This is a genomic window from Hyphomonas johnsonii MHS-2 (assembly GCF_000685275.1).
In the GTDB taxonomy this organism is placed as follows: Bacteria; Pseudomonadota; Alphaproteobacteria; order Caulobacterales; family Hyphomonadaceae; genus Hyphomonas; species Hyphomonas johnsonii.
Window position 1 is genome coordinate 57,672 of the sequence record NZ_ARYK01000010.1, and the last position, 45,818, is coordinate 103,489.

At 63.1% G+C, this 45,818-nt stretch carries 51 protein-coding genes and 1 tRNA gene (1 of these 52 only partly in view); 33 read left to right on the forward strand and 19 right to left on the reverse strand.

What is annotated here, in order from left to right:
* Positions 1 to 171, reverse strand: the 5' portion of a protein-coding gene (locus HJO_RS15770) for an MBL fold metallo-hydrolase (protein ID WP_164473944.1). 564 nt of this gene lie to the left of the window's left edge; 171 of the gene's 735 nt are visible here — the first part of the coding sequence; its start codon is at positions 169 to 171; its stop codon lies beyond the left edge, outside the window.
* Between the two features lie 119 nt (positions 172 to 290).
* On the opposite strand from HJO_RS15770, the gene HJO_RS15775 reads away from it, so the two are divergent.
* From HJO_RS15775 to HJO_RS15790, 4 genes are all read left to right on the forward strand, one after another.
* A complete protein-coding gene (locus HJO_RS15775) occupies positions 291 to 1,241 on the forward strand; it encodes a M48 family metallopeptidase (RefSeq protein WP_241764770.1) in 951 nt (316 codons plus the stop codon).
* Between the two features lie 131 nt (positions 1,242 to 1,372).
* Positions 1,373 to 1,801, forward strand: coding sequence for a DUF2141 domain-containing protein (locus HJO_RS17945; protein ID WP_051618705.1), 429 nt, complete (start codon positions 1,373 to 1,375; stop codon positions 1,799 to 1,801).
* Positions 1,802 to 1,885: 84 nt separating this feature from the next.
* Positions 1,886 to 2,962, forward strand: coding sequence for a radical SAM/SPASM domain-containing protein (locus tag HJO_RS15785; protein WP_035618882.1), 1,077 nt, complete (start codon positions 1,886 to 1,888; stop codon positions 2,960 to 2,962).
* A gap of 164 nt (positions 2,963 to 3,126) precedes the next feature.
* A complete protein-coding gene (locus tag HJO_RS15790; protein ID WP_051618706.1) occupies positions 3,127 to 3,717 on the forward strand; it encodes a TetR/AcrR family transcriptional regulator in 591 nt (196 codons plus the stop codon).
* Here the strand turns inward: HJO_RS15790 and HJO_RS15795 are convergent.
* Positions 3,714 to 4,376 (reverse strand): 2OG-Fe(II) oxygenase, encoded by a 663-nt coding sequence (locus HJO_RS15795; RefSeq protein ID WP_035618885.1) that lies wholly within the window; start codon positions 4,374 to 4,376, stop codon positions 3,714 to 3,716. The genes HJO_RS15790 and HJO_RS15795 overlap by 4 nt on opposite strands.
* Before the next feature lie 19 nt (positions 4,377 to 4,395).
* The gene (carA, locus tag HJO_RS15800) at positions 4,396 to 5,577 is read right to left on the reverse strand and encodes a glutamine-hydrolyzing carbamoyl-phosphate synthase small subunit (protein ID WP_035618888.1); all 1,182 of its coding nucleotides are present in this window, start codon (positions 5,575 to 5,577) and stop codon (positions 4,396 to 4,398) included.
* Between the two features lie 157 nt (positions 5,578 to 5,734).
* Here carA and HJO_RS15805 point away from each other — a divergent pair, with 157 nt between their 5' ends.
* The 4 genes from HJO_RS15805 to rpoD all read left to right on the forward strand — a co-directional run bounded on the left by HJO_RS15805 (position 5,735) and on the right by rpoD (position 11,137).
* Positions 5,735 to 6,202, forward strand: coding sequence for a GatB/YqeY domain-containing protein (locus tag HJO_RS15805; protein ID WP_035618889.1), 468 nt, complete (start codon positions 5,735 to 5,737; stop codon positions 6,200 to 6,202).
* Between the two features lie 170 nt (positions 6,203 to 6,372).
* Entirely contained in the window at positions 6,373 to 7,122 is a 750-nt protein-coding gene (locus tag HJO_RS15810) for a PRC-barrel domain-containing protein (protein ID WP_156945782.1), read from the forward strand.
* A 122-nt stretch (positions 7,123 to 7,244) separates the two neighbouring features.
* Positions 7,245 to 9,116, forward strand: a complete 1,872-nt coding sequence (gene dnaG, locus HJO_RS15815) for a DNA primase (RefSeq protein ID WP_241764771.1) — start codon at positions 7,245 to 7,247, stop codon at positions 9,114 to 9,116.
* A 65-nt stretch (positions 9,117 to 9,181) separates the two neighbouring features.
* Complete coding sequence (rpoD, locus tag HJO_RS15820; RefSeq protein ID WP_035618895.1) at positions 9,182 to 11,137, forward strand: RNA polymerase sigma factor RpoD; 1,956 nt, start codon at positions 9,182 to 9,184, stop codon at positions 11,135 to 11,137.
* 55 nt (positions 11,138 to 11,192) lie between these two features.
* Here rpoD and HJO_RS15825 read toward each other — a convergent pair whose 3' ends face one another.
* The 4 genes from HJO_RS15825 to HJO_RS15835 all read right to left on the reverse strand — a co-directional run bounded on the left by HJO_RS15825 (position 11,193) and on the right by HJO_RS15835 (position 14,437).
* On the reverse strand, positions 11,193 to 11,744 hold the full coding sequence (locus HJO_RS15825; protein ID WP_035618898.1) for a GIY-YIG nuclease family protein: 552 nt from the start codon (positions 11,742 to 11,744) through the stop codon (positions 11,193 to 11,195).
* 90 nt (positions 11,745 to 11,834) lie between these two features.
* Positions 11,835 to 12,683, reverse strand: coding sequence for a KPN_02809 family neutral zinc metallopeptidase (ypfJ, locus tag HJO_RS15830; RefSeq protein ID WP_035618899.1), 849 nt, complete (start codon positions 12,681 to 12,683; stop codon positions 11,835 to 11,837).
* A 106-nt stretch (positions 12,684 to 12,789) separates the two neighbouring features.
* A complete protein-coding gene (locus tag HJO_RS18490; protein ID WP_156945785.1) occupies positions 12,790 to 12,945 on the reverse strand; it encodes a hypothetical protein in 156 nt (51 codons plus the stop codon).
* A 61-nt stretch (positions 12,946 to 13,006) separates the two neighbouring features.
* Positions 13,007 to 14,437 (reverse strand): hypothetical protein, encoded by a 1,431-nt coding sequence (locus HJO_RS15835; protein ID WP_035618901.1) that lies wholly within the window; start codon positions 14,435 to 14,437, stop codon positions 13,007 to 13,009.
* 271 nt (positions 14,438 to 14,708) lie between these two features.
* On the opposite strand from HJO_RS15835, the gene panD reads away from it, so the two are divergent.
* Positions 14,709 to 15,065, forward strand: coding sequence for an aspartate 1-decarboxylase (gene panD, locus HJO_RS15840; protein ID WP_035618902.1), 357 nt, complete (start codon positions 14,709 to 14,711; stop codon positions 15,063 to 15,065).
* 10 nt (positions 15,066 to 15,075) lie between these two features.
* On the opposite strand, the gene HJO_RS15845 is transcribed toward panD, so the two are convergent.
* Together HJO_RS15845 and lgt are read right to left on the reverse strand one after the other, a co-directional pair.
* Positions 15,076 to 16,131, reverse strand: coding sequence for a class I SAM-dependent methyltransferase (locus HJO_RS15845; protein ID WP_035618904.1), 1,056 nt, complete (start codon positions 16,129 to 16,131; stop codon positions 15,076 to 15,078).
* Between the two features lie 7 nt (positions 16,132 to 16,138).
* The gene (gene lgt, locus HJO_RS15850) at positions 16,139 to 17,098 is read right to left on the reverse strand and encodes a prolipoprotein diacylglyceryl transferase (protein WP_241764772.1); all 960 of its coding nucleotides are present in this window, start codon (positions 17,096 to 17,098) and stop codon (positions 16,139 to 16,141) included.
* Positions 17,099 to 17,187: 89 nt separating this feature from the next.
* On the opposite strand from lgt, the gene HJO_RS15855 reads away from it, so the two are divergent.
* The 14 genes from HJO_RS15855 to HJO_RS15920 all read left to right on the forward strand — a co-directional run bounded on the left by HJO_RS15855 (position 17,188) and on the right by HJO_RS15920 (position 27,864).
* A complete protein-coding gene (locus tag HJO_RS15855) occupies positions 17,188 to 17,457 on the forward strand; it encodes an accessory factor UbiK family protein (protein ID WP_035618907.1) in 270 nt (89 codons plus the stop codon).
* 111 nt (positions 17,458 to 17,568) lie between these two features.
* Entirely contained in the window at positions 17,569 to 18,072 is a 504-nt protein-coding gene (locus HJO_RS15860) for a type III secretion system chaperone family protein (protein WP_035618909.1), read from the forward strand.
* An 11-nt stretch (positions 18,073 to 18,083) separates the two neighbouring features.
* On the forward strand, positions 18,084 to 18,896 hold the full coding sequence (proC, locus tag HJO_RS15865; protein ID WP_035618912.1) for a pyrroline-5-carboxylate reductase: 813 nt from the start codon (positions 18,084 to 18,086) through the stop codon (positions 18,894 to 18,896).
* Positions 18,897 to 18,909: 13 nt separating this feature from the next.
* Positions 18,910 to 19,551: a hypothetical protein gene (locus HJO_RS15870; RefSeq protein WP_156945788.1), complete on the forward strand. Its 642-nt coding sequence runs from the start codon at positions 18,910 to 18,912 to the stop codon at positions 19,549 to 19,551.
* On the forward strand, positions 19,548 to 20,630 hold the full coding sequence (locus HJO_RS15875) for a phosphotransferase (protein WP_051618708.1): 1,083 nt from the start codon (positions 19,548 to 19,550) through the stop codon (positions 20,628 to 20,630). Before HJO_RS15870 ends, HJO_RS15875 begins: the two co-directional genes overlap by 4 nt.
* 208 nt (positions 20,631 to 20,838) lie before the next feature.
* Positions 20,839 to 21,111, forward strand: a complete 273-nt coding sequence (gene sciP, locus HJO_RS15880; RefSeq protein ID WP_035618917.1) for a CtrA inhibitor SciP — start codon at positions 20,839 to 20,841, stop codon at positions 21,109 to 21,111.
* 102 nt (positions 21,112 to 21,213) lie between these two features.
* Complete coding sequence (locus tag HJO_RS15885; protein WP_156945791.1) at positions 21,214 to 21,885, forward strand: hypothetical protein; 672 nt, start codon at positions 21,214 to 21,216, stop codon at positions 21,883 to 21,885.
* Entirely contained in the window at positions 21,882 to 22,820 is a 939-nt protein-coding gene (locus tag HJO_RS15890) for a FliG C-terminal domain-containing protein (RefSeq protein WP_162173846.1), read from the forward strand. The genes HJO_RS15885 and HJO_RS15890 overlap by 4 nt, the downstream gene beginning before the upstream one ends.
* Positions 22,817 to 23,194: a hypothetical protein gene (locus tag HJO_RS15895; RefSeq protein WP_035618922.1), complete on the forward strand. Its 378-nt coding sequence runs from the start codon at positions 22,817 to 22,819 to the stop codon at positions 23,192 to 23,194. Before HJO_RS15890 ends, HJO_RS15895 begins: the two co-directional genes overlap by 4 nt.
* A gap of 62 nt (positions 23,195 to 23,256) precedes the next feature.
* A complete protein-coding gene (locus HJO_RS15900; RefSeq protein WP_035618925.1) occupies positions 23,257 to 23,520 on the forward strand; it encodes a FliM/FliN family flagellar motor switch protein in 264 nt (87 codons plus the stop codon).
* A 195-nt stretch (positions 23,521 to 23,715) separates the two neighbouring features.
* Positions 23,716 to 24,729 (forward strand): flagellar biosynthesis protein FlhF, encoded by a 1,014-nt coding sequence (locus HJO_RS15905; RefSeq protein WP_035618928.1) that lies wholly within the window; start codon positions 23,716 to 23,718, stop codon positions 24,727 to 24,729.
* Positions 24,730 to 24,733: 4 nt separating this feature from the next.
* Entirely contained in the window at positions 24,734 to 25,573 is an 840-nt protein-coding gene (locus tag HJO_RS15910) for a nucleotide-binding protein (protein ID WP_035618930.1), read from the forward strand.
* Between the two features lie 134 nt (positions 25,574 to 25,707).
* The gene (ctrA, locus tag HJO_RS15915) at positions 25,708 to 26,418 is read left to right on the forward strand and encodes a response regulator transcription factor CtrA (protein ID WP_035618932.1); all 711 of its coding nucleotides are present in this window, start codon (positions 25,708 to 25,710) and stop codon (positions 26,416 to 26,418) included.
* A gap of 204 nt (positions 26,419 to 26,622) precedes the next feature.
* On the forward strand, positions 26,623 to 27,864 hold the full coding sequence (locus tag HJO_RS15920) for a patatin-like phospholipase family protein (protein WP_051618710.1): 1,242 nt from the start codon (positions 26,623 to 26,625) through the stop codon (positions 27,862 to 27,864).
* A 3-nt stretch (positions 27,865 to 27,867) separates the two neighbouring features.
* On the opposite strand, the gene selD is transcribed toward HJO_RS15920, so the two are convergent.
* The gene (selD, locus tag HJO_RS15925; protein WP_035618934.1) at positions 27,868 to 28,920 is read right to left on the reverse strand and encodes a selenide, water dikinase SelD; all 1,053 of its coding nucleotides are present in this window, start codon (positions 28,918 to 28,920) and stop codon (positions 27,868 to 27,870) included.
* Between the two features lie 78 nt (positions 28,921 to 28,998).
* Between selD and mnmH the strand changes: the two genes are divergently transcribed.
* Positions 28,999 to 30,051: a tRNA 2-selenouridine(34) synthase MnmH gene (gene mnmH / locus HJO_RS15930; RefSeq protein WP_035618936.1), complete on the forward strand. Its 1,053-nt coding sequence runs from the start codon at positions 28,999 to 29,001 to the stop codon at positions 30,049 to 30,051.
* Here mnmH and rnhA read toward each other — a convergent pair.
* The 8 genes from rnhA to HJO_RS15970 form a co-directional block, all read right to left on the reverse strand.
* Entirely contained in the window at positions 30,048 to 30,491 is a 444-nt protein-coding gene (gene rnhA / locus HJO_RS15935) for a ribonuclease HI (RefSeq protein ID WP_035618939.1), read from the reverse strand. The two genes, mnmH and rnhA, sit on opposite strands and share 4 nt — an antisense overlap.
* Before the next feature lie 41 nt (positions 30,492 to 30,532).
* Positions 30,533 to 31,135: a hypothetical protein gene (locus HJO_RS15940; protein WP_035618941.1), complete on the reverse strand. Its 603-nt coding sequence runs from the start codon at positions 31,133 to 31,135 to the stop codon at positions 30,533 to 30,535.
* Positions 31,125 to 32,111 carry a homoserine kinase gene (locus tag HJO_RS15945; RefSeq protein WP_035618944.1) on the reverse strand — a complete coding sequence of 329 codons (987 nt, stop codon included), beginning with the start codon at positions 32,109 to 32,111 and terminating at the stop codon, positions 31,125 to 31,127. Before HJO_RS15945 ends, HJO_RS15940 begins: the two co-directional genes overlap by 11 nt.
* A gap of 9 nt (positions 32,112 to 32,120) precedes the next feature.
* Entirely contained in the window at positions 32,121 to 33,611 is a 1,491-nt protein-coding gene (locus HJO_RS15950; RefSeq protein WP_035618946.1) for a spinster family MFS transporter, read from the reverse strand.
* A 71-nt stretch (positions 33,612 to 33,682) separates the two neighbouring features.
* The gene (locus HJO_RS15955) at positions 33,683 to 35,170 is read right to left on the reverse strand and encodes a spinster family MFS transporter (protein ID WP_035618950.1); all 1,488 of its coding nucleotides are present in this window, start codon (positions 35,168 to 35,170) and stop codon (positions 33,683 to 33,685) included.
* A 108-nt stretch (positions 35,171 to 35,278) separates the two neighbouring features.
* Positions 35,279 to 35,980, reverse strand: coding sequence for a RadC family protein (gene radC, locus HJO_RS15960; protein WP_035618952.1), 702 nt, complete (start codon positions 35,978 to 35,980; stop codon positions 35,279 to 35,281).
* A gap of 3 nt (positions 35,981 to 35,983) precedes the next feature.
* Entirely contained in the window at positions 35,984 to 36,805 is an 822-nt protein-coding gene (gene map / locus HJO_RS15965) for a type I methionyl aminopeptidase (protein WP_035618956.1), read from the reverse strand.
* A gap of 75 nt (positions 36,806 to 36,880) precedes the next feature.
* Entirely contained in the window at positions 36,881 to 37,321 is a 441-nt protein-coding gene (locus HJO_RS15970) for an OsmC family protein (protein WP_035618959.1), read from the reverse strand.
* A gap of 206 nt (positions 37,322 to 37,527) precedes the next feature.
* Here HJO_RS15970 and HJO_RS18735 point away from each other — a divergent pair, with 206 nt between their 5' ends.
* The 8 genes from HJO_RS18735 to HJO_RS17950 all read left to right on the forward strand — a co-directional run bounded on the left by HJO_RS18735 (position 37,528) and on the right by HJO_RS17950 (position 44,216).
* Positions 37,528 to 38,862: a serine hydrolase domain-containing protein gene (locus tag HJO_RS18735; protein WP_035618962.1), complete on the forward strand. Its 1,335-nt coding sequence runs from the start codon at positions 37,528 to 37,530 to the stop codon at positions 38,860 to 38,862.
* Positions 38,859 to 39,632 (forward strand): competence/damage-inducible protein A, encoded by a 774-nt coding sequence (locus tag HJO_RS15980; RefSeq protein ID WP_035618965.1) that lies wholly within the window; start codon positions 38,859 to 38,861, stop codon positions 39,630 to 39,632. The genes HJO_RS18735 and HJO_RS15980 overlap by 4 nt, the downstream gene beginning before the upstream one ends.
* Complete coding sequence (locus HJO_RS15985; protein WP_035618967.1) at positions 39,629 to 40,129, forward strand: hypothetical protein; 501 nt, start codon at positions 39,629 to 39,631, stop codon at positions 40,127 to 40,129. Before HJO_RS15980 ends, HJO_RS15985 begins: the two co-directional genes overlap by 4 nt.
* Before the next feature lie 66 nt (positions 40,130 to 40,195).
* On the forward strand, positions 40,196 to 40,969 hold the full coding sequence (locus HJO_RS15990) for an enoyl-CoA hydratase (protein WP_084142124.1): 774 nt from the start codon (positions 40,196 to 40,198) through the stop codon (positions 40,967 to 40,969).
* 26 nt (positions 40,970 to 40,995) lie between these two features.
* Entirely contained in the window at positions 40,996 to 42,207 is a 1,212-nt protein-coding gene (locus HJO_RS15995) for an acetyl-CoA C-acetyltransferase (protein WP_035618970.1), read from the forward strand.
* Between the two features lie 337 nt (positions 42,208 to 42,544).
* Positions 42,545 to 42,629 (forward strand) — tRNA-Leu (locus HJO_RS16000).
* A gap of 74 nt (positions 42,630 to 42,703) precedes the next feature.
* On the forward strand, positions 42,704 to 43,312 hold the full coding sequence (locus HJO_RS16005) for a hypothetical protein (protein ID WP_156945794.1): 609 nt from the start codon (positions 42,704 to 42,706) through the stop codon (positions 43,310 to 43,312).
* Positions 43,313 to 43,679: 367 nt separating this feature from the next.
* The gene (locus HJO_RS17950; protein ID WP_051618711.1) at positions 43,680 to 44,216 is read left to right on the forward strand and encodes a Tgt2/MlaC family protein; all 537 of its coding nucleotides are present in this window, start codon (positions 43,680 to 43,682) and stop codon (positions 44,214 to 44,216) included.
* A 111-nt stretch (positions 44,217 to 44,327) separates the two neighbouring features.
* Here the strand turns inward: HJO_RS17950 and HJO_RS16015 are convergent, their stop codons facing one another.
* The gene (locus HJO_RS16015; RefSeq protein ID WP_156945797.1) at positions 44,328 to 44,708 is read right to left on the reverse strand and encodes a hypothetical protein; all 381 of its coding nucleotides are present in this window, start codon (positions 44,706 to 44,708) and stop codon (positions 44,328 to 44,330) included.
* Positions 44,709 to 44,996: 288 nt separating this feature from the next.
* Here HJO_RS16015 and HJO_RS16020 point away from each other — a divergent pair, with 288 nt between their 5' ends.
* On the forward strand, positions 44,997 to 45,737 hold the full coding sequence (locus HJO_RS16020; protein WP_156945800.1) for a hypothetical protein: 741 nt from the start codon (positions 44,997 to 44,999) through the stop codon (positions 45,735 to 45,737).
* The last annotated feature ends 81 nt before the right edge of the window (positions 45,738 to 45,818 follow it).

Below are 45,818 nucleotides of genomic sequence, written 5' to 3' on the forward strand. Positions count from 1 at the left end.
CTTCACGCCGAACTGTTCGGCCGCAGCCATCAGCCGGTCGACCTCGCCGCCCGGATCAATGAACACGCCTTCCATGGTCTCGGTCGACCAGATCATGGACGTGTTCTGCTGCAGCGGGGTCACCGGAATGATCCGGATTTCGAGTTTCGGCTTCTGTTCGGTCAGGGTCATGTTTGCAGAGATAGCGTCGCAAGAGCTGTTCGTGAAGCGCCGAGCATGCTTTCCGGGACCGGGCAGGTCGGTTATCAGTGGCAAAGCGCGATTGGTCGGGGAGACAGCACACCATGCGGATGCCACAGAGACGTCGCGGCAGTGGCCTGCTGGGCGGGCGATTCATCATCATCCTGATCGGGCTCGCCGGCCTCTTCATCTACTGGCAGATGAACCAGAGCGAAGTGCCGTTTTCCGGCCGCAAGCAGCTGAACACGATCTCGCTGCAGGAGGAGGTCAAGCTTGGCCAGCAATCCTATGTCCAGATCCTCAGCCAGGAACAGCAGCAGGGGCACGCGGTGCTGTGTGCGTCCGAGGGCGGGTGCGCCGGGGCGGAACTGGCGCTGACGAATGACGTCCGTGCGATTGGCGCGCGCCTGCAGGTCGCGGCCGTGCAACTGGAATCGGAGCTGCGCGAGTCGGGCTTTGCCTTCACACCGGTCGCCGAACAGTTCGACTGGACGTATTATGTCGTCAATTCCGAGACGCCGAATGCCTTCTGCCTGCCGGGCGGTTATGTGGCGATCTATACCGGCATCCTCGACATTACCGGCAACCAGGACGGCCAGGTGACGCTGGACGACCTGTCCGATCCGGCCATGCTGGCGGTCGTCATGGGCCACGAGATCGGCCATGCGCTGGCCCATCACGGCGCCGAGCGGATGAGCCAGCAGAAGGTCATGCAGATGGGCCAGATCGCGGTGGGGGCGGGTCTCGGCGACATGAGCGTCGGGCAGCAGCGCGCAATCATGCAGGCCTTCGGCATAGCGGCGCAGGGCGGCATGCTGGCGTTTTCACGCGAGCATGAAAGCGAGGCCGACAAGATCGGTCTCGATCTGCTGGTGCGCGCCTGTTACGACCCGCGCCAGGCACCGGAGCTGTGGCAGCGGATGGGCAAGCTGAACGAGGGCCAGGCGCCACCGGAATGGATGTCGACCCACCCGGCCTCGGAAACGCGCGTCGAGAATTTCCGCAAATGGATGCCGGACGCCATCGCCGAATATGAGCGGCGCTGCGGGCCGTTGAACTAGCGAAAGGCGCGCTCGGGCGCAGTTGCGGCGGGACGGGAGTCATCAGCTTTGAAACGCAAAGTCATTTGTTGACAGATGCATTAACTTTGATTTACAAAGTACTCTGTCTCTAGACGAAAGGAGTTCGTGACATGCCCTGTTTCAAAACCGCCGCATCCGCTGCCCTGGTCGGCCTCTCGCCGCTCGCGGCGCAGGCCGCGCCCCTGACCTTCACCCTCGACGGCGTCGAAGCCCGGGGCGGCAAGCTCTATATCGGCGTCCAGACCGAAGCCCAGTTCATGAAGGACGGTGGCATTGCGGGCGAAATCGTTGATGCGCCTGCCGCCGGCTCGCAAACCTTCACGTTCGATGTGCCGGAGGGCCGCTACAGCGTGTCTGCCTGGCACGATGACAATGGCAACGGTGTATTCGATCGCGCCGAATCGGGCCGGCCGATCGATGGCTGGGCGATGATCAACGGGGCGAACCTGCGCGGTGAGCCGACCTTTGCCGACGTCAGTGTTGACGTGCCTGCGGGTGGCGTCAGCGTCTCCGAAACCCTGATCTATCCGATCAAGTAATGCTCAACTCCGCGTGACCGCGCTCGACGCGGCCTGAACGCCCTCATAGTCTCCTGTCCAGCGCCCGCCGGGCAGGAGATTTTCATGCAATCCATCTACTGGGTCCTGACCTGGGCCTGCCATCGCAAGTGCGCACACTGTTATGACGATCGGTTCCGCCCCTATGTGCGCGGCGCCCTGACAGAGGTCGTGGCCGAGGGCCAGCGCGCCTATGAGCGCGTCATTGCCAACCTGCCGGACGACATGACCTGGGCGAACCGGGACACGGGGCAGCGCGAGCGGACCAGCCTGATCCTGGCGGGCGGCGAACTGCTGATCGACGGGGTACGCGAGGAACTGTTCTATCCGGCACTTGATGCCATCCGCGCACGCTGGGGCGACAAGGGCCCACGCCTTGCCATGCAGGCCACTGGCGACATCCTGACGCCCGACATCCTCGACGCGGTGCTGGCGCGTGGCATCACGTCGATCGCGATAGCCTCGATCGACGATTACCATGTTGGCATGAAAGGCGAGCGGAAGTTCCGGTTCATGGAGAAGATCCGCGCGCTGATGGCGAGCCGCGGCGTGCACGAAGTGTCGATTGGCGGGGCAAAGAGCGACAAGCTGAAATCGCCGGACCCGGCGGCACGACCGCCTGCAGACGGCCCGACCTTCCTGTTCTTCGGCGCCCAGGAAGATCTCTGGATCGGCGAGCTGTGGCCACGGGGACGGGCCTGGGCAAACGGCCTGAGCAATGCCGGCTACGAAACGAATTTCTGCGCCCGCTGGTCGGGTGGGCGGAACTTCCTCAAAATGCATGAGGCTGGCAGCGAGATCGCCATCGAGCCGGACGGGTCGATCTATCCGTGCTGCCTGAAGACCAAGGCGCCGCTGGGATCGCTGGCCGAAGAACGACTGGAAGACATCCTCAACAGCGTTGCTGCATTGCCGGCGATCCAGGCCCTGAATGATGGTGATCCCGAACGGATGGGCGAGGCTTCAGGCTGGAGCCGCGAAGACTTCCGGGCAAATTCGGTCGCCACGGATGGCAAGGGGCGCGAGGTGGCGAACATGTGCCTTGGCTGCGACCATTATTTCGAGGCGCATCTGGGGGCTGAACTGCGTGCGCTGCGGGCCGAACGCCTGGCAGCGGCAAAATTGACCGCGCCGGCGACCTGAAAAGGTGCCGGCGCGGCCGTGTCCCGTCCCTCTTGCATCGCGTGCCAGTCCCACCCAGCCTGCCTAGCTCTTGAAAAAGACGCTTCAATTGTGCGGATCAAAGTCATCCGATTGCAAGTTTTACATACCACTGGTATGTAAATTAAACAACCGAAATCTGGAAAATGGCAAAGCGGACCCAAGAGCAAGCCGAGGAAACTCGCCGCGCGATAATCGCGGCGGCGAGACACCTGTTCGCGACCGAGGGCTACGCGGCCACATCGATTGCGAAAATTGTTGCAGATGCCGGCGCGACCAAGGGCGCCCTGTTCCACCATTTTGCCAGCAAGGAATCGCTCTTCCTTGAAGTCTGGAACACCATCCAGCTTGAAATGGACGCTGAAACCCGCGCGGCGGCCGAGGCCGGACGGTCGCCGAGCGACCCCTATGCGGCGTTCCTCGCCGGGACCCGCGTCTATTTCAAATGGGCATCGAAAGAGGAATACCAGCGGATCGCACTGGTGGATGGCCGCGCGGTGATGGGGCTGGAACGGTGGCAGGAACGCGACGACCGTCTGGGCCGCAGCAATGTCGAGGGCGGCGTGCGGCATCTGGCCCGCAAGGGGCTGATCAAGGAACGGAACGTGGTGGCGCTTTCGATCATGCTGCTGAACGCCCTGAACGGGGCCGGCTTTGCCCTGACCCGCAACGATCCCGGCATCACCGCGGACAGCCTGTTCGAAGCGTTCGAGGAATTGCTGCGCGGGCTCCGCTAGGTCAGTGGATCGATGCGCGTGTCGCCGGACTGGTTGACGCGCCACCAGCCGGCGATGGCAAACCGCCGGGCGTGGGTGACGTCCACTGCATGCGGCACGGTTTCCGACAGCATGAAGACGGCGCCGCCGGCCTCCGGCATGATGTGGGCGACGGGCGGGGCCGCCGGATCGGCCCCCTCGGGCCAGATCGCCAGCGCGCCGCCCGTTTCCGGTTGCCACGCCTCATTGAGATAGACGACCAGAGACAGCACCCTGTTGCGGGCGCCTGCAAAACTGTCGAGGTGGCGGTCATAGAAGCCACCCTCCGGGTAGACCACATAGCAGGCCTCGAATTCGAACATGCCGATCAGCAGCGCGCGGTTCAGGCTTTCGCGCACCGGTTCGGCCCAGGCCAGGAAAGCCCGCTGGGCGGCGCTTGATCCGTCCATCCACGCGATCCGGGTGCGCCGCACGGACCGGTCCAGCTGGAAGGCGTCCTCGCGGCCGATTCCGGCCGGGTCGAGGTCCTGTTCGGCGTCGCGCAGCAGGACCTCTGCGCGCAGGGCGGCGGTCAGGTCATCCGGCAACAGGCGGGGCTGCCAGCTCCAGCCACGCGCGGCGAGGTCGCCGGCGATGGCACCGAGCCGGTTGTCGCCGGGAAGCGGGACTGCGATGTGCATCGAGGCTCAGGCGGCCGGATCAGCCACGATGCGCGTCCATCAGGTCGGCAAAGCGGGCGAACAGGTAGAAGCTGTCCTGCGGGCCGGGCGATGCCTCGGGATGGTGCTGCACGGAAATGATCGGCTTGCCGGCAACACTGAGGCCGGAATTGGTGCCGTCGAACAGGGAGCGGTGGCTCTCGTTCACGCCTTCCGGCAGGGTCGCCGGGTCGACGGTGAAGCCGTGGTTCATGGACACGATCTCGACCTTGCCGGTCGCGAGGTCCTTGACCGGGTGGTTCGCACCATGGTGGCCCTGCGCCATCTTCATCGTCTTCGCGCCAAAGGCGAGGGCGAGCAGCTGGTGGCCGAGGCAGATGCCGAGAATCGGAATGCCGCTGGCGATGAGCGCGCGGATCATCTCGCCGGAACGCTGGTCGGTGGCGGCCGGGTCACCGGGGCCGTTGGCCAGGACAACGCCGTCGGGCTTGAGCGCGGCGATGGTGCTGGCGCTGGTGTCACCGTTCACGACAGTGGTGCGGGCACCGATGCTGGCGAGGTTGCGCAGGATGTTTTTCTTCACGCCGAAATCGACCAGGACGACGTGGAAGCGGGGGGTTTCCAGCGTGCCATAGCCGGTAGCGGCGGCCCAGAGCTGTTCGGAATTGTCGAACGCGGCGTCAACATCGACATCGGCGGCGAGGTCGGCGTCATCAAGCCCTTCCCAGGCGCGTGCCTGTTCGACGAGGGCATCGGTATCAATCCCGCCTTCGGGAGCATGGCAGATGGCGGCCTTGGGCATGCCGCGTTCGCGTATCAGGCGAGTGATCGCGCGCGTGTCGACCCCTGACAGGCCGATAATCCCGCGTGCCTTCAGCCAGGCATCGAAATGGTTGGTCGACCGCCAGCTGGACGGTGCGGTGATCGGTTCGCGAAAGATTGCGCCGCGTGCCGCCGTGGCGGCAGGCACTGACGATTCCTCGTGGTCTTCTGCATTGGTGCCTACGTTTCCGATGTGCGGAAACGTGAACAGGACCAGTTGTGAGGCGTAGGACGGATCGGTCAGGATCTCCTGGTAGCCGGTAATCGCTGTATTGAAACACAATTCACCGACATGGGTGCCGACTGCGCCTGCACCCGTCCCGAGGAACACCGTACCGTCCGCCAGGGCCACTGCTCCCGTCGCTGGCGACTGTGCTTGAACTTTAATGTCTTTAGTCATATGTCATTTCGCTGCCGGACCGTTTTCTGGTCGTTAACCCAACCGACCGAGTTTCTGTCCGGTTAATGGGGCTGAGTCTACGCATCGTCAAGCAAACTGGCGCATGCGCCACGTGAAAGGCAATAACGACATGGGTCGAGTGGATACATGTGAAACAATGTCGCTGAAGACGCGCATCGTTGAGGCATTGAAATCCGAAATCGAAAATGGTGGCAATGACGTCCGTGTGGCGACACTGCGCCTGATCGAGTGCGCGATGCGCGACCGGGATGTCTGTGCCCGTGGCCGCGGCGTCGGCGAAGGCTGCCCTGACGCTGATGTGCGCGCGGTGCTGGAGACCATGGTGGCCCAGCGCGAAGCGTCTGCGCGTGAGCAGGATGCTGCCGGTCGGATCGAGGACGCCATCCGCGAGCGCGAGGAAATCGAGGTGATCCAGCAATTCCTGCCGGTGCCGCTGAGTGGCGCCAAGCTGGAGGCTGCGGTCAGCGAGATCGTCGAGGATCTCGGCGCTTCGAAGCTGAAGGATGTCGGGCGCTGCATGACGGCGCTGAAGGAACGGTTCCCGGGCCTGGTCGATACCGGCAGCGCCGGCAAGGCCGTTCGCGACGCGCTGTCGCGCCGCTGACAGGTTTCCAAAATTTAATCGTCTGAAGCGCACGCGCCAGCGTGTGCGCGTGCCTTGTGGCGTGCGGGTTGTGCGCCCGCGCGAGGGGAGCCCGAATTGCGGCGCTGCGAGGGAACCTTGCCGTGAGGACCTGCGTTAAGCCGGTGTTCTCGCAAGGAAAGGAACCGAAAATGAAGACCTATTTAGCTCCTCTTGGTGCCGCAGCCCTTCTCGCCACGCTGGCAGCCTGCTCCGGCGCCGATACCGACATGGATACGGCCCACACTGACACCGCAACGGCGCCGTACGCCGACACGACCCCGACCGACACGACGATGCCGGCCACGCCGACCGAAACCGCACTCGCCCGGACCGCCTATGTCATGGCCGCCGACGAGTTCGCAGCCTCGGACCTGATCGGTGACGACATTGTCGGCGCTGACGGCGAAACGATTGCCACCGTGGCAGACGTCCTGATCGGCAATGACGACCAGGGCCAGATCGTGTTCCGCAATGGCGGCGTCCTTGGCATTGCCGGTGAACTGGGCACGCTGCCATTCACGTCTGTGTCGGTGAAACTCGACGCCAACCATGAACCGACGATCACGGCCGCTCTGGTCGAAAAGTCGCTCGACGGTGTTGCCGAGTTCGAGCAGGACGGCGTCAATGACTACCGCCTGGCATCCGAACTGATCGGCACCAATGCCGAGCTGTCTGTTGCGGACAATTATACCCGCATCACCAACCTGCTGATGAATACGGACGGCAAGGTCAATCATGCTGTGGTCACCGATGGTGTCTCTGGCGTGGCGGGCGGCGACCGCCTGGTCATTGCCTTTGACGATGTCACCGTCGCGCAAGGCGATGGGGAAGGTGACGTCATCGTCAACAAGACACCTGACCAGCTGAAAACCGCTTCCGTGTTGCACGCCACCAAGTAAGCCCGGTTCCAAGCCGGTCTCACACCTGCATCAATGGCCCCGCCCGACGGCGGGGCCATTTTGCGATTGGCGGGCGCAGACCGGTATTCTTTGCTTCCATGAACAGGCTGGCGCGCGCTACAATGACCCGAATGTCCCAGACCATACGCATCCCCGATGGCTTCGTTGAGGAGCTGAAAGCCCGCATCCGACCGTCGGATGTGATTGGCCGGAAGGTGAAGCTGGTCAAGAAGGGCAAGGAATGGGTCGGCCTGTCGCCCTTTACCGCTGAAAAGACACCAAGTTTCTACGTCAACGACCAGAAACGCATCTTCAAGTGCTTCTCCTCCGGCATGGGCGGTGACGTCATCAGCTTCGTGATGGAGACCGAGCGCCTGTCCTTCATGGAGGCCGTGGAAAAGCTCGCGGAAGAGGCAGGCATGAGCCTGCCGAAGGCCAGTCCGGAAGCCGCTGAAGAATATGATCACCGCAAGCGGCTGCAGGCGGCCTGCGAAGCGGCGGCGGCGTATTTCGAGGACCGGCTGCAATCGTCCGAAGGTGTTGCGGCGCGGGCCTACCTGGAAGGGCGCGGCCTGTTGCCGGCAGCCTGGCGGCGCCACCGGCTCGGCTATTCCCCTGATGACTGGCGCAAGACGATCGAGCACCTGAAGACGCAAGGCTTCACGATGCCGGAAATCCTCGAAGCGGGACTTGCCAAGGAAAGCGACAAAGGCGGCGAGCCGTATGACGCCTTCCGCGGGCGCCTGATGTTTCCGATCCCGGATTCGCGCGGCGGCATCATCGCATTCGGCGGCCGGGGCCTGACCCCCGACGCCAAGCCGAAATACCTCAATTCCGGCGACACGCCGCTCTTCCACAAGTCGCGCGTCCTGTATCGCTACAAGGCGGCCCGTGAGGCGCTGGGCCACGGCGAGGGCGGCGGCCTCATTGTCTGCGAAGGCTACATGGACGCCATCGCGCTGGCGGAGGCGGGGTTTGGAGAGGCTGTGGCCCCGTTGGGCACGGCCCTGACCGAGGAGCAGATTTCGCTGCTCTGGCGGGCCGGCCCGGAACCCGTGCTCTGCTTTGATGGTGACAAGGCAGGCCTCGGCGCTGCCTTCCGGGCGATTGACCGGGCCCTGCCGCATGTCGAGCCCGGCCGGTCGCTTTATTTCGTCCTGCTGCCGGACGGCATGGACCCCGACGACCTGATTCGCGCCAGCGGACCGGCTGCCATGGCCGAAGCCCTGGAAAATCGCCTCGCCTTGTCGGAATTGCTGTGGCGGCGGGAACGGGATTCCGAGCCCCTCGACACGCCCGAACGCCAGGCCGGGCTGGACGCCCGCCTGATGGCGGCGGCTGCCCAGATCAAGCATGCCGGTGTCCGGGCCGCGTACGAGCGGGACCTTAAGGCCCGGATGCGTGACCATTTCTGGCAGCTGAGACAGTCAAACCGCAGTAAAGATAACAGGAAGCGCCCCGGATCGGGACACAATCCCGCGTCAGGAGAATCCGGCCAGTCGGCGCTGAAAAGCGGCGCGCCCGCCAAGCTGCGCGGCCTTGGCGCCATTGTCCGTGCCATCGACAGCCCCTACCTCCTGTCGCTCGGTGATGAAACACTGGCCGCATCCGTGTTTCCGGATCCGGATGTCAGCCAGATCCGCGATTGCGTGCTCGACTTCGTGAACGCAGGCAAGCCTATTGACCGCGGGGCCTTGAGCGCCCATTTACTCGAAACCGGGAACATGCGCGCGTCCAGATTGCTCAAAGATTATCCTGATACGCCTCAGATAGCGGCCGATGGCCCAGAGGCACGGGAATGGCTGATAGCCCTCGAGCAATACATGGTGGTGAGAAGTTCCGATGGGCAGGAACCCGGCTCTGGCACAGATGCTGCGAGCGGGGAGTCGACGGCGTCACCTTCAGCGTGGCGGCGGCGTCACCAGCTTGTCGCAGAACGCCGGGCCTTGAGGGCCCGCATGAACGAGGCAGCAGGAAAAGTCGGCGAGAGCTGAAAGCGCAGGGCAGTTTTGGGCAATCCGGCAGGGCAGTGGCCGGTGTCCCGACAGGAGAGATTTGAATGGCAACAGCCACCAAGAAAAAGAACACCGCGGGCGACGGTGAAGGCGACGAAGAAAAGGACGGCGATGCCGCCCTCGTCGATTTCAACGCGACGGACGTCAAGAAGGTCCTGAAGAAGGCCCAGAAGCGCGGCTTCATCACGCATGACGAAGTCAACGCCCTGCTTCCGGCCGAGGACATGACCTCCGACCAGATCGAGGACGTGATGTCCCAGATTTCCGAAATGGGGATCGCGGTCGTCGAGAGCGAGGAAGAGGCCGAAGCCGAAGGCAAGGCACTCACCAAGATCGAAGACAAGAAGGTTGTCACCAAGAAGGGCAACGCGCGCGGCGCTGACCGCACGGATGATCCCGTGCGCATGTACCTGCGCGAAATGGGCGCCGTGGAACTGCTGTCGCGCGAAGGCGAGATCGCGATTGCCAAGCGTATCGAGGCTGGCCGCGACGCGATGATCCGGGGCCTGTGCGAAAGCCCGCTGACCTTCGAAGCCATGATGGTGTGGCGCGACGAGCTGATCAACGAGCGCATCCTGTTGCGCGACCTGATCGACCTTGAAGCGACCTATGGCGCGGAAAACCCGCCGCCTGAACCCAAGCCCAAGGACGAAGAAGACGAAGCCGACGAGGCGAAATCCGAAGACGGCGAAAAATCCGACGATGACGATGATGACGACGAGGACGATGCTGCGGCAATGTCCATGTCGGCCATGGAAGCTGAACTGCGCGACGGCGTGCTGGCCAAGCTGGACGAGATCGCTGACGGTTTCGGCCGCTACCGCAAGCTGCAGGACAAGCTGGTCCACCGCCGCCTCGAAGGCAAGGACCTGACGCCCAAGGCCCAGGCTGAATATGACGAGCTGTCGAACAACATCGTCGAGAGCCTGAAAACGATCCACATCAACAATGCCCGTATCGAAGCCCTGGTTGAGCAGCTCTATGCGATCAACAAGAAACTGATGGGCCTTGAAGGCAAGCTGATGCGGATGGCCGACGCCCACGGCGTGCCGCGCAAGGAATTCCTGGAGAACTATTTCGGCAAGGAACTCGAGCCGGAATGGGGTGAGCGCGTGAAGGCCCTGTCGGCGAAGTGGAAACGCTTCATCGAGGGCAAGCACGACGAAATCGAAGACGTGCGCAACGAGATTTCCGAAATCGCGCAGGAAATCGGTATTCCGATCGATGACTATCGGGTGCTGGTCCAGACTGTCCAGAAAGGCGAACGTGAAGCGCGGATCGCCAAGAAGGAAATGGTCGAGGCCAATCTCCGCCTCGTGATCTCGATTGCCAAGAAATACACGAACCGCGGCCTGCAATTCCTGGATCTGATCCAGGAAGGCAATATCGGCCTGATGAAGGCTGTCGACAAATTCGAATACCGTCGCGGTTACAAGTTCTCGACCTACGCCACCTGGTGGATTCGTCAGGCGATCACCCGGTCCATCGCGGACCAGGCCCGCACGATCCGCATCCCGGTGCACATGATCGAGACGATCAACAAGATCATCCGCACCCAGCGCCAGATGCTGCACGAGATCGGCCGCGAGCCGACCCCGGAAGAACTGGCTGAAAAGCTGGGCCTGCCGCTGGAGAAGATCCGCAAGGTCCTGAAGATCGCCAAGGAGCCGATCTCGCTGGAAACACCGATCGGCGACGACGAGGATTCAAACCTCGGCGACTTCATCGAGGACAAGATGGCGCTTCTGCCTGTCGACGCCGCGATCCAGTCGAACCTGCGCGAGACGACCACCCGGGTGCTCGCCTCGCTCACCCCGCGTGAGGAGCGCGTGCTGCGCATGCGCTTCGGCATCGGCATGAACACCGATCACACGCTGGAAGAAGTCGGCCAGCAATTCTCAGTGACCCGTGAACGCATCCGCCAGATCGAAGCCAAGGCGCTCCGGAAACTCAAGCACCCGAGCCGCAGCCGCAAGCTGCGCAGCTTCCTGGATACGTAGCGCGACCTGGCGTGTGAAAATTTGAAGGCGGCCGGTTCAAGCCGGCCGCCTTTTTTCATGCCGCTGTGCGCTCGAGATTGGCTCTGGCTTCGATGGCGCAGATCCGGCGCAGGCACATGATGTCGTCGCGCTGGGGATTGGGCCAGTGCGTCAGGTTCAGCGGTGGTTCCAGCGCGGCGATCAGCTTGATCTCGGCAGCCAGGATGTCGTTGTCAAAGGGCACCCGGGCGACGTTCAGTGACTGGAACATCCATTCCGACAAGGCCGCCTCGCCCGGATCGTTGAAACGATAGTGGTAATAGCTCTGCCAGCGACCGGACCGGTCTCGCGGCAAGGCGGTCAATGACAGCCGGGATTTGAGGATCGCCCCGACAGAGCGCCGGAATGTGCTGCTGCTGGTGCCATTCTGTGGCCGGAAATGGTCGCGGGCTGCAAACCCCGCTTCCGTCATGCCTATGTACAGCAGGCCATCATCCGGTGTCCGCGTGCGCGCAAGCGATACGCCGTGCTTGAGATAGATTGCGTAAAAGCCCTTTTCGGCAGGCGAAGCCGGAGTCCAGGCCCGCGAGGCCTGTCTCAATGCGTCTCGTATATCCATCGTGGTCATGTGTTTGCCCTTCCTGGGAAGGACATCTTTAGGCTGAAATTCCTTACGTTCGGTTACACCGAGAGATTGAATTGGATAGTAAGGGCCCGTCTAATTAGCGGACAGCGTATCGCAGGCACGCGGGTCGCCCGTGCTGATTCCGCGCCGGAGCCATTCCTGCCTTTGTGCCGCAGAGCCGTGCGTGAAGCCTTCCGGCGAGACGCGCCCGGTGGAGCGTTTCTGCAGCATGTCGTCGCCAATCGCGTTGGCGGTCTTCATGCCTTCCTCGATATCGCCGGTTTCCAGCGCGACCCTGCCGCCGGACACCTCGCTGGCATGCGCGGCCCAGACGCCGGCATAGCAGTCGGCCTGCAGTTCCAGCGCGACAGAATACCTGTTCGCCTCTTCCTGGTTGCGCGCGCCTTGCTGGGCCTGCCGCACTTTCTGCGATGTTCCGGTCAGTGTCTGCACATGGTGACCGAACTCGTGCGCGATCACGTAGGCGCGGGCGAAATCCGCGCCGGACGCGCCGAGCTGCGTTTCCATCTGTTGCCAGAAGGACAGGTCGAGATACACGGTCTGGTCGGTGGGGCAGTAGAAGGGGCCCATGGCGGCCTGTCCGAATCCGCAGCCTGTATTGGTGCCTTGCGTGTAGAGAACGGTTTTCGGTGGCACGTAGCCCTCCATCTGCACACGCCATACATCGTCGATATTGGCGCCGATGATGTCGACGAATTGCCCGGCCTGGTCTTCCGGTGTGCCGACGGTTCCGGCCTCCTGCGAGGAAGAAGCGGTTGTCTGCTCCATCAGCTGGGCGGTCTCTGCCGGGTCCATGCCGAAGACATAATAGCCGATCAGCGCAACCACGATGACGCCGATGCCGCCACCTGCCGCTGCGCCACCGCTCATGCCGCGCCGGTCTTCAACATTTCCGCCCTTGCGTCCGCCTTGCCACCGCATGAATTCGTCTCCCCAACTGGCCGGATATTTACCCGGAAAATATCATTCTGGCCGACAAAGCCGGGCCAGCCCACCCTCAAACGCACATGCGGGGCAGGGGTTGCCGTCAGGCGTCGCGCATCTCGCGCTGCATCGCGACCCGGACAGCGCGTTCACCCGCCCGATGGCGGTGCGCGGCGCAGGTGCCCTGGCGCTTGTGCGGTTTGCACAGCAGGCAGCCCGACCGTGTGGATTTCGGTCCCTTGCGCTTGTGATGGGCCATGACGGCATCCTTTCGTACGGGCCAGCCATATGCCCCCGGAATCCGTCAAATCCAAGGCAGCTCAGCCACCCATTGCGTGCCAGCGGTCCATGCCTTCGCAGAGGCCGTCCTGCTGCAGCGCTGTTTGCGCTATGCCGGTGAACTGGTCGCTGGCAGAGGCGGCCCAGACCGCCGCGGCGGCATCAAAGCTGGTGAAGCCGATTTCCGACATGCCGCGCTCGATCCGACTGCAGATCAGGCGCGCCGTGTCGGCGTCCCCCGTGCTGTTGAGCGTGGCGATCCGGTCGGAGAGGTCCAGCCGCGAGAAGATATAGTCGTAGACCGTCAGGTCTTCGCCCACTTCAAAGGCCAGGATGTCGCCGGAAGGAATACCCGTATAGTCCGGCAGTTCGCCGGAATAATCGGTCGCCCCGGTGAACACAGACGGCACGGGCTGGTCCAGATAGACGGCCCACTGGCCGATTGCGCCCGTGTCCTTGGTGTCCTTGATATTGCTCGCCTCGGGCATCTCGGCAGAGACAACCAGGATCGGCGTGTCAGTCCACGACTTCACCGAAAAGGCGCTGGTCGACTGTTCCGTGATCGACTGGCCGAACAGCGTGGTCGACGAACTGTTGAGGAAGTTCGATGCTTCCAGCATCAGCGGCTGGTTGAAATAGGTGACCAGCGTCGACGTTGGCGCGATCAGGTTGGCCGCCGTCGTCAGGGCGCCCATGACATTTGCCCCGGCGGACGACTGGCGCTCGTCGGACAGCTGCATCCGGAACCGGCCTTCGATCGTGGTGTTCGGCCCGACCTTGAAATAGGGCGTCGCATAGACGGCAATGCTCTCGTTGGTGGTCCAGGTTTCGCCTTCCCTGCTGTCGGACGAGAAGGTTGCCGAGAACAGCGCCTTGGTCGCCTTGATGTCGGGCTTGGTGACGTCGAACTCGGCGATCAGCGTGCGCGTCACGTTGCGCGACCCCATCATGCGCGACAGCCAGCCCCGGCTCTCCTTCTTGTAGTTGCGCGACTCGACCGGTTCAGACCGCTGGCCGGACGAGACACCTTTGACGTCATAGGCGTCCGGCTTCAGCGTGACGATCTGGATGCGCGTGTAGCGATCCTGCAGCATCATTCCGTATTCGGAATAAAGCGCCGCCTCGTCGATCGCGACATCGATGAAGGGCAGGTAGTCCTTGGCCGGCTTGATGTTGGCGACGGCCCGGTTCGAGGAACGGCGCTGGATTGGCGCTGGTGCTGGCGCGCCGGATCTGACCGGGGGCGGGCTCTCGAATTCATCATCAGTCGGCAGGCCACGATCCGGTCCGTTCGAGCCGACGATCGGCGGCGGTGGTGGCGCAGGAGGAGGTGGAGGAGGGGGCGGCGGCGGTGGGGGCGGCGGCGGCGGAACGTCAACCGGCGCGGACGACCCTCCGTTGCGGGACGGGTCGCTCGTGCATCCCGTCAGCGCAAGTGCGACTGCCAGCAGGCCGATATAGCGATACTTCATTTTCTTGTCCCCTCGAACGGTGCGTCCCGATATTAACCAAACGCTAACAGAGCCACGCGCGCAAGGCGAGCGCATTCGGCCTGTGGCGTACTGCGCGGATGGCCCCCGGTTCGCTCCGCCGGCGGTTGGCAGATTCCTTGTAAAGCTTGAAGGAACGGGGTTTACGGCAGTATTGCTGCAATGCAATAAGCCCCTTGCCGAAGGGGCAGCAAGACCCCATATACTCAAAGTGAGCATATCGTCACGCTGTCAATTCCCCGGGAGGCACATCTTGCTGCTCAACATGCTGAAATCCAAGCTTCACTCTGCCACCGTCACGCAGTGTGACCTTCACTATGAAGGCTCGGTCTCGATCGACCAGGACTTGCTGGATGCCTCCGGTATCCTGCCGCACGAGCGTGTCGACATCTGGAACGTCACCAATGGCGCCCGCATCCAGACCTATGCGCTGGAAGCGCCCCGCGGCTCGCGGACGATCGGCGTCAATGGCGCCGCCGCCCGCCACTTTGCTGTTGGCGACAAGGTGATCATCGCGGCCTTTGCCAGCGTCGAGGCCGAACAGGCCCGCCAGCATGCCCCGACCGTCGTGCTCCTTGACGATGCCAACGATATCAAGCTGCCGGCCTGATCCGCGCTGACTAGAACCCGGCCGGCTTTGGTAGGCCCTTGCTGGACAGGCAGATCGCCTTGAAGCGCTCGCCCATGTCTTTCGGATCGATCAGACGCTGGGCGGCGTTGAAGATCGCTTCGGCATCATCCTCATTCGCCTTCACAAGCTGGTTCAGCCGCGCCTGCGCACCGAGGCCGAGCAGGAACAGGCCCTGAGACGTCGGCCCGGTCACGACAAGCCCTGCCGCCTCTGCCAGCCGTTTCAGGCGGCCGAAATCCACATCCACTGTCAGGTCTGTCTCGCCCGGCGCGTGCAGCGGCGAGACCTGCTGGCCCGCACTGAAGGCGCGCAGGGAATCGCCCGGTGCCCGATCAACCGGGCCGTAGTCCACAAACAGCGCGTGCAGCGGTGCCCCGCCACTGGCGCGCGTCGCCAGGTCGGCGACCAGGACATCCAGCCCGGTCTGCACTTCGACGCTGCCGGCCGCCTCTGCCGTGCCGTCCGGCGCGGTGCGCTCGTCGGCAGCCAGCCCGAACGCAAGGCCACCTTCGGCATCGAGGCCGACAACGCATTCGCGCCAGCCCGTGCCGTCGCGGCGAAACTGGCGTGCGGGCAGGCAGTCGAGATATTCGTTGGCGACCAGGATCATCGGCCCGGTCGGCACTTCCGACAGCTGGTCGGCAAATTGCGGCTCATAGGCGGCCAGCCGCTCGACCTGCGCGTCGCGCAGGTGCGGGCTCGCCTCGATCAGGGTCAGTGTCATCGCATTGGCAAAATCAGGCCCGCCCGCGACATAGGCCATGCGCAGTGCATCCTGCATGAGGACGGCGCGGCCGGGGCCCATCTCGACGAGGTGGAAGGCGTCCGGTGCGCCCATTGCCTGCCACTCGTGCACGACCCACAGGCCGATCAGCTCGCCGAACACCTGGCTGGTCTCCGGCGCCGTGATGAAGTCCTGCCCCAGGCCCGGCCGCGTGGCGTAATAGCCATCCTGCCGGTCATGCAGGGCCAGCTGCATGAAGGTCGATACCGGGATCGGCCCCCCGGTTTCGATCAGGCGGACAAGGCGGTCTTTCAGCGTCATGTCTGTCCTAGTCGATTCTGTGCAGCGGTTTCGGTTTCAGGGCGTTCCAGACCAGCCATGCCCCGCCGATCCACATCGGTGTCGACAGGATCATGCCCATTGTCAGGCCCAAGGGCAGGTCGCTGGCAAAGGAATCCGGCAGGCGGAAATTCTCGACGATCGAGCGGCCCGTGCCATACATCAGCAGGAACAGGCCGGCGACCAGGCCCGGCTTTTTCAGGGCGCCGAATTTCCAGATCAGGATGGATGCGATGACCAGCGGCACAAGGCCTTCGAGCGCGGCTTCGTAGAGCTGGCTCGGATGGCGGGCAAATTCGAACCCGGTATAGACCCATTGACCGGCGTTCCAGTCATAGGCGGGCGGGGTCGAACCCGGCACCTGGCCTTCCGGGAAGATCATGCCGAACGCGCTGTCGGTCTTGCGGCCATAAAGCTCTGCATTGATGAAATTCGCCAGCCGCCCGAACATGATGCCGATCGGTGCCACGACGCCCGCAATGTCGCCCAGCGGCAGCAGGCGCAGCGCCCGCCGACGCGAAATCACCAGGATGGCGATGATGACGCCGATCAGGCCGCCATGGAACGACATGCCGCCGTCCCATATCCGGATCACACTCAGCGGATCGGCGGCGATCACGTCCTGCTGGTAGGGGATCATGTAGAACAGGACATAGCCGAACCGCCCGCCCAGGATGATGCCGAGGATGATCCAGAACATGATGTCGTCGAGATCGTCCTTCGTCGCCGGGCTCTTGCCGCCGAACAGCGTAGGGCGCTTGAGCATCGCGTTCGCATACTGCCAGGCGAGCATGATGCCGGCGATATAGGCCAGGGCGTACCAGCGCAGGTGGAACACGCCGAGGCCCATGAAGCGCAGGTCGATCGAGAAGATCGCGGGGCTGAATTCCGGGAAGTGCAGGGCATTGGCCGCCATCGGAACGGCAAGCAAGGTCAGGAAGTCTGTCATGCGGCGTCTTTTCCCTGTCTGGAACGCGTCCTATCTGTTAGGCAGCTGCCAAATCCGGCCCAACCGCCCCCGCGCGAAGGAGTAGCCTCATGGCGAACACAAATCCACTGCTCGATGACATTGCCGGCATGATGACCGGCGCCATGGGTGCAGCCCGCGCTGCAGGCGAGGAAGCCAAGACCGCCGCCCAGTCGCGCATTCGTGCCCTGATCGCGGACATGGATCTTGCTGGCCGCGATGAAGTCGAGGCGCTCAAGGCGCTCGCGACCGCCGCGCTTGAGCGCGTGGAGACACTCGAAGCGCGGGTCGCCGCGCTCGAATCCGGGGCGAAAGCCAAAAAATCCAAACCTGCGGAATAAGCTCGCCCACATGCAGAACCGGGTGGACGCGCGCCACCTCACTTGTTTAGCTGCCCTTGGCCTCGGCATGCGAATCCTGCACGCTCCATCCGAGACTGAAAGGGGAACCACATGAGCCTTGATCTCTCACGCAACGAGATTGATCTGCCGGACCCGCTGGAGCGGGTCGAAGAAGCGCTGGAGACAGCCGGCTGGCAGTATGACCGCGACGATGACGGAACGATCCAGGCCGTAGCCGAAACCAAGTGGGGCGACATGGGCGCACTGTTTGCCTATCGTCCGGACCCGTCGGCAATCCACTTCTCGATGACCATCGACGTCAAGCCGATCAGCACGAAGCGCCTCGCCATTGCCGAACTGATCATGATGGCAAACGAACGCCTCTGGCTCGGCCATTTCGACTATTGGGCTGACGAAGGCGTCATCATCTTCCGCTACACGTTCTCGATGCTCGACCGTGACGAGGTCACTGCCGGTGAAACGCGCGCCGCGATTGCCGCTGCCGTCAGCGCCATCGACCGGTTCGTGCCCGCATTCAACTTCCTCATCTGGGCCGGCAAGACGCCGCGCGAGGCGATCGAGGCGGTGATGTTCGAAACCCACGGCGAGGCCTGAGACCACCGCACATGGCCAGCGCTGCACCCACCATTGCCCTGATTGGCGCGGGACGCATGGGTGCCGCGCTTGCCCGCGGCTGGCTCGCAAGCGGCAAGGGCGCGCAGATCCGGATTATCGATCCGTCGCCGTCCGATGAAGTGGCCGGCTGGGCTGCGGCCGGAAAGGTTGTGCTGAACCCGCCGCCTGCGCCCGTTGATATCGCCGTCCTCGCGGTCAAGCCGCAGATGTTCGACGCTGTCGCCCAGGGTGCAGCGGGCTATATCGGGCCAGACACGCTGGTACTTTCGATCATGGCGGGCGTGCTGTTGAAACAGCTCGCCGGGCCGTTCGAGTCGAAGCGCCTGCTGCGGGCGATGCCGAACACGCCCGGCGCCATCGGTCGGGGAATCACCGTCATTGCCGCGCCGCCGGGGGCGGACAAGGCGGACATCGCCGCAGCGACGGACCTGCTTGCGCCGCTCGGTGATGTCGAGGGCCCTGTCGACGAGAAACTCATTTCCGCCGTGACCGGCGTTTCGGGTAGCGGCCCGGCCTATGTCTTCCTTCTGGCTGAAGTCATGGCCATGGCAGGCGAAGCCGAGGGCCTGCCGGCCGACCTGGCTGCCCGTCTCGCGCGCAAGACGGTCGAAGGCGCTGCTGCCCTTATGGCGGCCAGCGATGACAGCCCCGACGTGCTCAGGAAAGCGGTCACTTCACCCGGCGGCACCACCCAGGCCGCCCTTGACATCCTCATGGATGAAGGTGGGATGCCGGTATTGATGAGGAAGGCCATCCGCGCGGCCGCCATTCGCGAACGGGACCTCTCTCGACAAAAAGACTGACGTGGGAGTGGCCGTGGCACGCAATGCATCGATCATTGAGCAGGGATTGCTCGCGGCCCTCGCGCTCGCGGCGGAAAAGCCGTGGGCAGACCTGACGCTCGGCGAGATCGCCGCGCAGGCCGGTCTGACGCTGGCTGACTTTCATGGTGTCGCGACGCGCGAAACGCTCGCCGACGCCGTCGATGCGTATTTCGACAGCGCCATGTCAGCCGAGGGCGTCGCGACCGACGACCTGCCGCGCGAGCGCCTGTTTGAAGTCATCATGTTGCGCTTCGAAGCGATGGAAGCCCATCGCGACGGGCTGAAGTCGCTGTTGCGGTATCGCGAGACCGTGCCTGCCCATCTGATCCGCCTGCCGGCGGCCCGCCGCGCATCGGCCCGCTGGGCGCTTGCCTGCGCCGGGCTCGACGACAATAGCGGTGCGCCGCTCGGCCTGAAGGTGCTGGCCATCGCCTTCGTCATCGCCCGTGCCGAACGGGCATGGCGCAGGGAAACCAGCGGCGACTTCGCCCTCACGATGGCCGCGCTCGACAGGTCGCTGCGCGCCGCCGAGGAACGCATGGGCTGGGTTGCCCGCTTCACGGGCCGCGGGGCGAGCCGGTCGGAAACGGATACGCCGGCCAGCGATGACGCCGCGCCAGGGTCGGGCGCATGACCCGCCCCGGCCTGGATGGCAACCCGCTCGACCTGACCGCCGGCTGGTTCAACGACCTGTTCGACGCCATCGGCATCGACGCCGAAGTCAAAGGCCTGACGGCCAAGGCAATCGGCACCGGCCAGATCGGTGAGAATGTCCGCTTCGTGTTCGATTATGCCCGCAAGGGCGAAGGCGCCCCCGCGACACTGGTCGGCAAGTTCCCGTCCGGCAGCGAAGCGAGCCTCGCAACAGCCGCCATGCTCGGCCACTACAAGCGCGAGGTCATGTTCTACCGGACGTTCCCGAAGGTTGCCGGGAAGATAACGCCGGCCGCGCTCTATACCGATTATGACGAAGCAACGAACCGCTTCGCGCTGATCATGGAAGACATGGCGCCGTCCGAGCAGGGCGACCAGCTTCGGGGCTGCAGCGTCGCTGACGCCGAGCGCGCGCTCGCATCGGCCGCCATCCTTCACGCCGCCTACTGGCAGGACGAGACGCTGGACGGGCATGCCTGGCTGCAGGGGACATCCACTGCGCCACCGCCCGCACTGTCTCCGGAACAGGTCGCCGGCCTGTGGCTCGGGTTCAAGGAGCGCTACAAGGCCCAGCTCACCGCCGACGTGATCGAAGTGGGCGATGCCTATGCCGCCGCGCTGCCAGCCTGGGGCGAGGCGCGCCAGGGACCGTTTGCGCTGACCCACAATGATTTCCGCCTCGACAACATGCTGTTCGGCAAGGCGGGGGCGCCCAAGCCGCTGGCGGTCGTTGACTGGCAGACCGTGGGCAAGGGGGCGCCAGCCAATGATGTTGCCTATTTCATCGGCGCAGGCCTCACCCGCGAGCATCGGCCGAAACATGAACAGGCCCTGCTGCGCTATTACCATGCGCGCCTCATCGAAGCGGGCGTGACGAGTTACAGTTTCGACGACCTCTACACCGATTACCGCTGGAATTCCTTTTACGGGATGTCGGTTGCGTTCGGGGCAGCCATGCTGGTCAAGCAGACCGAACGGGGCGACGAGATGTTCCTGACCATGCTGCGCCGGCACGCCGCGCAGGTGCGTGACAATGACGGCCTGGCGTTGATCACCTAAAATTATTTTTAGGTCGGACTGCAGCAAATCCTGCAGAAAACCCTTGTTTGTCCCGGTGCGGGACAGCTTTGCAAACATCCTCCTAACACCCCGGCGGAAACTCACACGTCCGCTTATGCGTCGGCTTAAATCCCCTCGTGTACACCTGTCATCCGAGGGCCTGAAGAAGTCGGGTTGAAGTCATGACCGAAACGAATGGTGTTTGGATATGGAAACGCAGAACGCAAAACTGACGAGCGTCAAAGGGCCTGACGGCCACACGCTCACCCTGGCTGACCTGCCAGCGCCGGGCATTTCGCGCTGGGTCACTCGCCGCAAGGCGGAAGTGGTGGCAGCCGTGTCCGGCGGCCTGCTGTCACGCAAGGCCGCATGTGACCGTTACAACCTGACGGACGAAGAATACGAGGGCTGGGAAAAGCTCTACGCCCGTCACGGCATGAAGGGCCTGCGCACGACGCGGCTGCAGAAGTACCGCCGCTAGACCGCCTGGTTACCGGAACCTTGCCCGTTAAACACAAATTTACGGGCACTCCTCTATCATCCTGACTGGCTACCGGTTCATCCGGGGCATCGGGAGTGGTTGATGGCAGGCAGATCCGGCACACACGAATCAGGCGCGGGGCCCTCGATGAGGGCGCTCGCGCTGGCAGCGTTCCTGATTGCTGCCGGCCTGCTGGGCTGGCGCGCCAGCCTGCTGCTGACGGCGACCAATACCCCGCCCGCTCACGCCTCGCCCCTCGAAACCTCGCTGCTGAACCTCGTCGAACCGGTCGCAGGACCGGGCAAGGCACGTATCAGCGTCACCCGCGACGCCGGTGCCGGCCGCACAGTGCTCGTACTGCTCGACGCCTCCGCCAGCGACAGCGCACCCACGATTGAACGCCTTGTGCAGACCGCCGCCCGGCTTGATCCCGGCGCCGGCGACGCGCTGGTCATCGAACAGGCGGCCTTTGCCCGCGGCACGCCCGGACGCCCCAGTTCAAGCGCCTATGGCGAACTTTCCATGCTCGGCCTGCTGGTCGCTCTTCTCGGATGGCTTGCGTTCGGTCCCGCGCGGGAAACCGAGACAGCCGCGTCCGTTGAAGTGCCCCACCACCCCGCCAGCACGCCCCTGCGGCCCATGACAGAGCCCGCCTTGAGGCCCGTTCGGACGGCGCTTCCGTCCGCGGATGCTGCCGACCTGGTTCGCAAGGACCCGGCCCGGGCGGCTGACATATTGCGCGGATGGATGTCCGGCGGATCGGACGCCGCGTGACCGCGCTCGCCCTACGCCCTGCATCCGCCGCCAACACTGATGATGGCCTCGTCCGTTCCGCCCGGCTGATGCGCGCGCTCGGCCCCGAGGCTGCCGGCATCTGGGCCGAACTTTCGCCGCAGGAAGCACGAACGCTGACCGACGCCATGGATGCGCTCGACGACACGATCGACGGCGAATCCGAAGCGGCCCGCAATTTCGTCGACGCCCTGAAGCGCCCCCGGCCTGTGTCCAAGGCGACCGGCTCGGTCTGGGCCCGGCTTTCGGCCGTGGATACCGGCACGCTGGCCGGCCTGCTGACCAGTGAGCATCCGCAAACCCTGGCGGTGATCCTGTCCCGCATGGAGGGTGACGCCTCGGCCAGGCTCCTGCGGGCATTACAGCCTGCGACCGCGATTGATGCCATGCATCGCCTGCTGCACATCGGGCCCCTGCATCCTGGCGCCTGCGCCAGCCTCGAGGCCCACCTGTCAGACCGTATCGATGCACTGGCCGGCCTCGGCGGGCGCGGTGGCCATGAACGGGTCGCCCGCATTTTCGACAGTCTCGACAGCCGGTCGGAAAAGGCCTTCCTCGCCGCCCTCGACCATGCCGAGCCTGGCGCGGCCGAAAAGGTGCGTGCGCTCATGTTCACGTTCGATGATCTTGCGCGGCTTGATCCGGCCGGCTTGCAGACACTGCTTTCATCGGCAGACCGGTCAGTGCTGATCACGGCACTCAAGGGCGCGCGGCCGCAAACGGCGGCGGCCTTCTTCGGCAACATGACCCGGCGCGCCGGAGAGCTTCTGCGCGACGAGATCACTGCGCAGGGCGCAACCCGCCGCAGCGAGGTCGAGGCCGCGCGTCAGGAACTCGTCGCGCTTGCACGATCGCTGATCCAGCGCGGCGACATCCGGCCGGGCAGCAACACGGCCGACGAGGACCTTGTCGAATGACGCAGCGCGCTGTGAAGTCGATAGAACCGTTTGAATTCCGTAGCGATTTTTCGTCCACGCCAGAGCCGAAGGCGCCTGCGCTGCCGGACGGCGGGCAGGTCACGCTGACCGGTCCGGAACTCGCCCGCCTCCTGTCCGAAGCCCGCGCCGAAGGGCTGGCCGAAGCGGCGCGCCTGGAAACGCTGCAAACCGAGGAGCGTCTGCAGGCCGTCACGCTGAAACTGAACGACGCGCTTGCCAATCTCGTGGCCCTTGCCGGACACCTCGAAGCAGGTGCCTATGACGGCCTTGATGTGACTGCGTCGCTTGACCTCATCCAAACAACCGCCCAACGCATCATAGATGGTCAGGGCGATCTGTTTGCAGACCGTTAAAGATTTGTCATGCAGTCTTGCCACTCTTGGCCATTCGGACCCGATCAAGGATTGATTCGCTCATGCACCCTGCCAACCCCGCCCTGAAGAAGTCGCTGATGGACGTGCCTGTGCGTGTTGACGTGGTCCTGGGCGAAGTTCGCATGCCGGTGGAAGAGTTGATGGCGCTGACGCCGGGCGAGGTGGTTGCGCTGGAACGACGGACCAACGAGCTGATCGACATCTATGTTTCGGACCGCCTCATGGCACGCGGCCGGCTGGTGATTGCGGACGGCCAGCTGGGCGTGACCCTGGCCGAAATTGTCGACGAGCGCGCCGCCGCCTGAGCTTTCCCAAGGAATTCAGAGACGTTCGGCACGGGGTGCAGCCCCGCATGCGGATTCCGCAGTCGCACAGGCAATTCCTAACTCCTCACAGGCTTTTGTTAACCTTTGCAAGTGTTAACTGAGCCCTAGAGGAACCGACTTATCACGTGGTGAGGGCTGCGCGGGAAGGTCCATGAAAAGTGAGGATGCCGCTCTATGCGCATGAAGATGTTCGCAGCCGAGTCCTTTGAGGCCGCCAAGGCGATGATATTCGCCGAAATGGGCGCAGACGCTGTTATCCTTTCGGAACGCGAGATCGATGGGGGCGTGGAGGTTCGCGCTGCCACCGACAAGATGGGCGGCGGCATGGTGCCGAACGAGCCGCTTTTCCTGCGCGAAGCACGTGGCAATAACGGCCATGGGCGCGGTATCGAGAATCCGCTGTTCAGCCGCGTCCGCGATGCCCTGCTCTGGCACGGCGCACCGCAGCGATTCGCTGACCGGGTTGCCGCCGAAAGCGCCGGCCGCTCGGGCGTGCAGTTCACCGATCCGGAAGACGCGATCGCGGAAGGCATCTCCCGCCTTGTCGCCTGCGACCCGATCCCGCCGCGCCTTGAGCGCGACATCGTCCTCGTCGGGCCGCCCGGACACGGGCGAACAGCCACGACGGCCAAGCTCACGCGGCGCGCCGCGATTGCCCGCGCCGAACTGATGCCGGTTGCCGCCGATCTTGACGGCACGGCGGGCGGGCACCAACTGGCCTCCTATCTCGAACTCGAACAAGACCAGATCCGCGTCAGCGAGACGCCGGAGCACCTGTTCGCCACGCTCCGGACCCTGCGCGCCGAAAACCGCCGCTGCGTGATCGACCTGCCGGCGATCAACCCGTTCGATGATGACGACATGGCAAGCCTGCAGGACCTGATGCTGGCCATCCGTGCCGAGCCGGTCCTGGTGATGTCTGCCGAAGGCCACCCCGAAGACCAGGCGGAAGCGGCGAAAGCCTTTGCCCGCGCCGGCGTGAAGCGCGCCATCCTCACAAAGCTCGACGTTGTCCGGCGACGGGGCGGCGCGATCGCCGCGCTGTCATCTGCCGGCATCGCATTCTCGCATCTGGCCGTAACGCCGTTCATTGGCGGCGGCCTTGTTCCGGCCGCGCCTTCGCGCCTGGCCGCCCTGTTGATGGAAGACGCCCCCGGCGATGTCATCGCCATGAAAGGAGCCGCGTAGCCCTATGAGTTTCATGCTTCGAAAATCCCAGGACCGGCCGCAGGCGCGCCCGACGCCGCGTGTAGCCCCCGCTTCGATCATCGCCGTTGCCAGTGGCAAGGGCGGTGTGGGCAAGACATTCATGGCGATCACCCTTGCCAGTGCCTTTGCCCAGGCCGGCAAGAGGACCCTTCTTGTCGATGGTGACCTGGGTCTTGCCAATGTCGACGTCCAGCTCGGTATCGCGCCGGAAACCGATCTTGCGGCGGTGATTGCCGGTTGGGTCGAACTCGACGACGCGGTCACGCCTGTCGACGGCGGCGCTGCTGGCGGTGGCTTTGACGTGCTGCCGGGGCGTTCCGGTTCCGGCGCCCTCGCCGAACTGGCGCCTGAGGAAGTTGCCCGCCTGGCAGCCGGTCTCTCTGCGCTGGCCCTGCAATATGACCAGGTCGTGCTCGATCTCGGCGCCGGTATCGAGGCCAACTGCATGCGGCTCGCCCGGGCGGCCGACAAGGCCCTGATGGTGATCACCGACGAGCCGACCTCGATGACCGATGCCTATGCCTTCATCAAGGTGCTGCGTGGATACGCACCTAACGTTGAACCGGTCATCTGCATCAACCAGGCAGACACGCGTGCCGCCGGCCAGCGCACATATGAAGCAATTGCGCGAGCCTGCCAGACTTTCTTGGGATTCCGTCCACATCTCGCAGGGATCGTGATGCGGGACCCAAAGGTAAGGGATGCCATCCGTTGCCAGAAGACGCTGATCTCTACTGACCAGCAAGCACAGCCGATCCAGGACGCGATCGCCATCTCCCAGATGCTGATAGGCAATGCCCCCGCGGCAGAGCTTGGCTATTAATCAGTGTGAATAAAGTGGAATTACACAAGGGAATCCGCACACAGCGTTAACCTTCGTTAAAGGAAGCACCTGTAGGATTCACAAGGTTAAACAAAGCGACTAGGTTTGTCGTAGGCTGATTCGGGAGACGAGCGATGCGCGTCCTATTAATTGAAGACGATAGCGCCGTAGCGCGTTCTATCGAACTGATGTTGAAGGCCGCTGGCTTCAATATTTACACCACCGATCTCGGTGAAGAAGGTGTCGATCTCGGCAAGGTCTATGAGTACGACATGATTGTGCTCGACCTGTCGTTGCCTGACATTTCCGGTTACGAAGTGCTGAAACAGCTGCGCATGGGCCGTGTGAACACGCCTGTGATGATCCTGTCAGGCAACCCAGACATCGAAGCGAAGGTGAAGACGCTCGGCTACGGCGCCGACGACTATCTCACCAAGCCGTTCAACAAGGACGAGCTGATCGCCCGCATTACCGCCATTGTGCGCCGGTCCAAGGGCCATGCCGAGAGCGTCATCCGCACCGGCGATATCCTGGTCAACCTGGATGCCAAGACGGTCGAGGTCGACGACGAGCGCGTCCACTTGACCGGCAAGGAATACCAGATGTTCGAGCTGCTCTCGCTGCGCAAGGGCACGACGCTCACCAAGGAAATGTTCCTGAACCACCTCTATGGCGGCATGGACGAGCCCGAACTCAAGATCATCGACGTGTTCATCTGCAAATTGCGCAAGAAGCTGCAGCAGGCTTGCGGGAACCACTATATCGAAACCGTCTGGGGCCGTGGCTATGTGCTGCGCGACCCGCGGCCTTCGTCGCGTAACAACGAAGTCGAAGAAGCCGCCTGAGGTTCGACGCCTGTTTGAATTCCAAAAAGCCCGGCCTCTAGGCCGGGCTTTTTTCTGTGCCGGGTGCGCAAGTTTGCGCGGGACGGCATGAAACGACTGCAAATCGCAGGTACAGGTGTCCAATGTCCCGCGGTATGAGGGCATCACCAGTCCCGTGCCCTGAAGCGGGCAATGGTGTGGGCGTTTTACGGACCGGGTAGTGATATGGCGATCATCAAGTCTGCAATCCTCTTTGTTGCCACGCTCGCGCTGGGCGGTTGCGTCACGCTGGTGCGCGGGGACGCGCCGGTCCTCGACCTCTCCCAGCACGCCTATATTGCCGGCTTCGCACCGGACGTGCGCATGTCCGGTTCGGACAATACGGAATTCCTGGCCCGCACGGCGACCACGCTTGAGCGTCTTCAGGCCCGTTCCGGTGACGATGCCATCGACATTCTCGCGCTGTCGGGCGGCGGTGCCGGGGGCGCATTCGGTGCCGGGGCGATTGTCGGCCTGACCCAATCGGGCAAGCGGCCCGAATTTGAAATCGTGACGGGTGTCAGCACGGGCGCCCTGATTGCGCCGTTCGCGTTCCTCGGGCCGGAATGGGATGACGAACTGACCGAAGCCTATACGGGTGGGATGAGCGCCAACATCGTTGGCCGGCCCGGCCTGGGCACCATGTTCCGGGTCGGCGTGTTCGATGACACAGCGCTGCGCCAATTGATCGATCGCTTCGTCACCAGGGAGCTGGTCGATGCGGTCGCCAGGGAAGCCACAGAAGGGCGCATGTTGCTGGTCGCCACGACCAATCTCGACAGCGAGGAGACGGTGATCTGGGATCTGGGCGCCATCGCCCGTCGCGGCGGCGAACCCGCGCGGCAATTGTTCGTGAATGTGCTTGTCGCATCATCGAGTGTGCCGGGGGTTTTCCCGCCGGTCATGTTCGATGTCGATGCGGCCAGTGGCGCCTACCAGGAAATGCACGTGGATGGCGGCACCACGGTGCCCTTCTTCATCGCGCCCCATGCCGCATTCGTGAGCGACGAGAAACTGGACGTCCTGAATGACGTGAACATTTACGTCATTATCAACGGCCAGCTTGGCACCCTGCCGCGGGCAACGCCTGTGAGTACGGTGCCGATCACGATGCGGGGTTTCTCCGTGGTGCTCATGCACATGGCCCGTATCGAACTGGCGCTGACCGCGTCCTTTGCGTCGCAGCACGGCATGAAACTCAAATTTGCGAGTATTCCGGTGGCGATGCGCTATGCCGGGTCACTCGATTTCGAAACCGCGAGCATGCGCAACCTGTTCAATTTTGCCCATGCCTGCGCCGCCAATGACCTGTTGTGGCGCGACATGAAGGACGCGCTCGTCCCGGCCAGCGGAACGGATAGTTCCGAAACAGATTGCGGCAATCGCGCGTTGCCCCCGGAGCCGGCATCCCAGATGGCGACGGAATAGGCGTCAGACGACGCGTACGCCGGCCTTGGCGGATTCCATGCGGCCCACGACTGCGGCGTCGGTATGTCCATGACGCGCGAATGCGGCGAGCACGCGGTCAACAGCGTCTGGTGAACACGAGATCAGCAGCCCGCCGCTTGTCTGCGGATCACACAGGATGTCGAGTTCGGAATCGGACAGTGTGCGCTCGAGCCTGACGGACTCCTTCACCGAATCCCAGTTGCGGCCGGAGGCGCCTGTCTTGACCCCCGCCTCGGCGAGGCGTCGCGCACCCGCGAATACCGGCACCCGGTCCGCTTCGATAACGCCGCCCAGGCCCGCCCCACGACACATCTCCGACAGGTGACCGAGCAGGCCAAATCCCGTCACGTCGGTCGCCGCGTGCACGCCGGCCATGCCGGCAAGATCACTGCCCGGCGTATTCAGGCGGGTGGTCGATGCGATCATCTCTGCATAGTCCGCATCTTCGATGATCCCACGCTTCAGTGCCGCGCTGTAGATGCCGACTCCCAGGGGTTTGCCGAGCACCAGCACGTCCCCGGCCTTCGCACCGGAATTGAGCAGGAGCTTGTCAGGGTGGACCAGGCCCATCGCAACCAGGCCGTAAATCGGCTCGGCGGCATCGATGGAGTGCCCACCGGCAATCGGCGCACCTGCAGTTTCCGCCACGGACTGCCCGCCAGCGAGGATGGCCCGGATCGTGTCGTTCGAGATCTTGCCGATCGGCATGCCGACGATGGCCAGGCAGAAGATCGGCGTCGCACCCATGGCAAACACGTCCGACAGGGCATTGGTGGCCGCAATCCGCCCGAATGTGTGCGGGTCATCGACGATGGGCGTGAAGAAATCTGTCGTCGCGACCAGCGCCGTCGTATCATTCACGCGGTAGACCGCAGCGTCATCGCTGGTCGCTGCGTCGACGATCAGATTGGTGTTTCCAGCGACCAGCGGCATCTCGCTCAAGATGTCGGCGAGCACGTTGGGCGCGATCTTGCAGCCACAGCCGCCGCCATGGGCGAGAGAGGTCAGCAATGGTTCTGTCTGGGTATCGGGCATGGTGTATCCTTGTCTGCCTGATGGGCTTAGCGCGCCCCCCTCTGGCGAGGCAATGAAAACCTGCTAAGCGTGACCGCCATGCCTTTTCTCGAAACCGTCACCGATCTTGGCGCCGACAGCCTTGCCCGCTTCGATACCATCATCGATGTGCGCTCGCCGGCCGAATTCGCCGATGATCACGTGCCGGGTGCCATCAACCTGCCGGTCCTCAGCAATGCCGAGCGCGCGGAGGTCGGCACCATCTACAAGCAGGAGAGCCCGTTTCGTGCGAACCGCATCGGCGGCGCAATCGTGGCGCGCAACATTGCCGGACACCTCGAAACCGCGTTGCGCGACAAGCCGCGAGGCTGGCGGCCACTGGTGTATTGCTGGCGCGGCGGCATGCGCTCGAACGCGATGGCGACGATCCTGTCTTCGGTCGGCTGGCCGGTCGGGCTGGTCAAGGGAGGATACAAGACCTGGCGGCGGGAAGTCGTTCAGGGGGTGGACGTCGACACGGCCCCCCTGCCAATCACCTTGATCGACGGCCCGACGGGCAGCGCCAAGACGGCCATCCTGCAGGCCATCGCGGCGCAGGGCGGCCAGGTGATCGACCTTGAAGGCCTTGCCAACCATCGGGGGTCGGCCTTCGGCGCCTTCGAGGATGCTCCCCAGCCGGCCCAGCGCCTGTTCGAAACGGAAATATGGGACCGGTTGCGCCGCTTTGACCTGACGCGTCCCATCTATGTCGAGGCCGAGTCCGCACGCGTGGGTGTCCGCCGTGTGCCGCGCCGGTTGTGGCACGAGATGCTGGCAGCGCCGCGCATCGAAATTCACGTGCCGGCCTCTGTTCGCAGCGCATTCCTCGTCTCGGCCTATGGCGATGCGGTGAGCGACCGTGACAGCGTTGCCCGGTCGCTGGACCTGCTAAAGCCGTTCCATTCGAAAGAGACGCTGGCTGAATGGCAGGCGCTGGCAGATGCAGGCGCCCACCGCCAGCTTGCCGAGGCCCTGATGCTGGAACATTACGATCCGCTCTACGCCCGCAGCCGCAAACGGCGTCGGGACCAGCCGGTTCTTGTGGTGCCGCTGGCAGCCTTGTCGCCGGACGACATTGCCGGGGCGGCGAAAACCATTCTCGAAACGGCCTAGCGTCCGCGCGCCTGTTCCGTCCCCATTCGCGCAAGTTCGTCGGCGCGTTCGTTGCCGGGATCGCCGTCGTGGCCCTTGACCCATTTCCAGGTGATGTCGTGGCGCTGGCAGGCCTCGTCGAGCGACTGCCACAGGTCCTGGTTCTTGACCGGCTTCTTCGCAGCAGTCTTCCAGCCGTTGCGCTTCCAGCCCTTGATCCATTTTGTCAGGCCGTCCTTCACATAGGTGGAGTCGACGTGGAGCGTGATCTTCGATGGCTGCTTGATGGCGTTGAGTGCCTCGATGGCGGCCATCATTTCCATGCGGTTGTTGGTCGTCTGCTTCTCTCCGCCGTAGATTTCCTTGCGCTTGTCGCCCGCGATGAGCAGGGCGCCCCACCCGCCAGGGCCGGGGTTTCCGCTGCAGGCACCATCGGTCCAGATTTCGATTATATCGGTCATCGGTTTCAGGTGCGGGGCTTCGGCGCGGGCGTCAAGTCGTGTCAGAACATGCTGACATCGACATCCCGCAATTGCGCTTCCGGCCGCACAATGGCGAGAAACAGCAGGCCGCAACCGGCGCCGGCAAGCGCCCCGACAGCGGCACCGGAAACGAGGGCACCGGCTGCCATCATCGGTCCGCCGAACAGGCCGAAGCCGAATGTGGTGCCGCCGACAAGGACGGCGCCCCAGATGGCCCCCCAGCGGATATAGGCGCGGCGCGCGCTGATGCCCCGATGGGGCAGCCGCCCGATCGACAGGCCGAGTGCGATCCAGGCCGCAGGCACGGTGAAGAAGAACACGATGAAGTTGAACGCAGCCATCTGGAACCCGGCAGAGACCCCGCCCATCAGGCTGGCCCGGGATGGGTCGAACATGCCAAATCCCGTGGCGTTGCCGAAAAGGTTCAAGATGGCGTAGGCGATGCCACCGATGAGCGAGACAGAGAGACAGGCCGCCATCGCGCTGAGAAAAAGGGCGAGCTTGATGCGCTTGATCCGGCGATGCGCCACCGGGCCGGCATAGGCGCGGACTGGATCAGCGTCGGCTGCGGTTTCGCCTTTTCCGTCCATGCTCATCGGGCGCGCGTCCTGTCTATCCGCCATACCCGGCGATGCTGGTGACCTTGCGATGAAACGCCAGGCGCCCGGCATATTCGAGGGGATTCTTGGGCTTTACGAGGGCACCTGCCGGCGTGTCGGTCCAGTCGACCAGCCGCGTCAGGAAAAACCGGAGGGCCGCACCGCGTGCAAGGACCGGCAGGGCGTCGCGTTCGGCAGCTTCCAGCGGGCGCACGCTTTCATAGCCAGCGATCAGGTTGGCGCCCTTGGAGAAATTGTATTGCAGCACGTCACTGTTGCCTGACGGGCTGTCTTCGAAGGCCCATGCATTGAGGCAGACGGCAAGGTCATAGGCCAGGGCATCGGTGCAGGCGAAATAGAAATCGATCACGCCGGAGAAGGCGTCGCCCAGGAAGAAGGCATTATCCGGGAAGAGGTCGGCGTGGATGGTTGCGCGCGGCAGGGCAAGCGACGGGATGCCAGCGGCGGCAATGTCGTCGAGGTCTGACGCGATCTCGCCAGCGAGGCCGGTCTGCAGGGCGTCGGCGCTCGCTGCACGCCCGTCCCAGAGGCGCGGCCAGGAATCCGGCCCAAGCGAGTTTTCGCGGCGCAGGGGGAAATCGGTGAGTGCAACATGCATGCGGGCCAGGCCCTCGCCGAGCGCACGGCATTGCGCGGTCGTGGGCCGGCGGGGCGAGAGACCGTCCAGGAAGGTGATGATGACAGCTGGCCGGCCCTCGAGATGGCGCAGCGCCTGACCGTCCTTGCCCGGAACAGGCCGCGGGCAGGGAAACCCCTTCGCCGCAAGATGGTCTTTCAGGCCGATGAAATACGGCAGGTCCTCTGCTTTCACCCGCTTCTCGAACAGCGTGAGGATGAAGCGGCCGGTGCTTGTTTCCAGGTAGTAATTCGAATTCTCGACGCCTTCGGCAATGCCCTTGAAAGCCAGGGGCCTGCCGAGAGCATACTGATCGAGAAACGCTGCGAGCGCCTCGTCGGAAACCTGCGTGTAAACAGCCATGGCGCCCGATTAGCTGCCCTTGGCGAGCATGTCACGCAGCATCGTCTTGCCTGCCAGCAGGTAATGCAGGGCTGCCCAGGCATAGCCGCAGCTGAAGATCAGGATCGACCATTGCAGGCCCTTGGCGTTGGCGTTCGTGCAGGCGGCCAGTTCGTCAGCGCCCAGGTCCGCCACGGCCTTGCACGCGTCAAGGGTCAGGCCGAGATCAGCGCCGGACAATATCAGCGTCTTCAGGACAGACGACAGGATGCCGATCACCGGAGGCCCAAGGCCATATCCGAGCAGGTTGACCACGAACAGCGTGATGGCCACGGCGGTTGCCCGCATCCGGCTGTCCACAACGCCGCCTGCCACCGCATACATCGGGCCAAGGTAGTAGTAGTGGATCATCGCCGCGACCATCAGCGCCGGCATCGCCAGCCACAGGCTGTCGACCGAGTACCCGAACAGGTAGAACGGGACTGACACTACCATGCCGAGCGCGGGGATCCACGAAAGGGCCGTCGGGTGGCGTTTGGCAACCTTGTCGGCAAGGAACCCGGACGTGAACACGCCGATGGCGGCCATCAGCCCGAGAATGATGCCGAACAGGAGGGCCGCCTGCTGGATGGTGAGGCCGTGTGTCCGGATCAGGAAGGACGTGGTGAACTGGCCAACGCCATACCCGACAAACGACGCGATCGTCGCGCCGATCGTGATGTGCCAATAGGTCGGCTTGCTGAGCAGCACCTTGAACGCGTCGACGAACCCTGTTGTCGCCATGCCTTGCAGGGCCACGGGGTCTGAATGCCCGCGTGGCGGCTCCTTGACCGCCAGCTTGACGACCAGGGAAACCAGCAGGCCGGGCAGGCCCACCATGACAAAGGCGATCCGCCACCCTTCGATCTCGCTCCAGTCAACGGCATTGACGGCGAAGGTCCAGCCCCAGGCCCGGAACAGGGCCTCGGCATTGTCCCCTGTGATATTGCCGGCAATGAAGCCGCCAAAGATTGCTGCGAACATGCCGCCGAGCGGGACGCCCAGCGCGTAGATCGACACTGCGGTCGATCGGCTGCGCGGGTCGTAATAGTCGGCAATCAGGGAATTGGCCGGCGGCGTGCAGCCGGCTTCGCCGATGCTGACACCGACCCGGAACAGGAACAGGACGAGGAACGACGTCGCAAATCCGCACAGGGCCGTCATCAGGCTCCACAGGAAGACGGCACCGGCAATGATCCAGACCCGGTTGTGGCGTTCGGAAAACCGCGCGATCGGGATGCCGAGGAATGTGTACAGCACGGCGAAGGCCGGGCCGCCGAGCAGGCCCATTTGCCAGTCTTCAAGCGCGAAGGATGCCTTGATCGGCTCGGTCAGGATATTGATGATCGTCCGGTCGATGAAATTGAAGATGTAGACGATCAGCAGCGCGCCCAGCACGAAAGAGCGATAGCCCTTTGTGCCGAATCCGGAATTGGGCGCAACCGCGATGGGCGTTGAAGTGGCGGCATTTGACGTCGTCATTTCAGGTCTCCGGTATCGGTCAATGTAATTCGGTCAGATCAGATCTATCCGGTGTGTGCCAGGACTTCGCGTTATCCGAGGTCGGCGACAAAATCTTCCTTCAGCGTCCGCGCCGACATCAGGAAACACCCAGCCGCAACAATGAACCAGCAGACCGTGATCGCCACGGACTGCTTGAGCCCTTCAGATGTGGCTTTGGCACAAACGCCCAGTTGTTCGACTGACTTTTCGAGTTCCCTGTCGAGGCACATTGCCTGCGTCAGGTCAGGCATGCTCGAGCCTGCCAATTGCTTGGTCATCAGGAAGTCGCTCACCATTCCGACGAATTGCGGACCGATGCCGTTGCCGATGATGGAAACGATGATCAGCAGGATCGCGATGGCAGTCGCCCGGGACCGGCTCGAGACAACGCCTTGCCCGATATTGTATTGGGCGCCGAGATACGCGTAGTGCGTGATTGCCGCGATTGACCAGAAGATGAAGACCATTTTCAGGTCCGACGAATAGAACGCCGCGATATAGGCCGGGACGGCAATCAGAAGGCCGATCGCCGGAACCCAGGCAACGGCCGTCTTGGACCACGCGGTGAGTTTTTCGGTGATGAATCCGCCGAGGAATGTCCCGACCGCGGCGAGCGCCGCAAGCGGTGCACCGTAACTTACGGCGGCCTGGCCGTTCGTCAGCCCGTGCTCGCGGACGAGGAACGGAATCTGGAAGGTGAACAGGCCGTAGCCGACAAAAGCGACAAGGGCGGCGCCGATGGTCATCCACCAGAAACTGGGCTTGCTGTAGAGTTCGCGAAACGTGTCGCGCAGGTTTGCTTTCTCCAGCGCCGTCGCTTGTGGCGGATCGGAATAGCCGCGCGGGGGTTCCTTGACGGTGAACAATACCAGCGCGGCAATCAGCACGCCTGGAATGCCGATGACGGCAAACGCGATCCGCCAGCCTTCAATACTCGCCCAATCGACCCCCCGGAACAGGCCGCCCAGGCCGATGGACCCGAGCCAGTTACCGAACGTCGAACCGTGCATGTCGGAGATCGGGCCGGCAAACAGGTTCGCCAGGACGCCACCAATCGTGACACCCATCGAGTAGATGCCCAGCGCCGTTGCACGGCTGCGCGCGGCAAAATAGTCACCGATGATCGAATTGGCCGGCGGCGTGCACCCTGCCTCGCCAACCGCGACACCGACGCGAAATATCAGGAGCGTCCAGAAGCCGATAGCGAACCCGCAAAGCGCGGTCATGATCGACCAGAGAATGATGCATGCTGCGATGATCCTGACCCGGTTTGAACGGTCGGCCATCATCGCGATCGGCAATCCCATCACGGCGTAGAAAAGGGCAAACGGCCACCCTGCGAGGATCCCGAACTGGCCATCGCTCAACTCGAACGATTCCTTGATCGGCTGGGCCAGGACGCCCATCAGGTTGCGGTCGATGAAATTGAGCGTGTAGACGGTCATCAGCACGAGCAGCACGTACGTGCGGTAACTCTTGGTCCCAAAACCGGTAATATGCCCGTTCGAGCCAGTGTTCTCCGCCGTCGTGTCGGTCATGCGGTGTCAGCCTCCCTGTATTGCTGATCGCGCATCTGACGGCGCGTTTAACTCCTGCGCACGGTAACCCCCCGTGGGTCATCTGCAAGCCTTATCGTGAGGGAAACGTCAGATCAGGCCAGCAGTCCGGAAGCTGGTTACGCCGCCCGTTCCGGCGATCAGGTGATCGTGCACCGTGATGTCGAACGGGTCCAGCACGTCGATGATCTCGCGGGTCATGTCGATATCGGCGCGGGACGGCGTCGTGTCGCCGGAGGGGTGATTGTGCACCAGGATCAGGCTGGAGGCCTGCAGTTCGAGGGCGCGCCGGGCGATTTCGCGGGGATAGACCGGGGCATGGTCGACCGTGCCGTGGCCCATCACCTCGTCAGCGATCAGCTGGTTCTTGCGGTCCAGGAAGAGGACGCGGAACTGTTCGCGGCCCTCATGCTGCAATTCGGTGCGAACATAGGCGATCAGCGCCGACCATGAGGAAATCGCCGGACGTTTCCGGATTTCTTCGCGCGAGGCGCGTGATTGCAGGTCTGCCACCGCTTTCAGGTAGGCCGCAACGGTTTCGCCAATGCCGTCCACCTTGACCAGGTCGGCCGGCGGAGCGGCCAACATGCCCGACAGGCTGCCGAAACGGGCCATCAGGGCCTTGGCAATGGGCTTGACGTCCCGGCGCGGGATGAAGGCCATCAGCATCACTTCGAGAAGTTCATAGTCTTCGAGCGCCCCGGCGCCGCGTGTCAGCAGCTTGCCGCGCAGGCGGTCGCGATGGCCCTGCCAGTGTGGTTCAACCTGGGGTTCGCGCGCGCCCCCCGACATTGTCTACGGTTTGACCGTGTGAGGCGTATGCCAGCCTTTGGGCGACAGGGTGAAGATCTCAAAGCCGGTTTCCGTCACCCCGACAGAATGCTCGAACTGGGCCGACAACTGCCGGTCGCGGGTCACGGCGGTCCAGCCGTCGGGCAGGATGGCCGCATCCTTGCGACCGAGGTTCAGCATCGGTTCGACGGTGAAGAACATGCCGGGTTTCAATTCCGGGCCTGTACCGGTTTCGGCCGAGTGGACGACATTGGGTTCGTCATGGAACAGGCGCCCGAGGCCGTGGCCGCAAAAGTCCTCGACCACGGACATCCGGTTCATCCGGGCAATTTCCGAGATGGCCCCGCCAATGTCACCGAAATGAGCGCCCGGTTTCACGGTGCTGATGCCGGCCATCATGGCTTCATAGGTGACATCCATCAGGCGTTCCGCCTTGCGCTTCACGTCGCCGACGCCGAACATCCGCGAATGGTCGCCATGCCAGCCGTCGACGATGACCGTCACGTCGATATTGGCGATGTCACCTTCCTTCAGGGGCTTGGGCCCCGGAATACCGTGGCAGATGACATGGTTCACCGAGATGCACGAAGCGTGGCGAAAACCGCGATAACCGATGGTTGCCGACTGCGCGCCATGGTCGAACACGAAATCACGGATGAGGTCGTCGAGGTGTTGCGTGGTGACGCCGGGTTTGACTTCCGGCACCAGCATGTCGAGGCATTCGGCGACCAGCCGCCCCGCCCGACGCATACCGGCAAACCCCTCCGCATCATGGATGCGGATTTCGCCGGTTCGCATGGGCAGCAGGAGAGAAGTGTCGGTCATTGGTCTGGCTTTCAGGTGTCTGGCCCGCAATGTGGCAGTGATTGGGGGAAAATTCTACCCCGGCGCCTGTGATAATCAGGCGTCCAGGCTGGCCGTCAGTGTCAATTCGATGGCGCCCAGGGCGACGGAAACCGGGCAGGATTCCTTGGCCTTCCGTGCGGTGGCGAGAAAGTCGGCCTCGCTGGCGCCCGGCACCTTGCCAACCAGGGTCAGGGCGCTCTGCGTGATCTGGAACCCGCCGCCGTCCTTGGGTTCCACGGTTACGACCGCCTTGGCCTCCAGGCGCGCCGCGGGTGTGCCGGCCTCGGCCAGCATGTGCGACAGCTGCATGGCAAAGCAGCCGGCATGGGCTGCGGCGAGCAATTCCTCGGGATTGGTGCCGGACTTGCCGCTTTCATCCTGGAAGCGCGTCTTGAACGAATAGGGCTGGGACGACAGCGCGCCACTCTGGGTCGTGATGTCGCCGGTGCCATCGGTGAGCGCGCCGCTCCAGACGGCCGTAGCTTGACGTTTCATGGGGAACTCCTCGGGCTGGGGTGGGAAGGGGTTCCAGAGATATGGGTGGCCGGCTGCATGGTTCCAGCAGGGGAAAACGTCGCAAGCCGGCGATTTTTCGATGGCGGCCGCGACCCGACGTTATCACGTAGATGGGCCCGGTTCTTGTTGCTTTGGACGCGCGGCCCGGTATCTTGGGGCAAGGTCAATCGGGGAACAGATGCTTCATGGAAATTCGCAGCCCCCGCCTCAGGCAAATCGCCATCGCCCTTCTTTTTACTGCGGCCACCGCATGCGCGTCCGCGCCGCCCGTGGCGCCAGCGCCGGTCACGTTCGACGCGCTGGCGGAATCCGCGTCCGCGTCCGGGACCGGGTTCTCGGAGCAGGGGCTGGCGCCACTGGATGCAGCCATGGCGGCCGCGGTCGATGACGGCGCGGTCAAGGGCATTTCAACCCTGCTCGTCAAGGACGGCAAGGTGGTTCACTATTTTGACCACGGCATCCGGCGCGAGGCAGACCAGGCACCGATCACCGAAGACACGATCTTCCGTATCTACTCGATGTCCAAGCCGCTGACCGGCGTTGCACTGATGACCCTGTACGAAGACGGCGCGTTCAGCCTGGATGACCCGATCACGAAATTCGTGCCGGAGTTTGCCGGTCTCAAGGTGCTGAGCGGAACCGACGCTGACGGCCAGCCGATTCTCGCCGAGATGGACCATGTGCCGACGATGCGGGAGCTGATGAGCCACACGGCCGGCTTTGGCTACGGCCTCGGCGGAGACGATCCGGTCAATACCGCGTTTCGCGAACAGGGCGTCCTGGCCTCACCCGACCTGGAGACGTATATTTCCAGGGTCTCCGGCATCCCGCTGCTGTTCCAGCCGGGCAGCAACTGGTCCTACAGCACCGCCGTGGATATCCAGGGCTACATCATCCAGAAAATATCAGGCAAGCCGTTCGGGCAATACCTGAAGGATGAGGTCCTGGCGCCGCTGGGCATGACGGACACTGCGTTCTTCGTGCCGGATGAAAAGCGAGACCGGTTTGCAGACCTCTTCACGATCGATCCCGAGACCGGGGAGCAGGTTCCGATGGAAGGACCGCGTGTTGCCTATCGCGAAGGCGCGTTCGGCATGGAGGCAGGTGGGCACGGCCTTGTCTCGACGCTCCCCGACTATGCCCGCTTCTGCCAGATGCTGGTCAATGGTGGCGAGTTGAACGGCGTGCGCATTCTCCGTCCCGAGACGGTCAAGCTGATGCGCACCAATGTCCTGCCGGACAGTTTCCACCTGTTCTCGGACGGTACGAGCGTCAACCCGGACAGGGCTGGACACGGCTTCGGCCTTGATTTCGGTGTGCTGGTGGATCCGTCTGCGACGGGCACCCTGACCCCGGCGGGAGCCTATTACTGGGGCGGCGCGGCCGGCACATGGTTCTGGATCGACCCGGTCAACGACCTCTTCTTCATCGGCATGGTTCAGCTGTTTCCGGCCGGAAGCATGGATCACGCCTTCCGGCGGACGTCCGGCGACCTCGTGTACAAGGCGCTCGACAAGTGACGGAACCCTCACCGACCGCCGCTGTCCTTCTGATCGGGGACGAGCTCCTTTCCGGGCGCACCCGCGATGTCAATCTCCAGCAGATTGCGACGTATCTCGGGCCGCTTGGTATCCAGGTGCATGAGGCGCGGACGGTGCCTGACGTCCAGGCGCGCATTGTCGAGGCGGTGAACGCGCTGAGGGCAGCCTACACCTATGTCTTCACGACCGGCGGCATCGGTCCGACGCATGATGATATTACCGCCGACGCGATCGCGGCTGCCTTCGGTGTCGGGATAGGCGAGCATCCCGATGTCATCGCCATGCTGTCGGAACGGTACGCCGAGATGAAGACCGAGTTCAGCCCGGCGCGCCGCCGCATGGCCCGCATTCCGCATGGCGCGACACTGGTGGCCAATCCCGTGTCCGGTGCCCCGGGCTTCCAGATGGAGAATGTCTTCACCCTGGCCGGCGTGCCGCAGGTTGCCCGCGCCATGCTGGAGGATATCGGGCCCCGTCTTCGCACCGGGGCGGTCGTGCACAAGGTCACCATTCGCGGTATCGGCTTGCGCGAGGGCGATATCGCCGAACCGCTCGGCGCGCTGGCCCAGGAAATGCCGGACGTTGCGTTCGGCTCCTATCCCTGGTTCCGGTCGGTCGGAGACAATGGTGTCCATCTCGTCGCCAGCACGATACACCCTGACCTGATCGAAAGCGTGACCCGGCGCCTGGAAGACATCATTTCGGCAACAGGGGTCAAACCCGAACGCATCGTGGAGGGGGCGGCATGAACAGGCTGTTGGACTTTATTTCGCGGACACCGGTCCTGATCGGCTCGTTCATCCTGATGATTGTGGTTGCGGCCGGTTTCGTCTGGGCACGCGGCTTCATGGACGGGACATTCCTTGACCTCGAGATGAGCGGTCCGGCCGCGATGCAGCGCCTGTCGGAAATGACGCCGGACCAGCGCAATGTCCAGTTCTGGACGACGCTGGTGCTCGATACGCTCTTCCCGCTGGCCTATGGCGGCTTTTTCGGCGGCCTTGCGGCGCGCTTCGGCGGCAGCCGCCGGCTGCTCGCGACGCTGCCAATGCTCCTCGGTGTCGGGTTCGACTTTGCCGAGAACATCACCCAGGTGCTGGCCGTGAAGGGCTTTGACTCGCTGCTCGCAGCCAAGACCTTCCTGACGCCGGTCAAGTTCGGGCTGGTCGATATCGGCATTGTTATCGGGATTGTCCTGGCGCTGATGGCGCTGGTGCGTCACCTCCTGAAACCTCGCGCCGCGTAAACCTCGCCACAGCAGACTGCGCGGGCTAGACCCCATTCCAGAGCAGACACAACAGGAGACATCTTCATGTCGGACCCCATCATTCACGTTGAGCGCGACGGCGCGGTTGCGATTGTCACGCTGAACCGACCGGAAGCGCTGAATGCCCTCAACCGCGCGCTGCGCATGGAAATCTGCCGCGTGTTCGAGGAGCTGAAAGCCGACCCCGACATCCGCGCCGTTGTGCTGACGGGCTCGGGGCGCGCGTTCACGGCGGGCGTTGATCTCAAGGAAGCCGGCCAGACCGGCTTTGCCCTTGGCGCCGATGGCAGTGACATCGACATTGCACAAGCGCTCGGCGCCTATCCCTGGCCGATCATCGGGGCGATCAACGGGTTCGCCATTACCGGCGGGTTCGAGCTGGCCCTGATGTGTGATGTGCTGCTGGCCTCTGAACACGCGAAGTTCGCCGACACGCATGCCCGGGTCGGCATCATGCCGGGCTGGGGCCTGTCGCAGAAACTTTCCCGCCTGATCGGCATCAGCCGCGCCAAGGAGCTTTCCTTCACCGGCAATTTCCTCGACGCCGACACCGCCGAGCGCTGGGGCCTGGTCAATCGCGTCTATGCGGCCGACGAGCTTGTGCCTGCGGCGCGGAAGCTGGCGCACGAGATGGCCGGCTGTGATCCGGTGCTGCTGCGCGGCTACAAGAAGATGATCGATGACGGATTTGCCATGCCCTTCGGCGAGGCGCTCCGGGAAGAAATCCGCCGCTCTGCCGCGCATGCCGCCAGCGTCACTGCCGAGAGTGTCGAAGCGGCCCGCAAGCAGGTTACCGAACGCGGCCGCGGCCTGAACTGACTTACAAAAAACCTGAGGAAATGAGTATGAGAGACGTTGTTATCTGTGAACCCCTGCGTACGGCCGTGGGGGGGTTTGGCGGAGCCTTCAAGACCGTGCACGCGCATGAGATGGCCAGCCATGTCATCAGCGAATTGATGGCGCGCACCAAACTGCCGGCCGAAGCGGTCGAGGACTGCCTGTTCGCGCAATGCTATCCGACCATGGAAGCGCCAGCCTTTGGGCGCATGGTGGCGCTGGATGCCGGGCTGACCACGTCGACGGGCGGCTACCAGATCGACCGGCGCTGTGGCTCCGGCCTGCAGGCGGTGATCAATGCCGTGATGCAGGTGGCGACCGGCGCGAACGACCTGGTCATCGCGGGCGGCGCGGAGAGCATGTCGAACGCTCCCTTCTTCTCGATCGACATGCGCTGGGACATCAAGGGCGAAGGCCTGATGCTGCAGGATGGCCTGTCGCGCGGACGCTACACCGCCGGCGGCAAGCATCATCCCGTGCCGGGCGGCATGATCGAGACGGCCGAGAACCTTCGCCGCGACTATCAGATCAGCCGCGAAGCGCAGGACGAGTTCGCATGGAATTCCCACCAGAAGGCCGCTGCGGCCCAGAAGACCGGCAAGTTTGCCAGCGAAATCACCGCCTACACGGTCAAGGGCCGCAAGGGCGATACGGTCGTGTCCGAGGACGAGCACATCCGGCCGGATTCCACACTCGAGAAGCTGGCCTCCCTGCGCGCGATCCGCGGCAAGGTCGATCCTGAAGCGACGGTCACGGCCGGCAACGCGTCCGGCCAGAATGACGGTGCGGCAGCCTGTATCGTCTGCACGCGCGAAGCGGCCGACAAGTATGGCCTGAAGCCGCTGGGGCGGCTGGTTTCCTGGTCGGTGGCCGGCGTCGGACCGGACGTGATGGGCATCGGGCCGGTGCCATCGTCGGAAAAAGCCATGAAGACGGCCGGGCTGACAGTGAAGGACCTCGACCTGATCGAGCTGAACGAGGCGTTCGCCTCGCAGGTCCTTGCCTGCACCAAGGCGCTCGGCTTCACGGACGCCGACATGGACCGGCTGAACGTCAATGGATCCGGGATTTCGCTCGGCCACCCGGTCGGCGCGACGGGCGTGCGGATCCTGACGACACTGCTCTATGAAATGGAGCGGCGCGAGGCCCGCTACGGCCTTGAAACCATGTGTATTGGCGGCGGGCAGGGGCTGGCCGCGATATTCGAGCGGGTCAGCTAGGGCAGCGCCCGCCATCCGCTCGCAGCTTGCCAAGTTCGCCGGGCCCGCATAGTCACAACGGCTGTGCGGGCGTGGCGAAATTGGTAAACGCAAGGGACTTAAAATCCGAGTTCCAGTGCCTAAGAAAATGCTATTAAAAAACAGTGATGTAGAGTTTTTCTGTGCCACAGGTTTGGTCTTGTTTATGGCTACAGACAGTCGAGCGCTCTCAACTTTTTCTGGAGTAACCAGTTGATTTACAAAGCGATTTTTCTTGAGATGGATCGTGGACAGTTCACGGTCTCCAACGGATTTTTTGCTGTGCCGTGAAGCTGTGCCATGAGATAGGAAATCTTCCGCGTGCTTGGTGGAACTGGTAGACACGAGCGACTTAAAATCGCTTTCCTCACGGAGTGCGGGTTCAACTCCCGCAGCGCGCACCACAGGCTGCAATTAAAGGAACAGTTCACTGAACGATTTTAGGAACTTCATCAACTCAGTTCCCAAGGCGATTTGGTTGGCCTTTATCGTGCCACCTATCATTTCGGCTGTGGCGAGCTTTGCGTTGTTTCAAAGTCTTGTAACGGCAAATTTCACTGCGCTTGGTGACAGGATCGATGACTCTAATGAAGCTAACGCGCGAACACTGAGTGAGTTTAGCAAACGGCTAGACGACACGACCGCGACTCTGCGAGACTTTCGCGATGCCTCGATCAGGATCGAAACGACCGTTTCTCAGATGGATGCGGACAACAAGTTCATTCGTGATTTTGTCACTGAAGTGCGCAACATGAGAAATGGATTGGAGCAGGGGCCAAATCTCATTGAAACCAGATATGACCGTCTTCCAATGGGCGCCGCACTGGGTGGAAGTATCGTTCAAGACTTCCCCACATACACTAGGGAGTTGTCTTTTGACGCGTCCGACGTTGAGATCGGAGCAGCGGAAAAGCGATTGAAGACTTTGCTGCGCAAGAGGCTGCTGAGCGACAGGGGATACGCTTTTTCAGATGCGATACATGAGGTTATTGTACTTAAGAATATTGTTGAGCCGCTGAATGGGAAACCTGCGCGACTGGACCTTACTGCAGTAGTGATGGAGCGAGAGGTGGACGATGAAGAGTGAGAGTGAGGCACAGCTGTGCCTTGTGCCAAATTCTGTGCCTGAGAGTGTAATTTGACGGCACGGATTGGAAAAAAATATAGTAAAATCAAGGATGCGTTTCGCATCCGTAGAACTTAAAATCCCTCGGCCGCAAGGCCTTGCCGGTTCAAGCCCGGCCGCCCGCACCATCCCACCCTGAGACAGACGTGTTGCGCCAAAGTCACATTTTGGCGCGAAGCGACACAAATCGGTCCCTGGTTACCGAAATCTTGCTGGCCCGCCTCATGCAAGTCTCGCATGGCACCTATATCCGCTCTGAGGGAACAAACGGGGGCGGGGCTGCATATCTAAGACGGAACAAGAAAATCCGTCTCGAAGGACCTAGAAGATGTTACGCGCCGTATTTGTATCCACCGCACTTGTCCTGTTTACCCTGTCAGCTCAGGCCAGTCCTGAAGCCGAGGCGGTCATCGCCAGTGCTGCGACCCAGATTTCGGGCGCAGAAGCCGGCGACCAGGCGATCACGGAATCCGTCGATATCGAAGCCATTGCCCGGTTTACGCTGGGGAAATATTCGCGCCAGATCAGCGATGCGGACAAGGTCCGCTTCACGGAGGCCTTCGAGGACTTCCTGGTCGGTACGTTCAGGGAGCAGAAGAACAAGCTGAGAAACGCCAGCGTGGAGGTGATCGGCTCGATCGACCGCAATGACCGGGATTCGGTTGTTGAAACGCGCGTGACCCAGAAGGGCGAGGAACCCCAGACCGTGCGCTGGCGGGTGATCCAGCGCGATGGCGCCTGGCGCGTCGTGGATGTGGAAGTGCTCGGCCTGTGGCTGGCCATCGAACAGCGTGCCCAGATCGCCGCCATTCTCGACAAGCCGCGCGCCACGATCGACGATGCCATCGCCGCGCTGAATTCCTGATCCGGCCCGCCTGAAGCGGTTTTCGGGACAAAAATTCGAGCGCCCCTGCGGGTTTGACGCCTGTGGGGGCGCTTCGCATTCAAGGGACGGGTTTTCAGAGGCGGGCCTCGGTCAGGTGTCGGGGATGGGGCCGATCCGGACCAGCCCTGCGCCTGGGCCTGCTGCGGGGCAATCGCAATGCGATTGCTGATCCCTTCGCAGCCCCGGAGTGAACCGGGGGCGCGGGCATTGGATGTCTGTGAGGGCAAGCCGCAGCCGATCCGATACGGGTGCACGGAAACAGCCCGAACGCTGCACGGACATGTCGTCAGACAGCCGGACGAGCACGACCCGCCCGTTCCACGTCACGCCCCAGAGCATTTGCGTGCCGGGGTGGCCGGCCGCCCTGAACCATGCCTTAAGGCGCTGGATGCGCCAGAAGATCAGCGGCCAGATCGGCAGCAGGTACCAGGGCAGGCCCGGCATGGGGGTGAGGAGGGAAAAGGCTGGCATCGGCGGCCATTATACACGCAGGTCTGGAGGCGTTGGATAAGTCTGCGTGTCTCCCTCGCTCACTCGGGGAGTGCGTGAGGCAGGCACAACGGTCGTGTCGCGGAATCAGGGAGCGGGTATCCTCACGGCCGCAAATGATGCGAGGTCCCGCCCTGCTATCCGTCCCAGCGGATCGCTTGCAAAGGCAAATCCATATTTATACAAGGATGTCCGGGCAATGCTGCCGGGAAAGACTCGTTCGGGACGTCGAGGTTCTGACGATTTTCTACAATTTGCTTGGAACCGCCGATGAAAATCGTACTCCATGTGGGACATGGAAAAACCGGGACAAGCTCCCTCCAGTCCACGCTTCGAATCAATGCTGATCGTTTGGCGCAGTCTGGTATAATCTATCCCCTGCCGGAAAAGCGTGCCGGCCACAGCGCGCTATTGGCCATGTTCAAGCCACATGGAAAACGGCCTCGCATTTACCGAAAAATATCGGCGGATCGATGGAGCAATATCGGTAAAGAGATGCACGCCCAGATTATCGGCGCATCGGGAGACATTCTTGTTCTCTCAAGTGAATACATTTACATGCAGCCCGAATATTTCCAGACTCAGCTGTACAAATACCTCACCAAAATATCCGATGACATATCCGTGCATGCCTGGATCCGGGATCCGGTGACCTATTACAGGAGTGCGCGCGCCCAGATGCTGCAGGCAGTGGGCAACGACTCTGATCGTATGCCCCTGATGCCAGAAAAAGCGTCACTCAATCATCCGCGGCGTGTCCAGCGATTGCGCAAAGTATGGGGTGCGCAGTCCGTACAATTGCACCCATACAACAAGAGCCTGATGACAGACGGAAATTCGGTGTCCGACTTTTTTGCAAAGGCCCTTCCCGAAGCTGCTGGTCTGTACCTGCGGCAGGTTCAAAGCAATTTGCGCCCAACAGATCCACTTACGGATGAGGAGGAGCGGATTGTTCGCGATGCCTGCAAGGATGATTACGAGTTCCTTGCGAAGGAAGGCCTGGAGATCTGAAGCCTAACCGTCCGGAATTCACTCCAGAATGATTTTACCGCAATCTCCTAGACCGTCAGCCAGGCCGGGCGGACATAGGGT

Bases quoted from the DNA above. Each gene is read 5' to 3' on its own strand.
- HJO_RS17945 (WP_051618705.1), top strand. From the start codon at position 1,373: ATGCCCTGTTTCAAAACCGCCGCATCCGCTGCCCTGGTCGGCCTCTCG.
- sciP (WP_035618917.1), top strand. From the start codon at position 20,839: ATGGAAACGCAGAACGCAAAACTGACGAGCGTCAAAGGGCCTGACGGC.
- HJO_RS15950 (WP_035618946.1), bottom strand. From the start codon at position 33,611: ATGACGACGTCAAATGCCGCCACTTCAACGCCCATCGCGGTTGCGCCC.
- radC (WP_035618952.1), bottom strand. From the start codon at position 35,980: ATGTCGGGGGGCGCGCGCGAACCCCAGGTTGAACCACACTGGCAGGGC.
- HJO_RS15860 (WP_035618909.1), top strand. From the start codon at position 17,569: ATGAGCCTTGATCTCTCACGCAACGAGATTGATCTGCCGGACCCGCTG.
- HJO_RS15845 (WP_035618904.1), bottom strand. From the start codon at position 16,131: ATGACGCTGAAAGACCGCCTTGTCCGCCTGATCGAAACCGGGGGGCCG.
- HJO_RS15990 (WP_084142124.1), top strand. From the start codon at position 40,196: ATGTCGGACCCCATCATTCACGTTGAGCGCGACGGCGCGGTTGCGATT.
- HJO_RS15920 (WP_051618710.1), top strand. From the start codon at position 26,623: ATGGCGATCATCAAGTCTGCAATCCTCTTTGTTGCCACGCTCGCGCTG.
- HJO_RS15775 (WP_241764770.1), top strand. From the start codon at position 291: ATGCCACAGAGACGTCGCGGCAGTGGCCTGCTGGGCGGGCGATTCATC.
- lgt (WP_241764772.1), bottom strand. From the start codon at position 17,098: ATGACAGACTTCCTGACCTTGCTTGCCGTTCCGATGGCGGCCAATGCC.
- HJO_RS15945 (WP_035618944.1), bottom strand. From the start codon at position 32,111: ATGGCTGTTTACACGCAGGTTTCCGACGAGGCGCTCGCAGCGTTTCTC.
- mnmH (WP_035618936.1), top strand. From the start codon at position 28,999: ATGCCTTTTCTCGAAACCGTCACCGATCTTGGCGCCGACAGCCTTGCC.
- HJO_RS16020 (WP_156945800.1), top strand. From the start codon at position 44,997: ATGAAAATCGTACTCCATGTGGGACATGGAAAAACCGGGACAAGCTCC.
- HJO_RS15995 (WP_035618970.1), top strand. From the start codon at position 40,996: ATGAGAGACGTTGTTATCTGTGAACCCCTGCGTACGGCCGTGGGGGGG.
- rnhA (WP_035618939.1), bottom strand. From the start codon at position 30,491: ATGACCGATATAATCGAAATCTGGACCGATGGTGCCTGCAGCGGAAAC.
- HJO_RS15805 (WP_035618889.1), top strand. From the start codon at position 5,735: ATGTCGCTGAAGACGCGCATCGTTGAGGCATTGAAATCCGAAATCGAA.
- proC (WP_035618912.1), top strand. From the start codon at position 18,084: ATGGCCAGCGCTGCACCCACCATTGCCCTGATTGGCGCGGGACGCATG.
- HJO_RS15895 (WP_035618922.1), top strand. From the start codon at position 22,817: ATGACGCAGCGCGCTGTGAAGTCGATAGAACCGTTTGAATTCCGTAGC.
- HJO_RS15910 (WP_035618930.1), top strand. From the start codon at position 24,734: ATGAGTTTCATGCTTCGAAAATCCCAGGACCGGCCGCAGGCGCGCCCG.
- HJO_RS15855 (WP_035618907.1), top strand. From the start codon at position 17,188: ATGGCGAACACAAATCCACTGCTCGATGACATTGCCGGCATGATGACC.
- HJO_RS15955 (WP_035618950.1), bottom strand. From the start codon at position 35,170: ATGACCGACACGACGGCGGAGAACACTGGCTCGAACGGGCATATTACC.
- HJO_RS15900 (WP_035618925.1), top strand. From the start codon at position 23,257: ATGCACCCTGCCAACCCCGCCCTGAAGAAGTCGCTGATGGACGTGCCT.
- HJO_RS15810 (WP_156945782.1), top strand. From the start codon at position 6,373: ATGAAGACCTATTTAGCTCCTCTTGGTGCCGCAGCCCTTCTCGCCACG.
- HJO_RS15985 (WP_035618967.1), top strand. From the start codon at position 39,629: ATGAACAGGCTGTTGGACTTTATTTCGCGGACACCGGTCCTGATCGGC.
- carA (WP_035618888.1), bottom strand. From the start codon at position 5,577: ATGACTAAAGACATTAAAGTTCAAGCACAGTCGCCAGCGACGGGAGCA.
- HJO_RS15885 (WP_156945791.1), top strand. From the start codon at position 21,214: ATGGCAGGCAGATCCGGCACACACGAATCAGGCGCGGGGCCCTCGATG.
- map (WP_035618956.1), bottom strand. From the start codon at position 36,805: ATGACCGACACTTCTCTCCTGCTGCCCATGCGAACCGGCGAAATCCGC.
- HJO_RS18735 (WP_035618962.1), top strand. From the start codon at position 37,528: ATGGAAATTCGCAGCCCCCGCCTCAGGCAAATCGCCATCGCCCTTCTT.
- HJO_RS15825 (WP_035618898.1), bottom strand. From the start codon at position 11,744: ATGACCACGATGGATATACGAGACGCATTGAGACAGGCCTCGCGGGCC.
- ctrA (WP_035618932.1), top strand. From the start codon at position 25,708: ATGCGCGTCCTATTAATTGAAGACGATAGCGCCGTAGCGCGTTCTATC.
- HJO_RS18490 (WP_156945785.1), bottom strand. From the start codon at position 12,945: ATGGCCCATCACAAGCGCAAGGGACCGAAATCCACACGGTCGGGCTGC.
- rpoD (WP_035618895.1), top strand. From the start codon at position 9,182: ATGGCAACAGCCACCAAGAAAAAGAACACCGCGGGCGACGGTGAAGGC.
- ypfJ (WP_035618899.1), bottom strand. From the start codon at position 12,683: ATGCGGTGGCAAGGCGGACGCAAGGGCGGAAATGTTGAAGACCGGCGC.
- dnaG (WP_241764771.1), top strand. From the start codon at position 7,245: ATGACCCGAATGTCCCAGACCATACGCATCCCCGATGGCTTCGTTGAG.
- HJO_RS15940 (WP_035618941.1), bottom strand. From the start codon at position 31,135: ATGGCGGATAGACAGGACGCGCGCCCGATGAGCATGGACGGAAAAGGC.
- HJO_RS15785 (WP_035618882.1), top strand. From the start codon at position 1,886: ATGCAATCCATCTACTGGGTCCTGACCTGGGCCTGCCATCGCAAGTGC.
- HJO_RS15790 (WP_051618706.1), top strand. From the start codon at position 3,127: ATGGCAAAGCGGACCCAAGAGCAAGCCGAGGAAACTCGCCGCGCGATA.
- HJO_RS15905 (WP_035618928.1), top strand. From the start codon at position 23,716: ATGCGCATGAAGATGTTCGCAGCCGAGTCCTTTGAGGCCGCCAAGGCG.
- HJO_RS15970 (WP_035618959.1), bottom strand. From the start codon at position 37,321: ATGAAACGTCAAGCTACGGCCGTCTGGAGCGGCGCGCTCACCGATGGC.
- HJO_RS15835 (WP_035618901.1), bottom strand. From the start codon at position 14,437: ATGAAGTATCGCTATATCGGCCTGCTGGCAGTCGCACTTGCGCTGACG.
- HJO_RS17950 (WP_051618711.1), top strand. From the start codon at position 43,680: ATGTTACGCGCCGTATTTGTATCCACCGCACTTGTCCTGTTTACCCTG.
- HJO_RS16015 (WP_156945797.1), bottom strand. From the start codon at position 44,708: ATGCCAGCCTTTTCCCTCCTCACCCCCATGCCGGGCCTGCCCTGGTAC.
- HJO_RS15875 (WP_051618708.1), top strand. From the start codon at position 19,548: ATGACCCGCCCCGGCCTGGATGGCAACCCGCTCGACCTGACCGCCGGC.
- HJO_RS15795 (WP_035618885.1), bottom strand. From the start codon at position 4,376: ATGCACATCGCAGTCCCGCTTCCCGGCGACAACCGGCTCGGTGCCATC.
- selD (WP_035618934.1), bottom strand. From the start codon at position 28,920: ATGCCCGATACCCAGACAGAACCATTGCTGACCTCTCTCGCCCATGGC.